The 44052-nt window shown below is 66.2% G+C and carries 44 protein-coding genes; 22 read left to right on the forward strand and 22 right to left on the reverse strand.

What is annotated here, in order from left to right:
* Positions 1-430 (forward strand): FGGY-family carbohydrate kinase (locus G3N99_RS05550; protein ID WP_241011489.1); only part of this gene is annotated, 430 nt, incomplete at its 5' end.
* 130 nt (positions 431-560) lie between these two features.
* On the forward strand, positions 561-1586 hold the full coding sequence (locus G3N99_RS05555; protein WP_206121864.1) for a MerR family transcriptional regulator: 1026 nt from the start codon (positions 561-563) through the stop codon (positions 1584-1586).
* Positions 1587-1869: 283 nt separating this feature from the next.
* Here the strand turns inward: G3N99_RS05555 and G3N99_RS05560 are convergent, their stop codons facing one another.
* A complete protein-coding gene (locus G3N99_RS05560) occupies positions 1870-2502 on the reverse strand; it encodes an NAD(P)H-dependent oxidoreductase (RefSeq protein WP_206121865.1) in 633 nt (210 codons plus the stop codon).
* A 171-nt stretch (positions 2503-2673) separates the two neighbouring features.
* Here G3N99_RS05560 and G3N99_RS05565 point away from each other — a divergent pair, with 171 nt between their 5' ends.
* Positions 2674-3681 (forward strand): LysR family transcriptional regulator, encoded by a 1008-nt coding sequence (locus tag G3N99_RS05565; protein ID WP_241011490.1) that lies wholly within the window; start codon positions 2674-2676, stop codon positions 3679-3681.
* Here the strand turns inward: G3N99_RS05565 and G3N99_RS05570 are convergent.
* Entirely contained in the window at positions 3611-5023 is a 1413-nt protein-coding gene (locus tag G3N99_RS05570) for a PLP-dependent aminotransferase family protein (RefSeq protein ID WP_206121866.1), read from the reverse strand. The genes G3N99_RS05565 and G3N99_RS05570 overlap by 71 nt on opposite strands.
* Before the next feature lie 84 nt (positions 5024-5107).
* On the opposite strand from G3N99_RS05570, the gene G3N99_RS05575 reads away from it, so the two are divergent.
* On the forward strand, positions 5108-5557 hold the full coding sequence (locus G3N99_RS05575) for a GNAT family N-acetyltransferase (protein WP_174939556.1): 450 nt from the start codon (positions 5108-5110) through the stop codon (positions 5555-5557).
* On the forward strand, positions 5557-6171 hold the full coding sequence (locus G3N99_RS05580; protein WP_174942740.1) for an NAD(P)H-dependent oxidoreductase: 615 nt from the start codon (positions 5557-5559) through the stop codon (positions 6169-6171). Before G3N99_RS05575 ends, G3N99_RS05580 begins: the two co-directional genes overlap by 1 nt.
* 87 nt (positions 6172-6258) lie before the next feature.
* Here the strand turns inward: G3N99_RS05580 and G3N99_RS05585 are convergent, their stop codons facing one another.
* On the reverse strand, positions 6259-7074 hold the full coding sequence (locus tag G3N99_RS05585; protein WP_011356666.1) for an alpha/beta fold hydrolase: 816 nt from the start codon (positions 7072-7074) through the stop codon (positions 6259-6261).
* A 13-nt stretch (positions 7075-7087) separates the two neighbouring features.
* Entirely contained in the window at positions 7088-8383 is a 1296-nt protein-coding gene (locus tag G3N99_RS05590; RefSeq protein ID WP_174942734.1) for an MASE1 domain-containing protein, read from the reverse strand.
* A gap of 309 nt (positions 8384-8692) precedes the next feature.
* On the opposite strand from G3N99_RS05590, the gene G3N99_RS05595 reads away from it, so the two are divergent.
* On the forward strand, positions 8693-9649 hold the full coding sequence (locus tag G3N99_RS05595) for a hypothetical protein (protein WP_206121867.1): 957 nt from the start codon (positions 8693-8695) through the stop codon (positions 9647-9649).
* A 12-nt stretch (positions 9650-9661) separates the two neighbouring features.
* On the opposite strand, the gene G3N99_RS05600 is transcribed toward G3N99_RS05595, so the two are convergent.
* On the reverse strand, positions 9662-10162 hold the full coding sequence (locus G3N99_RS05600) for a lipocalin-like domain-containing protein (protein ID WP_174942728.1): 501 nt from the start codon (positions 10160-10162) through the stop codon (positions 9662-9664).
* Positions 10163-10323: 161 nt separating this feature from the next.
* On the opposite strand from G3N99_RS05600, the gene G3N99_RS05605 reads away from it, so the two are divergent.
* Together G3N99_RS05605 and G3N99_RS05610 are read left to right on the forward strand one after the other, a co-directional pair.
* Complete coding sequence (locus G3N99_RS05605; RefSeq protein ID WP_206121868.1) at positions 10324-11229, forward strand: LysR substrate-binding domain-containing protein; 906 nt, start codon at positions 10324-10326, stop codon at positions 11227-11229.
* A 129-nt stretch (positions 11230-11358) separates the two neighbouring features.
* Positions 11359-11796 (forward strand): GNAT family N-acetyltransferase, encoded by a 438-nt coding sequence (locus G3N99_RS05610; RefSeq protein WP_206121869.1) that lies wholly within the window; start codon positions 11359-11361, stop codon positions 11794-11796.
* A 25-nt stretch (positions 11797-11821) separates the two neighbouring features.
* Here the strand turns inward: G3N99_RS05610 and G3N99_RS05615 are convergent, their stop codons facing one another.
* Positions 11822-12658 (reverse strand): peptidylprolyl isomerase, encoded by an 837-nt coding sequence (locus G3N99_RS05615; protein WP_174939543.1) that lies wholly within the window; start codon positions 12656-12658, stop codon positions 11822-11824.
* Between G3N99_RS05615 and G3N99_RS05620 the strand changes: the two genes are divergently transcribed.
* Positions 12642-12896 (forward strand): hypothetical protein, encoded by a 255-nt coding sequence (locus tag G3N99_RS05620; protein ID WP_174939541.1) that lies wholly within the window; start codon positions 12642-12644, stop codon positions 12894-12896. The two genes, G3N99_RS05615 and G3N99_RS05620, sit on opposite strands and share 17 nt — an antisense overlap.
* A gap of 117 nt (positions 12897-13013) precedes the next feature.
* Here the strand turns inward: G3N99_RS05620 and G3N99_RS05625 are convergent, their stop codons facing one another.
* Together G3N99_RS05625 and G3N99_RS05630 are read right to left on the reverse strand one after the other, a co-directional pair.
* The gene (locus tag G3N99_RS05625; RefSeq protein ID WP_206121870.1) at positions 13014-14948 is read right to left on the reverse strand and encodes an SMP-30/gluconolactonase/LRE family protein; all 1935 of its coding nucleotides are present in this window, start codon (positions 14946-14948) and stop codon (positions 13014-13016) included.
* A 556-nt stretch (positions 14949-15504) separates the two neighbouring features.
* Positions 15505-16809 (reverse strand): dicarboxylate/amino acid:cation symporter, encoded by a 1305-nt coding sequence (locus G3N99_RS05630; RefSeq protein ID WP_174939537.1) that lies wholly within the window; start codon positions 16807-16809, stop codon positions 15505-15507.
* A 609-nt stretch (positions 16810-17418) separates the two neighbouring features.
* Here G3N99_RS05630 and G3N99_RS05635 point away from each other — a divergent pair.
* From G3N99_RS05635 to G3N99_RS05645, 3 genes are read left to right on the forward strand one after another with little or no spacing between them, the layout of a single operon-like run.
* The gene (locus G3N99_RS05635; protein WP_174942702.1) at positions 17419-18564 is read left to right on the forward strand and encodes a glycosyltransferase; all 1146 of its coding nucleotides are present in this window, start codon (positions 17419-17421) and stop codon (positions 18562-18564) included.
* A complete protein-coding gene (locus G3N99_RS05640; protein WP_241011491.1) occupies positions 18564-19130 on the forward strand; it encodes a hypothetical protein in 567 nt (188 codons plus the stop codon). The genes G3N99_RS05635 and G3N99_RS05640 overlap by 1 nt, the downstream gene beginning before the upstream one ends.
* A gap of 23 nt (positions 19131-19153) precedes the next feature.
* On the forward strand, positions 19154-19888 hold the full coding sequence (locus tag G3N99_RS05645) for a polysaccharide deacetylase family protein (RefSeq protein ID WP_206121871.1): 735 nt from the start codon (positions 19154-19156) through the stop codon (positions 19886-19888).
* Between the two features lie 27 nt (positions 19889-19915).
* Here G3N99_RS05645 and G3N99_RS05650 read toward each other — a convergent pair whose 3' ends face one another.
* The gene (locus G3N99_RS05650) at positions 19916-21151 is read right to left on the reverse strand and encodes an MFS transporter (RefSeq protein ID WP_206121872.1); all 1236 of its coding nucleotides are present in this window, start codon (positions 21149-21151) and stop codon (positions 19916-19918) included.
* Positions 21152-21211: 60 nt separating this feature from the next.
* On the opposite strand from G3N99_RS05650, the gene G3N99_RS05655 reads away from it, so the two are divergent.
* Positions 21212-21460 carry a hypothetical protein gene (locus G3N99_RS05655; protein ID WP_206121873.1) on the forward strand — a complete coding sequence of 83 codons (249 nt, stop codon included), beginning with the start codon at positions 21212-21214 and terminating at the stop codon, positions 21458-21460.
* Between the two features lie 38 nt (positions 21461-21498).
* Here the strand turns inward: G3N99_RS05655 and G3N99_RS05660 are convergent, their stop codons facing one another.
* Genes G3N99_RS05660 through G3N99_RS05670 form a run of 3 tightly spaced genes read right to left on the reverse strand, consistent with a single transcriptional unit; the run spans position 21499 to position 24410 of the window.
* Complete coding sequence (locus G3N99_RS05660; RefSeq protein ID WP_206121874.1) at positions 21499-22437, reverse strand: alpha/beta hydrolase; 939 nt, start codon at positions 22435-22437, stop codon at positions 21499-21501.
* 2 nt (positions 22438-22439) lie between these two features.
* Complete coding sequence (locus tag G3N99_RS05665) at positions 22440-23324, reverse strand: alpha/beta hydrolase (protein WP_206121875.1); 885 nt, start codon at positions 23322-23324, stop codon at positions 22440-22442.
* Positions 23325-23354: 30 nt separating this feature from the next.
* Positions 23355-24410, reverse strand: coding sequence for a sugar phosphate isomerase/epimerase family protein (locus G3N99_RS05670; RefSeq protein ID WP_206121876.1), 1056 nt, complete (start codon positions 24408-24410; stop codon positions 23355-23357).
* Positions 24411-24520: 110 nt separating this feature from the next.
* Here G3N99_RS05670 and G3N99_RS05675 point away from each other — a divergent pair, with 110 nt between their 5' ends.
* The 3 genes from G3N99_RS05675 to G3N99_RS05685 all read left to right on the forward strand — a co-directional run bounded on the left by G3N99_RS05675 (position 24521) and on the right by G3N99_RS05685 (position 27102).
* Positions 24521-25126, forward strand: a complete 606-nt coding sequence (locus G3N99_RS05675; RefSeq protein WP_174939922.1) for a TetR/AcrR family transcriptional regulator — start codon at positions 24521-24523, stop codon at positions 25124-25126.
* A gap of 57 nt (positions 25127-25183) precedes the next feature.
* Positions 25184-25624 carry a hypothetical protein gene (locus tag G3N99_RS05680; RefSeq protein ID WP_206121877.1) on the forward strand — a complete coding sequence of 147 codons (441 nt, stop codon included), beginning with the start codon at positions 25184-25186 and terminating at the stop codon, positions 25622-25624.
* A 443-nt stretch (positions 25625-26067) separates the two neighbouring features.
* On the forward strand, positions 26068-27102 hold the full coding sequence (locus G3N99_RS05685; protein ID WP_206121878.1) for a helix-turn-helix domain-containing protein: 1035 nt from the start codon (positions 26068-26070) through the stop codon (positions 27100-27102).
* A gap of 72 nt (positions 27103-27174) precedes the next feature.
* Here the strand turns inward: G3N99_RS05685 and G3N99_RS05690 are convergent, their stop codons facing one another.
* The 7 genes from G3N99_RS05690 to G3N99_RS05720 all read right to left on the reverse strand — a co-directional run bounded on the left by G3N99_RS05690 (position 27175) and on the right by G3N99_RS05720 (position 33048).
* Entirely contained in the window at positions 27175-27561 is a 387-nt protein-coding gene (locus G3N99_RS05690) for a nuclear transport factor 2 family protein (protein ID WP_241011492.1), read from the reverse strand.
* An 85-nt stretch (positions 27562-27646) separates the two neighbouring features.
* Positions 27647-27970 carry a ferredoxin FdxA gene (fdxA, locus tag G3N99_RS05695; protein ID WP_174939520.1) on the reverse strand — a complete coding sequence of 108 codons (324 nt, stop codon included), beginning with the start codon at positions 27968-27970 and terminating at the stop codon, positions 27647-27649.
* A 28-nt stretch (positions 27971-27998) separates the two neighbouring features.
* The gene (locus tag G3N99_RS05700) at positions 27999-29243 is read right to left on the reverse strand and encodes an ATP-grasp domain-containing protein (protein WP_206121879.1); all 1245 of its coding nucleotides are present in this window, start codon (positions 29241-29243) and stop codon (positions 27999-28001) included.
* A gap of 33 nt (positions 29244-29276) precedes the next feature.
* A complete protein-coding gene (locus G3N99_RS05705) occupies positions 29277-30599 on the reverse strand; it encodes an ATP-grasp domain-containing protein (RefSeq protein WP_174939516.1) in 1323 nt (440 codons plus the stop codon).
* A gap of 2 nt (positions 30600-30601) precedes the next feature.
* Positions 30602-31927 carry an ATP-grasp domain-containing protein gene (locus G3N99_RS05710; RefSeq protein ID WP_174939514.1) on the reverse strand — a complete coding sequence of 442 codons (1326 nt, stop codon included), beginning with the start codon at positions 31925-31927 and terminating at the stop codon, positions 30602-30604.
* A gap of 13 nt (positions 31928-31940) precedes the next feature.
* A complete protein-coding gene (locus G3N99_RS05715) occupies positions 31941-32693 on the reverse strand; it encodes a hypothetical protein (protein WP_174939512.1) in 753 nt (250 codons plus the stop codon).
* A 55-nt stretch (positions 32694-32748) separates the two neighbouring features.
* Positions 32749-33048: a 2Fe-2S iron-sulfur cluster-binding protein gene (locus G3N99_RS05720; RefSeq protein ID WP_174939510.1), complete on the reverse strand. Its 300-nt coding sequence runs from the start codon at positions 33046-33048 to the stop codon at positions 32749-32751.
* A 331-nt stretch (positions 33049-33379) separates the two neighbouring features.
* Between G3N99_RS05720 and G3N99_RS05725 the strand changes: the two genes are divergently transcribed.
* The 6 genes from G3N99_RS05725 (at position 33380) to G3N99_RS05750 (ending at position 40237) form a co-directional block, all read left to right on the forward strand.
* Positions 33380-34333, forward strand: coding sequence for an iron-containing redox enzyme family protein (locus G3N99_RS05725; protein ID WP_174939508.1), 954 nt, complete (start codon positions 33380-33382; stop codon positions 34331-34333).
* 112 nt (positions 34334-34445) lie between these two features.
* Positions 34446-35672, forward strand: coding sequence for an MFS transporter (locus tag G3N99_RS05730; protein WP_174939506.1), 1227 nt, complete (start codon positions 34446-34448; stop codon positions 35670-35672).
* Between the two features lie 36 nt (positions 35673-35708).
* Positions 35709-37109, forward strand: coding sequence for a pyridoxal-dependent decarboxylase (locus G3N99_RS05735; RefSeq protein ID WP_174983939.1), 1401 nt, complete (start codon positions 35709-35711; stop codon positions 37107-37109).
* Complete coding sequence (locus G3N99_RS05740; protein ID WP_206121880.1) at positions 37106-37612, forward strand: disulfide bond formation protein B; 507 nt, start codon at positions 37106-37108, stop codon at positions 37610-37612. Before G3N99_RS05735 ends, G3N99_RS05740 begins: the two co-directional genes overlap by 4 nt.
* 74 nt (positions 37613-37686) lie before the next feature.
* Entirely contained in the window at positions 37687-38712 is a 1026-nt protein-coding gene (locus G3N99_RS05745; protein WP_206121881.1) for a CDP-6-deoxy-delta-3,4-glucoseen reductase, read from the forward strand.
* Between the two features lie 601 nt (positions 38713-39313).
* The gene (locus G3N99_RS05750) at positions 39314-40237 is read left to right on the forward strand and encodes a LysR family transcriptional regulator (RefSeq protein WP_174939498.1); all 924 of its coding nucleotides are present in this window, start codon (positions 39314-39316) and stop codon (positions 40235-40237) included.
* 163 nt (positions 40238-40400) lie between these two features.
* Here the strand turns inward: G3N99_RS05750 and G3N99_RS05755 are convergent, their stop codons facing one another.
* The 3 genes from G3N99_RS05755 to gshA form a co-directional block, all read right to left on the reverse strand.
* Complete coding sequence (locus tag G3N99_RS05755) at positions 40401-41561, reverse strand: mandelate racemase/muconate lactonizing enzyme family protein (protein WP_174939496.1); 1161 nt, start codon at positions 41559-41561, stop codon at positions 40401-40403.
* Positions 41562-41623: 62 nt separating this feature from the next.
* Complete coding sequence (locus tag G3N99_RS05760) at positions 41624-42814, reverse strand: benzoate/H(+) symporter BenE family transporter (RefSeq protein WP_174954553.1); 1191 nt, start codon at positions 42812-42814, stop codon at positions 41624-41626.
* A gap of 37 nt (positions 42815-42851) precedes the next feature.
* On the reverse strand, positions 42852-44052 hold a 1201-nt coding region (gene gshA, locus G3N99_RS05765), incomplete at its 5' end, for a glutamate--cysteine ligase (RefSeq protein WP_206121882.1).

A 44052-nucleotide genomic window follows, 5' to 3' on the forward strand; every position in this document is an offset into this window, starting at 1 on the left:
TGTCCGCGGCGTGTTCTTCGGGCTGTCCAACGAGCACGCCGCGGACGATCTCGCGTATGCGGTGATGGAAGGCGTCGCGTTCGCGATGGCCGACGGCTACGACGCGCTGCGTGCGGCCGGCACGACGCTCGACGCGGTGTCGTTCATCGGCGGCGGTTCCAGGAGTGCGTTCTGGGCGCGGCTGTGCGCGAATGCGACCGGGCTCGCGATGCGGCGTCATGCGGACGGTGCGGTTGGCGCGGCGCTGGGTGCCGCGCGGCTTGCACGCCTCGCCGCGACGGATGACACGCTTGAGGAAGTCTGCGTCGCACCGCCCGTCACGGAGACGATCGCGCCCGATGCCGCCATGGTCGCTCTGCTGGCGGGGCGGCTGGTGCGGTATCGGCGGCTGTATCGGGCGCTGCGGGAGGAGTTCAGGCTGGCCGACTGAGCGGTGGGACGTGGTTCGTCGCCATCGATCCCGCCTCGCACTCGATCAAAACCTGCAGAAGCCCGATTGACCCGGCCCCTGGGATCGCCTTTATGCTGGTCGCAACGAATCGACGACCTGAAGGTGCCCCATGAGCGATGTCACGCGCGGCCTGAGCGCGTCGGAAGCCGCCAAGCGGCTCGGCGTATCGGTAAAGGCGCTGCGGCTGTACGAGCGGCAGGGACTGGTCACGCCCGGGCGAACGCTGGCCGGATACCGGGCCTATGGCCCCGACGATCTGGCACGTGCAGCCGACATCGCAGCGCTTCGCGCGCTCGGCTTGAGCCTGACCCAGGTCGCGAGCGTACTGGAGGGTGATGCCCGCAGCCTGAGCGACGCATTGGCCACGCATGAAAACGCCCTCGAGCGCGGCATTCAGGATCTGGTCGGCAAGGTCGACAGGGTTCGTGCGATCCGCGCCGATCTCGCGCGCGGCCAACTGCCCGGCGATGGCGAATTGACGCGCCTGCTCGCTCCGGCCGCCGCGGGCGTGGCATTCAGCCTCCCCTGGCCGTGGGGCGGCGAATGGTTCGAATGTCGCGATATCCGTCCGCTGAACTACATCATCGGTTCGCTGGGCAGCGGCAAGACCCGTCTCGCGCATCGGCTCGCCGACGCATTGCCGGGCGCCGTGTTCATCGGGCTTGATCGGCTGGAGAACGACGGCGCAGCTGCCTTCGCCGCATTGCAGGCCGATCCGGCGCTGAAGGCGCGGGTCGAGCGTACGTCCGCATGGCTCGCGGGCGAAGGCGCCACGCCGTCTCCCGCGCTGACCGTGCTGCTTGCCGGCCTCGAGGCGGACGGCGTGGGTGCTTTGGTCGTGGACATGATCGAACAGGATCTCGACCAGCCGACGCAGGCGGCGCTGATCGCGTGCCTTCGCCGGCGCGCCAGGGAAGGCGGCATGCGGCCGCTGTTCATGCTGACCCGCTCGTCGGCGATGCTGGACCTGTCGGACGTCGGCCCCGACGAAGCGATCATTCTGTGTCCCGCCAACCATAGCCCGCCGGCCCGCGTCGCACCGTACCCCGGCGCACCCGGCTACGAAGCGGTAGCCACCTGTCTTGCGTCGCCCGCCACCCGCGCGCGGATCGCACGTCGGCCGGAGGTCGGGTAGCGGCATCGGCTCGGCATCACTGTCGACGATGACCGGCGGGTACGGCTCGGGCTACCGATGCCGTGGGGCGCCAGAGTATCGGCAACGATGTGCGCGGACAATCAGCGACTTGCGTCCAGTCGCGCCACCGGTGCCGGGGGGCGTCGGAGTTCGTGCGATTGGTCTACTGCGGCGCCAACGCAGGGGCATTTCGTTGCGCCCGATTGACTGCCGCCGACCCGAACCCGTCTGTCCACTGCAGCAAATCGAGTGGCCGGTTTGTGAGGATGCCGGCCGTCCGGATTTACACCTGCACGACGGATCTTGCCACTGCGTCAGCCATATCGGACGCGAACGCTTCCAGGAAGTCGCTACGCGATATTTCACCCATATCGACCGCCTTTGCGTTCCCCCCTGCGACGACCGTGACGTCTTCAATCCCGATCACCTTGAGGATCAGTCGCAAATAGCCGGTCGCGATATCGCGGTCCCGAATGGGCGAATCCGGCGTGTAAGCGCCACCGGACGCCATCACGATCGTGCATGCCTTGCCTTTAACCAGACCTTCGCCGGAGAAGCCCAGCGTTTTGCCCTTTCGCACGATGTGGTCGATATACGCCTTCAGCACGGCGGGGACGTTGTAGTTGTAAACCGGCGTGCCAATGACGATGTGGTCAGCGGACAGTATCTCCTCCACGAGTTCATCGGAAAGACGCAGAAGGTTTTTCATATCCTGCGTTTGATGTTCCGGGGGCGTGAAATAGGCGCCGAGCCACGGCATCGTCACAAACGGCAGGTCGGTCGCCATCAGGTCGCGCTGGATCACGCGGCCGTCGTGCTGTTCCCGCTTCCATTGATTGACGAACATTTTCGTGAGCCCGCGGGAGATGGACTGTTCGCCGCGCGGGCTGGCTTCGACTACGAGCAATGTAGGCATGAGAGGAATCTTTGACGTTGATGGATGGGAGAACCGTCTTGCCGGACGGCTTTTCTGCAAGACGCGCCTCATCGTGTGATGCGCAAGCCTGCGAAATATGCAACGCAATATAAGACGTGACACCTAACTCAGGAAGTGATTAAATTTCGATGGTTTCAATCACATTTTGAGATGGATTTGATTGGCAGTCTCACACTCGATCAGTTGCGTGTCCTCGTCACCATTAGCGATGTCGGCAGTTTCTCGGCCGCTGGCCGCGCACTCGGGCGCGTTCAGTCGGCCATCAGCCAGTCGGTCAGAACGCTCGAGGAAACACAGGGAATCGAGCTGTTCGACCGCACCCGCCAACGCCCCGTGCTGACACCGGTTGGCCGCGCGCTCGTTGAGCAGGCCCGCGCCGTCCTGGCGAGCGCAGACCGATTCGAGGCTATTGCGGCAGGTACGAAGACAGGGCTTGAACCGTCAATCACCGTGGCGATCGACCCGCTGGTCCCGACCGCGCCGCTCATAGCCAGTCTGCGTGCGTTGCACGAGGCTTTCCCGGACCTGCCGGTTTCGTTCTCCACCGAAGGGGTGGGCGGTGCCGAACAACGTCTGCGCGACAACGCAGCGTCGCTCGCACTGTGCCTGCTGTTGCCGTCCATCCCGGACGACCTGATCGCCTATCCGCTCATGGACCTGACGCTGGTGCCTGTCGCCGCTGCCGATCACCCGCTCGTTCGCCTTGGCCGGCCGCTCAACCGATACGATCTGGAGTCGCACGTGCAGCTCGTTTTGTCCGATGCGTATGGCGCGGAGGGCCCCAGGCACGGCGTCATTGGGCATCGCATCTGGCGCTTCGTCGATCTTGGCAGGCGACTCGATTTCCTTCGTGCTGGCTTTGGCTGGTGCAAGATGCCGCCGTATATCGTCGAGCCGTATCTGGCCGACGGTAGCCTCGTCGAGCTGAACACGGCCGATGAAGCGTTGTCGCCAACGGGATCGCTGCCTATCTACGCGGCACATGTTCGCGATCGACCTCTGGGTCGTGCGGGAGGCTGGCTGCTCGAAGATCTGCGGCATCGCTTGAAGCAGTCGTTCGACGGGTGCGCAATCCACCACACGCAGTTCACGCACGAACGAGCCGGTGCAGGCGTCGAACCAGCGTCAACGCCTGCTGCGCCGACGTCAGGTTCGTGAAGCCGAGCAGCATGCCGGGCGGCATCCGGCCGCCCGGGCTCCAGTCGTTCAGCGGCTGGATGGAAAAGCCCTGCGCATCGGCCAAGCGTGCGACGGCGCGATCGTCGACCGCCGTGCGCCAGTAGGCCACCACATGCAGGCCGCCCGCGCGGGGCGGAATGTGCAGCGCATCGCCGAAAACCTTGACCAGCGCATCGATCAGCCACGCGCGGCGGGTGGCGTAGAGCGCCCGCATTTTCTTCAGATGGCGCGCGAAATGCCCTTGTTCCATGAAGTCGGCGACGACGGATTGCATCAGCATCTGGCCGCTGCCGCCGAGCCAGCCGGCGGTGTCGCGAAAGGCTGCGACCTGCTCCTCGGGCACGACGAGATAGCCGAGCCGCAAGCCCGGATACAGCACCTTGCTGAACGATCCGGTGTAAAGCACGCGGTGGTGGCGATCCAGGCTCTTGAGCGCGGGCAACGGGCGGCCGTGGTAACGGAACTCGCTGTCGTAGTCGTCCTCGACGATCCACGCGTGCTGCTGGCGAGCCCAGTCGAGCAAGGCCAGGCGTCTCGGCAGCGACAGCGCGACACCGAGCGGGCTTTGATGGGTCGGCGTCACGACCGCAAAGCGCGCATCGGCCGCCCGGCGCAGCCCCGCTTCCACGCACAGGCCGTCGTCATCGACCGGCACGGACACGAGCCGCATGCCCGCGTGCTCGAGCACGCGGCGTGCGTGGATATAGCCGGGATCCTCGAACCAGCCGGTGTCGCCCGGACGCAGCAGCGTCCGGCAGATCAGATCCAGTGCCCCGCGATACCCGGCGGTGATGAAGATCTGCCCGGCCGAACAATCGATGCCGCGCGACACGCCGAGATAGGCGGACAGCGCGCGCCTCAGCGCATCGTGACCTTGCGGCGGCGCGTAGTCCAGCGACGGGGTCGCCATCGCCCGCACATGACGCCCGGTCAGCCGTATCCACGGCATGCGCGGAAACGCATCGAGCGCGGGAATGCCCATCTGGAACGGCTTCGGCCCGCGCGCCGCCGGATCGCCGCGCGGCGGTTCGTCCGGCCGGGGGGCGATGGTGCGCGGCTGCCGGCCACCCGGCAACTGGGGTGACACGACGGTACCGGCCGGCCCGCGTGCGACCAGGTACCCTTCGCCGATGAGAATCTGATAGGCCGCTTCGACGGTGCCCCGTGCCAGATTGAGTTCGCTGGCCAGGCTCCGTACCGACGGCACGCGTTTGCCCGGCGTCAGCTTGCCGGCCTCGATCGCATCGCGGAAGCGCCCGACCAGTTGCCGATAGACCGGCATGTCGAGATGACGGTCCGGCATCAGATCGTCGAATTTCATGTCCCAGTCAAATAGTCACTTTTTGGACCTTCAGGATACGCCATCCGATTTGTACAGTAGCGACATTACCGTGGAGCAATCGTGATGCCAGAGATCCATTTGAAACGCGCCGTGACGGACGAGGATTACCGGTCGGCGTTCGACGTGATGCGCGAACTGCGCCCGCACCTGACCGATGCCGATGCGTTCGTGCGGCAGATGCGCCGCCAGGCCGAACAGGGTTACGTGCTGCTGACCGCGCGGCACGGCAGCCCGGACGGTGCGGTCGTCGCGCTGGCGGGATACCGTCACCTTGAAAACACGGTGTACGGCCGCTTCGTCTATGTCGACGATCTGGTCGCGACCGAGCACGCACGTGGTCAACGGCTGGGCGAGCGGCTGCTCGATGCGGTGCGCGACGACGCGCGGCAACACGGCTGCGCGCAACTGGTACTCGATACCGGGCTGTCCAACGCGCTCGCGCAGCGCTTCTATTTCCGCCAGGGGCTGCTGTCCCGCGGCATGCATTTCACCCAGCCCCTGCAGGCGCCCTGATGAACAACCTTCTTTTCGTCGATGCCAGTCCGCATGGCAGTCGTTCGCTGGGCGCGCGCATCGCGCGCGAAGCCATCGCGCAGTGGCAGGCGGCCCACCCCCATGCACGGGTCGTGTCGCGCAGCCTCGGTCAACCCGGGTTGCCTTCGATATCGGCCGACTATGCACATGCGCTGGTCGCGAGGCAGCCGGATTCCGATCCCGCGCTGGCCTGCTCCGAACAACTGATCGCGGAAGTGGAGCACAGCGACGGCGTGTTGATCAGCACGCCGATGCACAATTTCACGGTCCCCGCCGCGCTGAAGTTGTGGATCGATTTCGTGCTGCGGATCGGCCGCACGTTCGCGGCCACACCGGAAGGCAAGGTCGGCCTGCTGGCCGATCGTCCCGTACTCGTGCTGGTGCGCTCCGGCGGCATCTGCACGGGCGCAGCGGCACGGCAGCCCGATTTCCTGACCCCGTACCTGAAGCAGGTGCTGGCCGTCATCGGCTTTTCGACGGTCGATTTCATCTACCTTGAAGGCGTTGCGCCGGACGACGCAGCCATCGATGCGGTGCGCGGCCAGTTGGCCGAGTCGGCCCTGCTGGCTCGACGCGCGACGGAAACGGCTTGAATCCGCCGCGCCCGGGCGCTCGCATGCGTGACCCGATGCGTACCGGGGGCGGCTGCTAGCGGACACCCCGCGCCGGGCGCGTCGCCGTCACGACTCCAGTCGCCCCATCCTGCGCGCCATCGCCGGGCTCACCGCATGCACCGGATCGAACCCGAAGAAGTCGAGCACGTGGCGCGCGACGTCGTCGCGATCGTTGTCCGCGCAGATCATGTGATAGCTGTTCTCCAGCACGATCCCGCGCGCGTCGGGCATCTTCTCGAGCAGGAAATCGGCCGAGCGCAGGCTCGTCAGTTCGTCCTCGCGCGCATGCAGCACGAGCGTCGGGCACGGCGTGCCGGCTGCGGCCTCGAGCGCCCAGTCGCGCATCCGGTCGACCTGCCGCACGCACGCGAGCGGCACCCACGCATAGTGGAAACTGTCCTCGCGCTCGAACTTCTTCTTCACGATCGCGCGGATCGTCGCGTTCTTGATGCCGAACGGATCGCCTTCCTCGACGCGCATTCGCTCGGCCACACCCGGCACGCGGTACAGCACATGCCGCAACGCGCGATACCACGGCGTCGACCACCCGTCGATGAACACCGGCGTGGCCAGCAGCGCGAGCCGGCCGCGCGCATGCTGCACGCGATGGCACAGCAGCAGAGCGACCAGCGCACCCATGCACATGCCCGCGACATGCAGCGTGTCGTACTCGTTTTCCAGCGCGCGATACTGCTCGGTCACCGCGTCGAGCCACGCCTCCGCGCGCACGCCGACCAGATCCTCGGGGCGCGTGCCGTGCCCCGGCAGCGTGATCATGTGCGTATCGGCGCCCGCACGCCGCATCGCCTTGTGCAGCGAACCGAGATCGTATTGCGTGCCGCCGAGCCCGTGGATCAGCAGGACGCCCGTGCGGCCTGTCATGACGCGCGTCCGCTCATTCGTCCGCCGCCGGCCACACGCGCTCGATCTGCCAGACGCCCGCCACCACCGTCACGTCGACATTCGAATCGAGCAGCGGCGCACCGTGATCGGTGATCGTCTGCGTGCCGCCGTCGCGCTGCACGATGCGCAGCGACAGCGACGCGCGATCCTCGCCCGCGATCTCCGCATCCCAGTAGTCGCGCAGCGCATCGCGGTCGCCGGGCTGCACGCGTTCGAGCACGAGCGGCACGCTCGCGATCTGCGACGCATCGACGCCCACGCCGAACACGCGCTCGACGTCGCCGCTCCAGTCGATCCGCCCCGATTCCGGATCGAGCACGTACGCGATCTGGCCGGCGCTCGCGAGCGCGAGCTCCATGTTGTTCTGCAGGACCGCCGCGTGTTCGTGCACGCGTTCGCGCGTCGTCTTCAGCGTGCTCACCGTCAGCACCAGCAGCGACGCGACCGCCAGATAAAGCTGCGCTTCGAGCAGCGCACTGCCGTAATGCTCGTGAAACGACGAGAACGGGCCGTCGCCCTGCGCGGTCTGCTCGATCACGATCAGCGCGAGCACCAGCACCGACGACGAGCCCGCGCGGCCGCCGAGCAGCAGCGTCACCGCGACGGTGAGGAACAACGGGATATACGTGAGCGCGAAGCCGGCGCCCGTGCCGAATCGCTGCGACGTGTCGCCGTCGAAGATCACGAGCGCGGCGCCCACGACCAGCACGAACGAGACCATCCCGAGCACCAGGTCGAAGCGCTCGTGGTCGCCCGAGCGGTGCGCGCGAAAGCGCGACCATGACGCGAGCACCGGCGTGACCAGCAGCACGCCGACGAAATCGGACGCGGCCCACACCGACCACACGTCGAAGAATGGCGCACCCTTGACCACCGTGTACCAGGCCGCGCCGCCGATCGCGCCGACCACGCCCGCGATCAGGCCGGCGAGGATCACCGAGCGCAGGAAATAGAGCCCTTCGAGCGAGAAGCGCACGCGCTGGACGAGCCACACCGCGAGCGCGGCCGCGCCGACCTCGTCGACCGTGAACAGCACCGCGTTGACCAGGTTGCCGTGTTCGATGCCGGTCAGCGCGAGTTGCCCGACCAGGAACGCGCCGGCCAGCGTCAGCCATTCGCGCGTCGGCCGCAGCATGAACGCGCCGACCGTCACGCCGGCCGGCAGCCAGATATAGCCCGTCAACCGGACGGGGCCGTTGAACTCGTGCGAGATGTAGCCGGTCGCGAGATACAGCGCCGCCCAGAGCAGCGCGGCGACGAGGCCCGGCCGCGATCGTTTGGTGTCCATCGAGAATCCCTGTGTGCTGCGCCTGCGGTCGGCAGGTGCGCGATGTGCGAATGATATGCGGACGGGGCAGGCCGGGGAATACCGGGGGCCGGAAGCGCGTGCGGGGCGCCGGCGCGCCCGCAAGCTGGCGGTTGTGACCGGGAAAATATCGGAAAAGTTCGGTGGGTGCCGGGTACGGCCGGGACGCGTCCGAACGTCGTCTTGGCCGGACGGCCAAAATCGTCCGCGGCCGGTGGATCTCATCCAGCATGAAAGACATCCGAAAGCATTTGCTTCCGGTATCGTCCACGTCATCCGCCCACTTTCCACATGACCCTACGCGATGAAAACCGTACCGGCCCGGCCGATCCCGGCCTCCTCTGCGCGATGAGCCGCTTTCGCGCCACATACGACGGGCCCGCGCTCGAATCGTCCGAGATGGACGTGCGCGAACTCGCGCCCGCGCTGCTCGCCATCGGGGATCTGCTCGACGCGTCGACCCGCGCGCTGTGCGGCAATCAGGTGCGGCCGCAAGTGAACGTGCGCGGCAGCTTCAAGACCGGCAGCTTCGGCATCGACTTCACGCTCGCAACCTCGCTGCTCGGCCGCATGCGCGACATGCTGAGCGGCAACGAAAGCACGGCGCTCGCCAATGCGGTCACGATCCTGACCGCGCTCGGCATCGCCGCGCCGAGGGCGGGAAAGGGGCTCTTCGCCGTCCTCAAATGGCTGCGCGGGCGCGAGATCCTGCAGGTGCAGATGCAGGACCACACCGCCATCCTGCACGTCGAAGGCGACACACTCGAAATCGACCTGCCCGTCCTCACGCTGATGCGCGACGTCGGCGTGCGCCACGCCACCGAGCACGTGCTGGCACCGCTCGCGCGCGAAGGCATCGTGGTGTTCGCGGTCGGCACCGATACGGAGATAGTCGAAACGGTCGACCGGAGCGAAATCGCGTGGTTTCACGCGCCCGAACCCGCCAACTCGCTGATCCTCGACGAGCATTGCAAGATGGCGTTCTCGATCGTGTCGCTCGCATTCAAGGACGACAACAAGTGGCGGCTGTACGACGGTACGTCGACCATTCACGCGGCGATCACGGATACCGGTTTCCTGTCGCGCGTGAACAACAGCCAGATCAGCTTCAGCAAGGGTGACGTGCTCGTGTGCAATGTCCGCATGCAGCAGTGGCAAACCTCGGACGGAGCAAAAACCGAATACGAAGTCACGGATGTCCTCGAACATCGCCCGGCCGCCCTGCAGATTCAGTTGCCGGGGCTTTGACACCCTTCCGCCTCAATCCACTCGCCGCCACACCGAGATCGGTATGTCGCCGTTCGCACGCGGCGGCACGCGGTAGCTCAGTTCGCCGTCCTTCAACTGATAGCGTCGCGTCTGCGTTTGTCCGACCCAGTTCGGGTACGACGCATTGCTGATGTGAAACGCGAGCTTGTGGTTCGCCGGATCGACGGTGAGCGTGCCGTAGTGGGTACTCGAGCCGAGCACGGCTTCCCGGAATTCGTCCGGCGTTCCGGTCGCCTTGTCGTTCGACGCGAAGCGCGGGCGTTCCGACCTGAAGATCTGCAGCGAATAGTTCCCGTGCACGTCGATCAGCAGCAGCCCCTTCGGATCGGCGCCAAAGTCGCGGCCGATCGTGCCGTCCGGATGCTGCACGTCGGCGGCGACCAGCGTCCATGTCCCCGCGAGCGACGGCGCGGCCGATGCGTCGCCGGGAATCATCGATGCGGCCAGCAGCATGCCGGGAAAGCCCTGGCGGAATATCGAGCGGATGTTCATTCACTGTCCTTGTGAGAAAGAAGGGAAGCCACGTCACGGGGTCCGCCGCCGCGTATCGCGCGCCTCCCCGTGAACCGGAACGACCGGTTCACTTGATGGTAGCGACGAGAATGTGCAATAAATACGATAATTCGAAATCGACTTATAAGAAAAACCGAATCATGACGCTTCCGAATCTCGACATGGATGCGCTGCGCACGCTGATCGCCGCGGATCGGCTCGGCAGCCTCAACCGCGCCGCCGACCGGATCGGCCGCTCGCAATCGGCGGTCAGCCAGCAGATGCGCAAGCTCGAAACGCAGATCGGCCAGCCGCTGTTTCGCCGCCAGGGGCGCGGCCTCGTGCCGACCGAGGCTGGCGAACTGATGCTGTCCTATGCGCGCCGCATTCTCGAACTGAACGACGAGGCAGTCGGCGCGATCCGCGGCGCGGCGATCGAGGGGGCCGTGCGCTTCGGGCTGCCCGGCGACTTCGCCGAATCGTGGCTGCCCGTCGCGCTCGGCCAGTTCAAGCGCACGCACCCGGGCGTGCGCGTCGACATCGTCGTCGACGGCAACGGTGCGCTGCTCGACCGGCTCGATGGTGGCGAACTCGACATCGTGCTCACGATGGGCCGCGGGCATCGTGCCGACGCCGAACATCTGGTCACGCTGCCGATGGCGTGGATCGGGCCGCAAGGCGCTGACATGCGTCCGCGCGCCGGCGTACCGCTGGATCTTGCGCTGTACAAGCCGCCGTGCCTGTTCCGCAAGGCCGGCACCGATGCGCTCGACAAGGCCGGCATCCCGTGGCGGCTCGCTTACACGACCGGCAGCCTGCAAAGCCTGTGGGCCGGCGTCGCGGGCGGACTGGGCGTGACGGCGAGAACGATGGTGGGGGTGCCGCCAGCACTGCGGCAGCTCGGCGAGCGCGACGGCCTGCCGCCGCTGCCGTCAGTCGATGTGTGCCTCCATGCGGGCGAAGGTGATGCAACTTCCGTACTCGTGAGCCTGAAACGCGTCGTGGTCGACACGCTGATCGCCAATCTCGCCGATGTGCAGCAGGCGTCGGGCCGGCACGCCGCATGATCGGCGGCGCCTGCGCGCCGGCTTCGGCGCTGCGCCCTTTGACCGGCTGCCCGCCATCGGGAATGATTTGCTGCGGGGGTCGCCCTTCCCGTCGACGATCCCGCCTTCCCGCACGAACGAGTCCGCACGATGACACACGCAATCCGCCTGCGCCCGGCGTCTGCCGCCGACCTGCCGTTCCTGTTGAACCTGCGTCGCCTCACGATGACCGAGCACCTGCAACGCGTTGGCGCGCCGACCGACGACGACGCGCACCACCAGCGCATTCGCGCGAATTTCGACGATGCGATGATCGTCTGCGAAGGCGATGACGCCATCGGCTTGCTGAAGGTGACACGCGCCACCGACGAGTGGCACGTGCACCAGATCCAGATCCTCCCCGCGCACCAGGGCCGGGGCATCGGCGAAGCCGTGCTGAACGCAATCCTGACCGACGCGGCACGCGCGCACGTGCCGGTGTCGCTCAGCGTGCTGCATGGCAACCCGGCGCGGCGGCTCTACGAGCGGCTCGGCTTCCGCAGCGAATCGGAAACCGAAACGAGCGCGAGCATGATCTGGCGCGCGTGACGTCCGGCGTTTCAACGCCGCCGCATTACTGCGTGATCTTCGCGTCCTTCAGCAAGTTGCCGATCATCTGCGCACTCGCCTTCTCCACGGCGGCCGCCTGCAACTGCTGCTGAAGCCCCGGCTTCGCGGTCGCGAAGCCCGGCACCTGCGTCGGCCGCTTCGCATCCAGCTTCACGATCGCCCGCACGCCATCGACCGGGATCGAATCGCTCGTCGCGGCGCCGACCTTCAGTTTCTCGAGCGCCTGCGCGACCGGCAGCGGCAAGCCGGACGTCTTGCCTTCCGTCGCCGGCGTATGGAAGCTCACCCACGGCAGCTCGCCGCCGGCATCGCGGCTCGGCGCCATGCTGTACTGACGCGCCAGCCCTTCGAACGACTTGCCCGCCTTCAACTCGCTCAGCACCGTCGCGGCCGTCACCGGATCCTGGACGATGATCAGGCGCGGCTTGTACTCGCTCTTGCCGAGCGTGGCCACGAGTTCGTCGTAGCGCGCCTTGACCTGTTCTTCGGTCACCGGCTCGGGCTTCACGTTGTCGCGCAGGTAAAGCTGCACTTCGGCATTCGTTTTCGCCTGCTGCACCGCCGCCTTGACCTCGGGCTTGTCGGCGTAGTTCGCCTTCTCGGCGGCCTGTTGAACCAGCACGCGCGTGATCAGCTGATTCTTGATCGCCTGGCGGATCTGCGGCGAGTCGGGTTGCCCGGACGCGCGCAGCAACGTATCGACGTCGGCCTGCATGATCGGCGTGCCGTTGACCGTCGCAACGGTCGCCGTGGTCGCCGTCTCCGCGTGGACAGTACCGCTCAGCGCGCCAGCCAGCGCAGCGATCAGCAACAGGCGGTTCGGTGTGGTTTTCGTCTTCATCTTTTCGTCACTTCGGCTCAAAAAACGCGGCATGGGGTTGCCGCGCAAATACCCCGGCGCTGCAATGCGCCGGCGCAACCAGTCAGTCGATTCGGTTCATCGTCATGGGCACGCGCAGTGCCTGCCGATGCCGCTGTCATTGTGCCCGGAAGCGATTTTCCGCGTCGTGTGGTTGGGGACAGCCGCCCGGCGGGCGGTGAGGCGCGCGTTGCGCACGCCGGCCATTACGAACGCGTGATGTGGAAATTCTGTGGAAGCGCGATGGAAATCCCGCGAAACCGCGATGAATCCCATCGCGGCTTCGCGCGCCCGGCCGCCGACCGTGGTCGAGGCGGCCGCGCGTGCCTCATCAACGTCAGGGCGTCCACCGGTACACGGTGATGCTGTTGCCCTTCACGTTGTTCTTCATCACCACGTACTCGCCATTCGTTCGGCGGTATGCACGAATGCTGTACATCGCATCGATCGCGCTGCTGGTATCCACGGTCGCGGGGCTCGTGTTGACCAGCGTGGTGTCGAGATTGCCGGTGGTGAGGTTGAACGCGTCGACGTTCGGCCACAGCGGCCCGCTGCTGCTGAACCAGTAGCCGACGAACAGATGGTTGCCCACCGCGTCGATCGATTTCGCGCCGCTGTGCGGCAGCGTGATCACCGGGTCGGGCTTCGTCGTGTTGCCCGCGCTCCAGCCGTGATACACCTCGATGCGCGTGCCGACCGACGTCCAGTCGTTGCTCCCGATGGCGCCTTGCGCGAGCACCATCGTGTCGCTGTCCGCGAGATAGACGATACGCGTGAGCGGCTGGATGCTGGCGGGCACCGGGGTCGCGACGCCCGGCCCCCACGACGGCTTGCCGCTCGCGTCGAAGCCGGTCAGCGGATAGTGGGTAATGGCGCCGGTCTTGTCGAGGCCGGCCCACACGCCGCCCTTGCTGTCGATGCTGAAGCCGCTCGTCACGCGCCGCGTCGTGTTGAACGCGGGGCCCGGGATCGAGCCGTCCGGAATCGCGATGTAGCCGTTCGCCGCGTTGAAGTGGAAGAAGTAGAAGACCGGCGGGTTCTGGCCAGCGGCGACGAGAATCCGGTTCGCGCCCACCGACGTGAGCAGCCCGAAATGCTCGTCGCGCTGCGTGTCGCTCATGTTGATGCGCGGATCGGCCGGATATGCGAACGGGTCGACCGTGTTCGCGATGAACTTGCCGCCCGCGCTGCCGCCGTACAGCTGCGTGCCGCCATAGAACAGTGCGCCGTCCGTGACCGGGTCCGGCGCGGCGATCCCTTCGAAGTTCAGCGACTGCAGCGTCCACCGCAGGCTGCCGGTGCTGCTGTACGCATGGATGTCGGTCGCGCCGTTGCGGCCGAGATCCCAGCTGCCGCCCCACGGATTGTTGAGCACATAGAGATTGCCGCCGGTGTCCTTGCCGAGCCCGACGACGCGCGTGAAGCGCTGCGCACCGACCTGCCCCTTGATACCCGTCGTCGTGTCGAGATAGCCGCCGCGCACACCGAACGTGCCGGCCAGCGCGGGCCGGCCCGCCACCGTATAGCGCTTGATGTTCTGGTCGGGGCCTTCGTCGCCCACCAGCAACTGCCCGGCCGCCGCATCGAAAGCCAGCGCCGACGGCTGCGACCCGGCCGGCATCCGGATCGTGTTCAGCAGTGCACCGGCCGGGCTGAAGCCGACGATCGAGCCCGCGCTCTTCTGCGCGACCCACACGTTGCCCGCGCCGTCCACCGCGAGCGCGCCCGGCGCCGCTACACTGAGGTCCCGCTGCCACACGCCGTCGGTGGTGAACACGCGCACGCGATTGCCGTAGAAGTCGCTCGCATAGAGCAGCGAGCCGGCCGTCGCGAGCCCGGTGACGACGTCGATGCGCGGCTGGTTGGTCGCCGCACTGACCTGGATGACCAGGTCGCGATACTTCGTTGCGCGGTTGTAGCGCCCCACCGCGCCGCTGCCGTACGTCTTGCCCGGCTGCAGCGCGACGAACAGCGACGTGGCGTTGCCCGTGATCGCGCTGCCCTGGAACTCCGAGTGCGTGCCGATCGAGCCGATGCTCTTGCCGTTCTGGTAGATCGCGACGCCGCCTTCATCCTCGTCCCACATCGACGCCGTATAGATCACGCCTTCGGGCGCGACCCACATCGCGCGCGCAACATTGCCGACGTGGGCCGCGAGCGTGCCGTACGTGTTCGCGATCCAGTCGGTGGTGTTGCTTGCGTGAACGGAGGGGGTAAGCGCGGCGATCGCTGCGGCGAGAAGCGCAGCCTGAAACCGTTGTCTGGCGACCATGACGGATGCTCTCCTGAATGGTGCGAACATTCACATGAAGGGCCGGCCGGATGGCTTGAAAACCGCAATGCGTAAATTCTTCCCCTGAATCATCCGGCGCAGTCGGTATTACGTGCAGCATGCGTTCGATAATGCGCAGCGCGAGAATAGCGTTATATAAATCGAAAAAAATTGCGAATCGCTCGCGGCGTTGCGCTTTTCACGGATTCGAATCCGACGGCCTTGCCCGTGGCGCCCGTGCGCGCCGACAGTGAGCGCGACTATGCGACTGCGCGACAGTGAATGGTCACTTACACGCCGAACCGGGGATCGAGGATCGGGAGAATCAGGCTTGCGCCTGTCTGCGGGAATATCGCCGTGTGTTCAACGACGATGGATTGAAACGGCGCGTGCCGGTATCAATCAGGGAATCAGGGAAAACCACCGCATTCAATACGGAATCACGGCCCCAAAACAAATCGCCGGCCTGAATCCGTATCGAATCCAGGCCGGCGATCATCGACTACCGGGGAGCAGGCAACACGCCGCTATCGCTGCGCTGCCGCACTGTCGTGCGTCATGCCGATGCCGAGGTCTCCGGCACCTTCACCTTCATCGCGCGTCCATTGTCCGGATCGTTGTCGTCGCGCGGATCGTCGAGCTGCCCTTCCCACTTCGCGACCACGGCCGCCGCAATCGAGTTGCCGACCGCGTTGGTGGCCGAGCGCCCCATGTCGAGGAACATGTCGACGCCCATGATCAGCAGCAACCCGGCTTCGGGCATGTTGAACTGGTTGAGCGTCGCCGCGATCACGACCAGCGACGCGCGCGGCACGCCCGCCATCCCCTTCGACGTGACCATCAGCATCAGCAGCATCGTGATCTGCGTGCCCAGCGGCAGATGGATGCCGTACACCTGCGCGATGAACAGCACCGCGAACGTGCAGTACATCATCGAGCCGTCGAGGTTGAACGAATAGCCGATCGGCAGCACGAAGCTCGAGATCTTGCGGTTCACGCCGAAACGGTCGAGCGCGTCCAGCAGCTTCGGATACGCGGCTTCGGAGCTCGCCGTCGCGAACGACAGCAGGAACGGCTCGCGGATCAGCCGGATCAGCGTGAACGCACGCTTGCCGAGGAACGTCACGCCGGCGAGCGTCAGCACGCCCCACAGCAGCGCCAGTGCCAGATAGAAGCTCGCCATGAACTTCGCGAACGTGAGCAGGATGCCGAGCCCCTGGGTGGTAATCGTCGACGCCAGCGCCGCGAACACCGCGACCGGCGCGAACCACATCACCGCGCCCGTCACCTTCAGCATCACCTGCGCGAGATCGTCGATCACACCCGTCAGGCGCTTGCCCGACTCGCCGAGCGCGGACAGCGCGGTACCGAAGAAGATCGAGAAAACGACGATCTGCAGGATTTCGTTGTTCGCCATCGCCTCCGCGATCGACTTCGGCACCAGGTGGACCACGAAGTCCTTCAGCGTGAAGGCGCCCGTCTTCAGGCCGAGGGCTGCATCGGACGCCGGCAGCGGCAGGCTCAGATGGCTGCCTGGTTGCAGGATTGTTGCGGTCAGCAGGCCGAGCAGCAACGACGTGAACGACGCGATGAAAAACCAGCCGAACGCCTTGACGCCGACGCGGCCCACGGCACTGCCGTCGCCCATCTGCGCAATGCCGACGGTCAGCGTCGCGAATACCAGCGGCGCGATGATCATCTTGATCAGGCGCAGGAATACGTCGGACAGCAACGACACGTAGCCGGCGACCTCCTTCGCCATGTTCGGGTCGGGAAACGCGCTATGACAGGCGTAACCCACTGCGATACCAAGAATCATCGCGACAACGATGTACTTGGTGATGTTGTGCTTCTTCTTCATTAGTAATCCAAATCACAAAGCGTATGTTGCTAACGGCTGGCACATCTTTCGCGCCCGGCTACGAATCGAAACCCACGTCTCTCTGGGTGCGACAAGTCCGCCTTTGGCGGTCGCCATGGCGGACAAGGGGGGGCATTCTAACGCAAATGGCCGCCCGGCTTTCAAATCTGAAAGTCTGTCTAGTTGATCTGCGTCCGGATGTCGTCTAAAAGGCGGGTTTTGTCGCGATCCAGCCCGCTTCCCGCGCGGTCGGCGAGGGGGTAGTCGGGCCACATCGCCGTTCGCACCGGGCTCGGCACGGCTCACGCACCGGCGACAGGACCCGCATCGTCGGGCTCCCCCTCTCCTCCCCAGCGGCGCCGCGCTGCGTGACAACACGGTGAACGATCGCGACACATTTCCACAAAGATGCGCAGACCTTGACACTACGGTGCGTAATGCGTCTGTAATATTTCGAAACGATTCGCGGTGACGCCCCGTCCGGGCGTCGATGCGCAATCACGCGTCGACCACGCGGAACCAGGTTCGAGTCATTGCTTTCACCAGGCGGACACGCTCATTTTTTCAGCAGTCCTTCCAAATGAATGATCGAGGAAAGGCGGCATCGTGATGAACATTCTGTATACCAACTTCCACGGCGACTACGGCGGCGGCCAGGACACCTACGTCCGCGATCTCGCCGCTGCGATGAGCCGGCGTCATCGTGTGACGGTCGCGTCGCCGGAAGGCAGCCGCCTGTCGCGATTGTTGAAGGACAGCCCCGACGTGGCCATCTTCGACATGGAATTCAAGCCGCGCTGGAACCGGCTGTACCAGGAGATCGTCCGGCTGCGCCAGCAGATCGCCGCCGAGCGCTACGACGTCATCCATGTCAACGGGTCCGCCGATCACCGGCAGGTGATGCTCGCACTGCTCGGCTGCCGGTATCGGCCCGCGGTCGTGCTCACCAAGCACAACACCTATCGCGCCGACAGCTTCGGCAACATGCTGCGCGCACGCCTCGCCACCGACCACACCATCGCGGTCAGCGACTACGTGGCGGGCATGCTCGCGCTGCGGTCGCCGTATGGCAACGTCACGGTCGTCAAGCACGGCGTACGCCGGCAGGCCGCGGAACGACTGGCCAGCGACGAAATCCGCCGCCGCAAGATCGCGCTGTTCGGGCCGTCCGGCGCGGACGCGATCGTGCTCGGCAGCAGCGCCGGCACCGCGCCGGAAAAAGGCTGGATGGACCTGATCGCGGCGCTGGGCCGCCTGCCCGAACACGAGCGCGAGCGGTTTCGCGTGCTGCTGGTCGGCGCGGAGCCGACCGCCGAGCAACGCGAGCAGATCGCGCTGCACCGCATGGCCGCGCGCACCGCGTTCACCGGCCGCCTCGACGACGTGCGGACACCGTTCTCGATCATCGACGTGTCGTTCGTGCTGTCGTATCACGAGAGCCTGTCGTATGCGTGCCGCGAAGCGATGTCGCTCGGCTGCCCCGCGATCGTCACGCGCGTGGGCGGGCTGCCCGAGAACGTCGAGCCGGGCGTGGACGGCTGGGTCGTCCCGCCGCGCGAACCCGAAGCGATCGAGGCCATCCTGCGCGCGATCATGCGCGAGCCCGGGTGCGTGCGCGCGATGGGGCGCAGCGCGCGGCTGAAGGGCAAGCGCGAATTCTCGTTCGAACGATTCATCGACGCGACGCTGTCCGTCTATCAGAAATCGATTCGCCACAACCCGTATCGTCGGGTGACATCCATGAGGTCCGTTTAATGGCAATGAATATCTGGAAGAAGTACTGGGACCTGCGCACGCAGGAGTGCCCGTGTGACGTGCACTTCGTCGAATGGCTGGAAACCGCGCGCCTCAACGGCATCCGCATCTATCACTTCGGCACCGGCGGCCACCACCATGTCGGCATGGAATGCGCGCGGCCGCATCTGAACAACACCGTCTTCGGCGTGACGGCGTCGCCGAAGGAATACAAGTCGTACGTCGATCTCGTCACGCGGCAGCCGGAAGTGAGCAAGACCTATCTGGCCTATTTCGGCGACATCTATACGAGCAATTCGGACCTGCTGCCGGCGTTCGACGTCGTCACGCTGTTCCATCTGTGCGAATTCCGCGACGAGACGAACAGCCGCTACGGCGCGAAGACCGACGCCGAAGTGCTCGACCTGTTCGCCCGCCATACCGCGCGCGACGGCCACCTGCTGTTCTACAAGGGCTCGTCGGCGTACCGGAAGGCCGAGCCGATCATCGAGCAATGGGCGGCGAATGCCGATTTCGTCGAAATCGGCGACTTCAAGACCCTGCGGATTTTCCGCAAGGCCGCGTAACTCCCCGCTCTCGCGACCCGCTCATGCTGCCGTCCGCCACGCGCTACCCGATCCTGATGTATCACCAGATCCGCACGCTGCCGCCGCCGACCGACCGGCTGCGCGGCCTGAGCGTCGCGCCCGATGCGTTCCGCCGCCAGATGATGCTGTTCAGGCGGCTCGGCTACCGCGGCCTGAGCGTGCGCGAACTGCAGCCGTACCTGCGCGGCGAGCGCAGCGGGAAGGTCTTCGGCATTACGTTCGACGACGGCTTTCTCAACGTGCTGACGCATGCGATGCCCGTGCTCGATGAGCTCGGCTTCACCGCGACCTGCTACTTCGTCGCTGGCCGGTTCGGCCGCGAGAACGACTGGGATGCGGGTGCCGATACCGCACGCTCGCCGCTGATGACGTGCGCGGACATGCTCGCCTGGCGCGATCACGGCCATGAAATCGGCTCGCATACGCTCGATCACGTCGCGCTGTCGCACGTGCCGGCACACGTGTCGGCGGTTCAGATCAACGAATCGAAGCAGCGGCTCGAAGCGTTCGGCGGCCAGCCCGTCGAATCGTTCTGCTACCCGTACGGCGACCTCGACCCGCGCGTGCGCGACCAGGTCGCTGCCGCGGGGTACCACAACGCGACGACGACCCGGCGCGGCTGCGCCGATGCGCACGACGACCGGTTCCTGTTGCCGCGGATTCCGGTCGCGGGCGGCGTCGGTGCGATGCGGCTCTGGTTCAAATGTGCAAAGGCGCGGGTTCAACGTCGCAAGTAGTTCACGCTGCCTCGGCCGTCACCCTGGCTAGTCCGGCCGCTGCCTGCCGAATGCGAGCAGACCAGTCAGCGCGATTCCCATAAACAGCATCCATCCCGGCGCGAGCGACGTCCAGCCTGCGGCGACGCTGCCGATGAAGTTGCCGAGCATCCCGCCGATCGCCCACGAAATCGCCGATGCGCCGAAATAGCTGCCGGCATTACCGTCCGTCGTCAGGTCGGCGAGCGCAATGTTCGACGCGGGAAGAATCAGGCTTTCGCCAAACGTGAAGACGATCGCGATCACGATCAGGATCACGAGCGACGCATCCGCGCCCCGATCGCGGGCGAACAGCAGTGCCGCAATCGCAAAGCAGCCGCACAACGCGACATGCCCGATCACCATCATCGATCGCCAGTTCGTACGCTGAAACCAGCCCATGCCGAGCCACGCCGTGGCGATTCCGATCAGCGCATTCGTGATGTAGAACGGTCGCACGCCGTTATAGCCGTGCGCACCATGCGAAAAGGTCAACGGGATGAATACGTAAATCTGCGTGTACACGGTCCAGAACGGGACAAGTGCCCAGCACAGCCGGCGAAACCGCCGGTCGCCAAACGCAACCAGCACGCCGCGCAGCGGGTGTGCGGCGACTGCGTTGTGCGTTCTTCGCCCCGCGATCCACGGCGCAATCAGCGCGAGCGCCGCGAACACCACGCCGCTCACCAGAAACGGCAGCGCCCCGTTCGTGTTCGGCACGACGATCAGCAGCGCCGGGCCGATCAACGCGCCGAGGTTGAGCGCCAGATTGTTCAGCGCGAACACCTTGGGACGCACGGCGCCGTCGAGCGAGCCGAAGATCGAATACGCGGTCGTTTCGTAAAGCGCGGCCCCGAGCCCGGACACGCACGCCCACGTCAACAGGCCCGGAAGCGACTGCGCAAACGCGAATCCGACGAACCCCGCCGCGCGGCAAAGCAGGCCGAGCGTGGTCAGTACGCGACTGCTGAAGCGATCCGTCGACGCCCCCAGCACCAGCGGCAGCAGCCGGCTCGCCAGCAGGTTCACCGTCAGCACGCTGGCAACGCTGCTCGCGTCCAGATGGCGCTCCATGTCGAGGAACGCGGCCAGCAGCGGCAGCGATCCGAACACCGACAGGTTCACCAGGAACTGGAAGATCAGCAGCATCCGCGTCGACGTCGGCACGCCTTGCGCGATTCCGGTGAGCCAGGCGGCCGGGTTGTCGGGCTTCTGGCGAAACGGGTCGACTCTGCCGCCGGACACTCGGCGATCGCAATCATCCATCATGTTCTCCGCTGACGTTCGATGCCGGCCAGACGGAGCATGAAAAAAGCCCCGTCCGTTTCCGGCGGGGCTTGGGGTGGGTTCGACACACTGACCTACGACGCGCGACCTCCTCCCGGCCCGCCATTGGCGGTCGTGGTGGTAGTCGTGGTCGTGACGAAAAGTGCGTTCATGACGAAGAATCTAGACAACCTGCTGTCGGCAGTCAATACGTCGACTGCGTGGCTGGTCAAGCAGGAAGTTCGTCGACGTCACGGAAAACGCGCCGGTCGGCCTGATATCGCATAGCCGCCTGACCGTGCAGCCATCTCTGCACGGCCATGCGCTCATCGCTGGAACGCCCGGCGCATCTGCGCGCCGGCCACGTCGAACACCTGGCGGGCGGCCGGCGTCACGCCGACCATATGGATGCACGCATGGATCATCCCCGGCAGCACGACGCAATCGACCGGCACACCGGCGTCCCGCAATCGCGCCGCATACACCTGCGCGTCGTCGCACACCGGATCGTACTCGCACGCCAGCAACGTGGCCGGCGGCAACCCCTCCAGCGAAGCCGCCCGCAGCGGCGACACGCTGGGTGAGCTGCCATCCGCCGGATCGGCCAGGTACAGGTCGAAGCAGTACTGCATGATCTCGGACGTCAGGTAGTAGCCTTGCCCGTACGTCCGATAGGACGTCGTGCTCATCGACGCATCCAGCGGCGGGTACAGCAACAGCTGATGCGCGATCGACGGGCCAGCGCGCTCCCGTGCGACCAGGCAGGCAGCCGCAGCCAGGTTGCCTCCGGCACTGTCGCCGCCGACGGCGATGCGCGCCGGGTCCAGCCCCAGGCCGGCCGCCTCGCCGAACACCCAGTCCAGCGCATCGCAGAAATCCTCCAGCGGCACCGGAAACTTGTGCTCGGGCGCAAGCCGGTAATCGACCGACAGCACGACGCATTGCGCCGCGTTGGCCAGCGCGCGGCAAGGATTGTCGTAAAGCTCGAGCGTGCCGAGGCACCACCCGCCGCCGTGGGCATAGACGATCGCCGGCTGCCGTGCCGCGCGCGCCGACGTGAGCGCCGGCCAATAGGCCCGCACGCGAATCTGGCGCCCGTCGCGCGTGGGCACCGCGAAGGTTTCCGTCCGGTCGATTGCTTCCAGCGGTCCATGCCAGCCCCGCAGTGTCGTCTCGGTCGCCTGCCGCAACGCGTCCAGCGACGCAGGCGGTTCGCCTCCGGCCAATCGCTCCAGCAGCGTGGCGATGTTCGCGTCGATCGGCATGATCAGCGGCTCCGTTCCAGGAACGGCAGCAGATGGCCGATGAACGCGTCGGGCGCCTCTTCCATGATGAAGTGGCCGCAATCGGGCACGACCGCGCCCTGCAGATCCGTTGCGTTATCGCGCATCGTGACCAGCGGTGCATCGCCGGTCGCATGTTCGGCACCGATCGCGAGCACGGGCATCGTCAGCTTGTGTTGCGCCCGCGCCTGGTTCTGCCGGATCGTCTCCGGAATCGCGCGGTAATAGGAGAAGCCGCCGCGCAGGCCGCCTGGTGCCGAATAGGCGTCGATATACACATCGACGGCCACGCAATCGCGCCGGAACGACCACCGGTTGAACATGAACTCCAGATAGGCCCGTTCACGTCCGGCAATCAGCGTCTCGGGCAGATCGGCCAGCTGGTTGAACATGAAATGCCACAGGAAGATGTTCTCTTCCGGCGGCGCGAAGATCGACGGCGCGGGCGCCAGCCCGGGGATCACCGCCTCCGTGAGCGCCAGTGACTTCACCGCCTCGGGCCGATCGCTCGCGAGCGCATAGGCGACCCACATGCCGACGTCGTGGCCGGCCACCTGGTACACATCGAAGCCAAGTTGCACCATCACGTGATGCAGCGTGGCCGCCGTGTGGCCCGTGTCGTAACCCGCCTGCGGCCGGTCGGAATAGCCGGTGCCGGGCGGATCGACCGCGACGGCCATGAAACCGCGCGCGGCGAGCGCCTGCATCACATGACGCCAGGCGTACCAGGTTTGCGGCCAACCCGGAATCAGCAGGACCGGCGTGCCTGCGCCGGCCGTGACGCAATGAATGCGCTGGCCGTCGACGCGGACGTATTGATGCGAAAAGCCTTGAGCGTCGGCTTGCGACGACTGAAGTTGAGCGGACATATCGAGTGTTCCTGGCAATGAGGGGCCGGCTCAGGCGATGCCGAGCATGTCGTGGATCTGCCGTTGATCGACCGCGGCACCGGCGAAGTCGTCGAAGATGCGCTCCGTCACCCGGATGATGTGGTCGTTGATGAACGCGACACCTTCGCGCGCGCCGTCCTCCTGATCCTTGAGGCAGCATTCCCACTCGAGGGTGGCCCAGCCTGCATAGTCGTACTGAGCAAATTTCGAAAAAATCGCCTTGAAGTCGACCTGACCGTCGCCGAGCGAGCGGAAACGGCCCGCACGCTCGAGCCATGAGCTATAGCCGCCGTAAATGCCCTGTCGGCCCGAAGGCAGGAACTCGGCATCCTTCACATGGAACATGCGGATGTGGTCGCGGTAGATATCGATGTACGCGAGATAGTCCAGCTGCTGCAGCACGAAATGGCTCGGATCGAACAGCATCTTGCAGCGCGCGTGCTGGCCGACCAGCGCATGGAAGCGCTCGAAACTGACGCCATCGTGCAGGTCTTCGCTGGGATGGATCTCGTAGCAAAGATTGACGCCGTTTTCATCGCAGACGTCGAGAATCGGCCGCCAGCGGCGCGCGAGTTCGTCGAAGGCCGTCTCGATGAGGCCGGCGGGCCGTTGCGGGAATGGAAACAGGTAGGGCCACGCGAACGAGCCCGAAAACGTGCCCATGTCGGTCAGCCCCAGGCGGCGGGACGCCCGCGCCGCCAGCGTGAGCCGGTCCAGCGCCCACGCGGTGCGCGCGGCCGGGTTGCCGCGCACGGCCTCGGGCGCGAAGTTGTCGCACATGGCGTCGTACGCCGGATGCACGGCGACCAGTTGCCCGAAGATATGCGTGGTCAGTTCGCTGATCTCCAGCCCGTTTTCCGCCAGCATGCCCTTCACGTCATCGCAATAGGCCTGGCTTTCCGCGGCCGTCTCCACGTCGAACAGACGGCCGTCCCACGCGGGAATCTGCAACGCCTTGAAGCCGACGCCGGCCGCCCATTGCGCGATGTTCGGCAAGCTGTCGAACGGCGCCGCATCGTCGGCGAACTGCGCGAGATGGAGACTGGGGCCCTTGAGGGTACGCATGATCAACTCCTATTATTTGTTGATCGACAAAGAATAGAATAGCGGAACGGCGCGTGTCAACACGGCGCGCGATAAAATCGGCGCACGATGTGACGACGGACGAAAGGGATATGGCGGGACGACCGAGAGAATTTGATCGCGACATGGCGCTGAAACGCGCGATGCTGGCGTTCTGGCGACACGGCTACGAAGGCACGTCGATGTCCGACCTGGTCGAAGCGATGGGCATCGCGTCAGCGCGCATCTATGCCGCCTTCGGCAGCAAGGAAGCGCTGTTCCAGGAGGCCGTGGCGCTCTACGAGCAAGGCGAGGGCGGCTTCGCCGATCGCGCGTTCGCCGAGGAAACCGATGTCCGCGCGGCCGTCGAACGGATGTTGCGCGACGCGGTCGCCGCCTATACCCGACGCGGCCAGCCGCACGGCTGCATGGTGGTGTCCGCCGCCACCAACTACTCGGCCGAAAACGAAGGGGTGATGGAATGGCTGGCCGCCCATCGGCGCGCACGCACGCAGTCGATCGTCGAACGCCTGCAACTCGCAGCCGAACAGGGCCAGCTCGCGCGGGGCGCCGACATCAAGGCGCTGGCCGATTTCTATGCGACGCAGCTGCACGGTATCTCCGTTCAATCCCGTGACGGGGTGTCGAAGGAGCGGCTCCTCGCTTCGATCGGGCCGGCGATGATGCCGCTTGCGATGGCTTTGCGGGATGGGGAGTGACGCGGCACGACTGACGGGATACGGGTTCCGAGATCGAAAATCAGGTACACGACCGCCATGGACCAGGATATCCGGAACATGCTCCGCCGCTATCGCGAACGGGAGATCGACCTGCATCAGTTACGCGCGTGGCTTGAGGGCGAAAAAACGCTCGTGGAAGCACAAGTCCCGCGCGGTGAATGGCTGAAACTCATGCGAGGGAGTGAAGCGCAGAGCAACGGTGCGATCGCGCGTCTGCTTCCAGCCTGCATGCACTGTCTCGGAGTCGGCGAGCCCAAAGCGTTCGTATCGCGTCAGGAGTATCAGCAATACGCCCATCGTCGTGACGCGGCCGTCGCAAGCGGCTTCCTCTCCGACATTCCCCAGCCTCATTTTTCTTCCGAAGGCCCCGATTCGGCGGGTTCGGTCATGTACTGTCGCTGCACCCGCTGCCGCGCGATCTGGGCATTCGTCGAGCCGGAGAAAGCGGAAAGCGGTTCATGGAATCGAATCATCTAGGTTGGGGTCCGTAATCCGGTATCGCCATCCGGGCGCCGTCGCGACGTGTGTGTGCAGATCGCCTTTGGCCTCCCGCTCGCGCTGGCATTCGGAGACCCAAGAGCCAGTTCACTGAGTCAGCTCTTCAAATTGCATGACACACCACACCGAAAGGCAATCGCAAGAAAGCCAGCCCCGCAATATTCGACGGAATTTCATGGAATCGAAATCATTATTTCAACATCAGACGCTTTCGATAAAAAGGTTACTCCGCAAGCCCCCAACGTGACTGATTCCCAACAAAAATAACAGGAACACCCTCAATCAAGACAGAATAAAGTATTCAACCGACTTATATAGATAGAAGAAAATCTATATAGCGACCCACCCCTGCACCCATCCCATTCCTTTAAGAAACCCCTCTATAATTTAGCAAACCAAAATGCGATATTGAGGGCCACAAGATGAGCAGCTCGACCAATCCGCCTTTCCGTTTCTCCCTACAGGATTATTTACCTGCCGAACGTCTCGAGGCGTGGCAGACCCAGTATTCGATTGCGGAGTTTTCTTTAACCACGCCGATTGATCCGATAATCGACTACCAGTTCATCGGCTACACGCTCGGCAACATCTCGGTCGGCAAATGGACCTACCATCATCCGGGGAGCGCGGCCGTGCCGCTGTCGTACGCGCTCAACCGTTCGGCGGCGTTCATTCGGCGAGACGGGATGGACAACTATTCGTTCAACCTGCGGGACGCAGGAAGCGTGCGCGGGGAGATCGACGGCCGGCCGGTGTTCGTCCAGCCCGGGGATATCCTCGTCGTCGACCAGGCTCGTCCTTATCACCGTGAAATCCAGGCAGGCGACGCAGTCACGCTGCTGGTCGCGCGCGACATGCTGCCGAGCCTGCCGTCGAGCGTCCACGGCACCATCTTCAGCGGCGGAATCAGCCAGCTCCTCGACAGCTATCTGCGAAGCCTGCTCGACAAGATCGGCACGCTGTCGCAGTCGGAAGCGCTGCATGCGGAGCAGGCGACGCTGAGCCTGGTGAAGGCGATGCTCAGCCCGACCGCTCAGGAGATCTCGAATGCACGCAACGAGTTGCTGTCGACCCTGTACGTGAAGATCAAGGAATACATCCGGCAGAACCTCGAATCACCGGACCTGTCGCCGGATCGAATCTGCAAGGAAATCGGCATCTCGCGCTCGAGTCTGTACCGGTTGTTCGAGCAGGACGGCGGGGTCGCGAATTACATCCGCAAGCGCCGCCTGCTCGCGATTCACCGCGCGCTGATGTCGCCCGAGAGCCCTCGCCACCGGATCGGCGATCTCGCATACCGGTACGGCTTCAACAGCAACACGCAGCTCAGCCGCGCGTTCAAGCTGGAGTTCGGTCACGCACCGAGCGAGACGCGCGTCGTCGCCGGGAACCCGCAGCATCGCCTGCAACGACACACGGATACCGACTACAGCGGCTGGCTCGCGCAGATTCGCTGAACCGCGCGGCAAACACAGCGCACGACGGCCCGGCGTGCGATGCACCGGGCCGTCGCGCCTCCTGCCGGGCGATCAGGCGAACGCTTCCACGGCCGCAGCCGTGTCCTCGAAGATCCGATAGTGGCGGATCACGTTGCCCTCGATGCGTGCAACGACGGCGAATTCGCTCTTGAAGGTCCGGCCCGTCTTGCGCACGCGATGCTGCATGTAGCCGTACGCGAACACATGGTCGTCAGCTTCCGCCCATTTGCGGATCTCGAACTGCTCGGTCTCGAACTGCTCGACCAGCGTGCCGAGCAGGCGTTCGACACCGGCCTTGCCGACGAAGCGCCCGTAGATCGGCAGGCTTTCGGGGCCCTGCGGCTCGAACACCGTCGCGTCGTCGATGACCTCGAGCGCGCCCGGTACGTCACCGGCGCCGACCTTCGAGAAGAACTGTTGCAGCGGATTGAGTGCCATACAAACCTCCATGAATGGTGAATGGCAAAGCGGGATTGTCGAGACCGGCTCCCGCCGCGATGCCGGTATATCGTCGTGTCGCCGGCTAGGCTTCGAGCAGCGCGAGCTTGCCGTCGACGTTCGCCCAGCGGGCCGCGTCGACCGGCGGCTGCTGGCTGCGCGTGATGCTCGGCCACGTCTTCGACAGCGTCGTATTCAATGCGACGAACGCGTATTGCGCCGCCGGCACTTCGTCGGCGGGAAAGATCGCGCCGACCGGGCATTCGGCACGGCACACGCCGCAGTCGATGCACTCGTCCGGGTCGATGACCAGGAAATTCGCGCCTTCGTGAAAGCAATCGACCGGACACACCTCGACGCAATCGGTGTAGCGGCATTTGATGCAGTTTTCCGTGATCACGTGTGCCATGTTCGGCTCCTGTCGAAAAGCCCGTGCGTCAGGAAGACGCCGGCACGGAGAGGCACAGCGATGCGGAGGCGAACAGCCGCTCGATCCACTCGCGCGTCTCGTCCGGGCTCGGCGTGCCGATGATCCCCGCGAGCGGGGTTTCGCGCGCCGAGTACGTGACATTCGATGCGAACGCGCGGCCCGTCTCGAGTTCGGCCCACGCGAGTACCGCCGGGCTCGTGCGGAATGGCTCGATGCCGGAGAACCCGTGGAATCGGCCGCCCTGCACGTGATGGCCCGGAAACACGAACCAGCCATGCCACAGCTGCTGCGCGAACGCGGTGCGTACCGGCAGGCTGGCCGGCTCGCCGATCAGCAATCGCAGTTCGACCGACGGCAGGTGGATGCCGGTGGCGAGCTCGAACGTCGCGACCACGTCCGCACCGCCGACCCGGTTGCCGACTTCGAGGAACACCAGCTCGCCGTCCTGTTCGATCGCCTCCAGGTGGAAGCTGCCCGTGTCGATGCGCACCGCGGCCAGCACGCGCTCGACCCAGCGCCGGGCCGTGTCGCTCAGCGCGAAATGGAACGAACCGAGCGGCTGGCCCGCCGCGTAGCCGAGACAGGTGCCCACATAGCGGCTCGCGGTGATCGCGCGTGGCGTGCCGTCCGCGACGATGCCGTCGAAATGCAGAATCGGGCCGTCGACGAATTCCTCCAGCTGAAAATCCTGGATTCTCGGCGCGTCCGAATCGAGCGCGGCGACGCCCGTGCGCCCCGCCGCCAACGCATCGACCAATGCGGCGGGCGTGTCGAACACGACGACGTCGGCACTCGACGCGCCGCTGTGCGGCTTCAGCACCGTCTTGCCGTGCCACGGCGTGTGCCCCTGCGCGTCGATCCACGTGCGCAACGGCAGGAAGCGCGGCACGCGCACACCGGCGTCGCGCACCGCCGCCTTCATTTTCACCTTGTCGCGCACCAGCATCACTTCATCGACCGATTTGCCGGCGATGCCGAATCGCGCCCGCAGCTTCGCCGCGTCGATCAATTCGTATTCCGACAAAGAAATCACGACGTCGAATCGTTGCGGACGGGCTTCGAGCCAGGCACTCGCCTCGTCGAACGCGGACGCGTCGCCGGCCCGCTCGACACGCGAGCAGCGCAGCTCCGCCGGAATCGTGTCGAGAATGTCGGGCTTGCCGAAATACGTGACGTCATGCCGATCGTGATCGATGCCGCGCGCATAGTCGATGCGCGGATAGGGCACGCGGTGCAATACGAGAATGTTCATCGCGGTCTCCGGACCAATGGATTGACGGTGGCGTCACGCCGCCGCGCGCACTTCACAGGCCGCATCGAGCGCAACCGGCCAGCTCGCGCGCAGCGTCGCGACGACGTCGCGAATATCAACGTCGCCCGGTTCGAGCGTGATGCAGGCGAGCGCGACGAAATCGGCGTTGTCGCGTGCGATCGCGTGAACGAAGCGCCGCTCCGCATGCAGCCATTCGAAGCCCTGCGATTGCAGCGCGCCGTCGCGCAAGCCGAGCGTGCGCACGGTGTCGGCGATCGCGTCACCGAGCGGGTCCGCGCCGGCACGCACGTCCTGCGGTGAAAACTGCCGGTCGTATGCGACCCCCAGCATCACCGCCGCGGCGAAGCGTGCAGGCGCCGGCAGCGTCACGGGCGGCGCGACGCCCCAGACCGTGTCGATCCACGCGTGGAACAGATCGACGCCGTAGGCCCAGCGCGCAAGCCACCAGATCTTCATGCCCGCCGGACGCCGGTTCGGTTCGACGACCGCGGCCTGCAACCCGTCGTCGCTGAGCTTGATCTCGTTGTGAAACGGGCCGTCGCGTTGTCCGACCAGCAGATTGGCGAGGCGACCGGCGCGCGTGAGCGTGTCCGCTTCGTGATCGGCGAGCCGCGACGGCAGGATCTGCGCAACCTCGACCGGATAGCGGCCGGTCGCGCTGACCTTCTCGGTCGTAAACGCCAGCGCCCCCAGGCCGTCGAACGAGAATTCGCGCGCGAACGGAATGAACGCTTCGCAGATCACGCCGCCCGCCAAATACGGCGCGACCTCGCCGAACGCGGCTTCCAGGCTGTCACCGTTGCGCACGACCACCACCCCGCGGTTGTTGCCCTCGCACGACGGCTTGACGACGAAGCCGCCCGGATGCGCGGCGGCGAAGCGCCGCAGATCGTCGACCGACGCCACCTCCGCATAGTCCGGCACCATCACGCGCTGCGCTTCGAGCAGCGCACGCACGCGGTGCTCCGCGACCCGATACGCGTGCTTGCTGAACGCACCGGCCGCGAGCGACGCGGAATCGACCGCCAGGCCGAGCCGCTCCAGCAGCGCGGCGCCCTGCTGGACAGCGTTGTCCGAGAACACGATACCGGCCCGCAGGTCGCCCGCGATGCCCGCGAGTTGCGCAACGGCGGCATCGACGAAGCCGTCCGCGAGCGGGTCGAGATCGATCACGTCGTCGCAGATCCGCCGGTCACGTTCGCTCGGGCCCGAACGGATCAGCACCGTCCGGGCGCCGTAGCGCTCGCGCGCGTGGCGTGCCAGGTGCGCGACGTCTTCCACCCGGCTCAGGTTGTAGTCGACGATCAACAGCGTCGATGCGGAACGAGCAGTCATGATCAGGCTCCCAGCGCGGGTTCGGCGACCCGGTAGTGCACAGTGATGGCATCCGCGGAAGCCGCGAGCAGCGCGTCGAGTTCGGCGTCGCGTTCCGCGCGGCTCATCGACCACAGCAACTGACCGAGAAATACTTCGCGCGATGCCGGGTCGACTTCGTCACCCGACTTCAGCAACACCTGCGTCACCACGGGCGCGCGCGGCAGCGGATTGAGCACGATCGACTCGATCCGCCCCGGCGACGCGAAGTAGACGCGGAAGACCGTCGCGTTCGGCCCCGATGCGCGGCCGTCGGCGCCATAGGCGAGGTGCGCGAGCGACGCACGCGCGGCATCGGCATCCAGCAGGAGCACCGCAAGCCACATGTCGAGCAGGCTCGCCGCGCCATTGAGCGCCTTCACGCTCGGCGAAATCAGGCTGCCGCCCACGCGCGGATTGATCTCGATCAGATCCCATCGTGCGCCGTCGAAACGGGCCTCGACATGGAAGCAGCCCCAGTCGAGCGCCAGGTGCGTGAACACCTTGCCAAGCCACGCGATGCCGGCCGCGCATTCATGCGCGGCGATCGATACCGGCGGGCTGGTGCAGCTGTCTTCCAGCACGGTGCCGTTCGCTTCGGTCAGCTCGCATTTCTCGTGAATCGCGACCACATGCAGACGCCCGTCGACCACCAGCACCTCGAAGCTGCACTCGGTTCCGCTCACGTACTCTTCCGCGATGAACCGGACGCCGTCGCCGAGCACCGACGCATAGACCGTGTCCGCCCGCGCTTCGGCCGCGATCGCCTCGAGCGTCGCCCAGGTCGTGTCGTGCGTGAGCCGGAAGGCGCCGTACGACGCGATCCCCTGCACCGGCTTCACGAAATAGTCGCCGCCCGTCGCCTGCAGCGCGCGCAGCACGTCCGGCGTGAGCGTGCGCGCGGTTCGGCTGGAGAGGCCCACCGCATGCAGCGCGTTGCGGACATGGAGCTTGTCGCGCAGCGATTCGACTTGTGCTGGGGCAAGATCCGCGACCCCCAGGCGCGCATTCGCATGGGCCATCAGCCCACGGTAGCCTTCCCATACCGAAATGCAGGCCCGCACCCGCACGCCGCGCGCCTGCAACGCGTCGAGCGTGCGGTCGACCTCCTCCTCCGACAGCTCGTGCGCGTCGCCCGCATGGACGCCGGCCGCCAGCGCGCGGAGCGCGTCGAGGCGCCCCGCGTGCTCCGGCAGCGGCCGGGAAGTCAGGACGTACGCGTGCAATTGCCGCTGGCCGATCGCCGCGACCAGATCCTCGACGAACGAATAACCGCAGTGACTCAGAATCAGAACGCCATCAGCCAGCATGTCGGCTCTCCCGTCAGGCTGCCGCCTTCAGCGTCGACGCAATCTTGTCGTCGTACAGTTCCTTGAAGTACAGCGCGAGAACCGTCTGGTGTTCGCCCAGATAGCGCTTCAGCGCCGCGATGTCATCGTCGTCGCGCAGCAGGTAGCGGATCGCCGCCCACACTTCGCCCGGATGGTCGTCGTTGATGTCGGTGTGCGAATGCGCGATCTGCCCGCCGATGTTCTGCTCGCCGACCGAATCCTTCAGCGCCTCGATCTTGCGCGGCTCGAGTTTCACGTTCACGTACTCGACCAGATACGAGTACGCCACGACACCGAGCGGGCCCTCGTGATCGAGCAGATACGAGAAGTAGCCGGTCAGCAGCTTCGTCGACAGGTACGGCTCCGTCGCGAGAAACGCGTCGCGCGTGACGCCGGCGCGCTCGAGATCCTGGATGAACAGGTCGTCGTGCAGCATTTCCTCGCGCTCGTAGTTCGCCCAGATCTGCGCCGCTTCCGGGCTGCGCTTCGCGATCTCGGCGAGCGCCTTCGATTCGGACACGCGCAGCAGCCGGATGCGCCACGCCGTTTCGATCAGGTGACGACGGTAGTACTCGCTGTCGACGGTCTTGCCTTCGAGGTGCGCGGCGTACGGCACGGTGTCGTACCACGTGTCGATCTGACGATCGATCAGCGCATCGATCTCGCCGCGCAACTGCGCGCCTGCGGCTGCATTCAGGAACGGCGTACGGTGCTCGAGACCGGCGTTTTTCACACGATTACTCATAAGAAATCCTATATAAATGACGTGGAGACAGGCATGGAACGCAACGTTGATGGATTCAGCCGTCGGACGTGGCGACCTGCACGGTCGCCGCGCCGGTCAGCCGGCATTGACACGCGAGCCTGAAGCGCTCGTCCGGATATCCGAGCGTGTGGAGAAAGGCCGTTTCTTCCACTTGCCGGCTGCCGAGATTGGGCAGGCCGTCCAGGACTTCGATGACACAGGCGCCGCACGCACCCGCCCGGCAGCCGAACGGAATCGATTCCTGTCCGTGCAGCTCGAAGTCGAGCTCCGTCAGCGCGGCGCGATCCGGAAGCCATACTTCGATACCCTGCGGCAGCAACGTCAGTCTGTGCATCGCTTCATCCTCCGTGTCCGTCCGGGCCGCCGTCACCTGCGAACGCAGCAGCGAGCCCGGTGCACGTAATGTATGAAAAGCGCGGCCGTCACCGTTAGCGTTTTTGTCCCAACAAACCGACGATTCGTTTCTGTGCAACCGCCCGCGCCGAATGCCGCGTGGATGGGACGCACTGTCAATCCATTGAGACGCGCCGGCTAACCGTCGTGCATCGCGTTCAGTACATTTCCCTTCATCGTCGGCTTCGCCGCGCGGCCTTGGCGCCGGTGTCCGCCATCAGCGGAGTCGTATGGTCCGCAATCCCTCCCATCCCGAGACTGGAGCGACAAGCATGTCTACGCAAGCGATTCAAGCAGCAGCGCAGCACCTGATCCACGCGGCACACGGCCCCGAAACGGCCGACGTTCCGCGCTGCAATACGCTCGACGCACAGAAGCGCCTGAACGCGTTCTACCTGCGCGAACTCGCGCCGCCGAGCGCATACGACACGATTCCGCAACCGTCGGAATACGACGAGATCGTGGCGCTGGAAAGCGAGTGGAATCTTCACGAGGAATCGCGTCTCGACCTGTCCGGGCTGCCCGAGAACGCCGAACAACTCGAAGAGTGGTACTACACGCTGCGTCGCACGAATCGCGAAGCCGTCGCGCCGTTCTTCCGCTTTCTCGCAGAGGAAGCGTCGCTCGAACAGCTCGCGTTCTACGTCTGCCTCGAAGCGCAGGTCGACGGACGCTTCGACGACACGATCGCGCTGTCGCAGATCGGCATGCTGGGCGACATGAAGCTCGCGGTCGCGGAGAACTTCTGGGACGAAATGGGGCTCGGCGAGCTGGAAGGCATGCACACGCTGCTGTTCGGCAAGGCCGAGCCGCATTTCCGGCAGTACCTGCAGCGCTTCGATCCGTCGATCCTGTCGTCGGCGCTCGCGCTGAAGAACGGCAACCTGCTGTCGATGTACGCGCTGCGTCGCTGGTACGTGGTCCGTCTGCTCGGCACGCTGACGCTGCTCGAGGACACGGTGCCGTACCGCTTCTCGAAGATGGTGAAGGGCATGCGCCGCCACCAGGTGCCCGAGGAAGTCATCGCCTACCACGTGCTGCACACGAAGATCGACGTGGTGCACGGCAACAGCCTGGTGAAGCGCGTGCTGCTGCCGCTCGCGACGCAGAACCCGGCCGCGATCCGGGACATCTGCATCGGCTGCCTGATCCGCTTCAACGTCGAGAAGGACTACTACGAAGGCGCCGGCCAGGTGATGGAGAACATGCGCCAGTCGCTGCAGTAACGCGGCCGCGCGGGCTACCCCACGCGCCTGGCCGTTTCCCGGGGCGGTCCGCGCGACCCGCGTGCGCCGCCCCGCCTGCTTTCTTCATGCCGGTTCGCCACCCGTCACCATCATGAGCCTCGAACAACTGTCTCCGCTCCAGCGCGCCCCGCAGACCCACGCGGCGCCCGCCCACGCCACGCTGACGCGCCCCGTCACGCTGCTGTTCGCGACGACGGCGGGATTCGCCGTCGCCAACGTCTACTACGCGCAGCCGTTGCTCGACACGCTCGCGCACCAGTTCGACATCTCGCGCGCCGCCATCGGCGGCGTCATGACGATCACGAGCATCTGCTACGGGCTCGGCCTCCTCCTCCTCGTTCCGCTCGGCGATCTGTGGGATCGGCGCCGGATGATCCTGATCCAGTCGGTCGTCTGCGCGCTCGCGCTGCTGTCGATCGCCACCGCCACGCGCGCATCCGTGCTGTTCGCCGGCATGGCGCTGATCGGCTTTCTGAGCGTCGTCACCCAGGTGCTAGTTTCGTTCGCGGCCGGGCTCGCCGAACCGGCGGAACGCGGGCAGGTCGTCGGCACCGTGACGAGCGGCATCGTGCTCGGCATCCTGCTCGCGCGCACGTTCTCGGGCGCGATCGCCGACCTCGCGGGATGGCGCGCGGTGTATTTCACGTCGGCCAGCGTCATGCTGCTGCTCGCCGTCGTCCTGTCGCGCGTCCTCCCGCACCATCGCCTTCCGGGTGTCGCCGAGCCGTACCCGCGCCTGATCGCGTCGGTATTCGCCCTCTTCGCGCAGGAGCGCGTGCTGCGTGTGCGCGCCTTCATCGCTTTCCTGCATTTCGCGGCCGCCATGACGCTGTGGACGCCGATGGTGCTGCCGCTCAGCGCACCGCCGCTGTCGCTGTCGCACACGGAGATCGGGCTGTTCGGGCTCGCGGGCGCGGCCGGCGCGCTCGGCGCCTCGCGCGCCGGCCGTCTCGCCGATCGCGGCCTCGCGCAATGGACGTCCGGCATCGGGCTCGCGCTGATGCTCGTGTCATGGCTGCCCACCGCGCTCATGATGCATTCGCTCGCGGCGCTCGTCGTGGGCGTCGTCGCGTTCGACCTCGGCCTGCAAGCGGTGCACGTGACCAACCAGAGCCTGATCTACGGCGTGCGCCCCGACGCACGCAGCCGCCTGACGGCCGGCTACATGCTGCTCTACGCCGCCGGCTGCGCGTCCGGCTCGATCGCGTCGACCTACGTGTATGCGCGCTTCGGCTGGGCCGGCGTCTGTACGCTCGGCGCCGCGTTCAGCGCGACCGCGCTGCTGTTCTGGTATGCGACGTTGCGCCCGCGCGCGTGATGTCCGTTTCTTTCCTCCACCCACCCCACTGACAGCATGGACGCCAAACTCTCACACGACCTCGTCGGCATCGAAGCGGTTCTGCAGCGTACCCTCGATCACGCGCTCGACGTGCTGGACCGCATCGACGAGCGCCCGGCCGCGCTCGCGCCACCCGCTGCCGTGCCGCAACCGCTGCCGGCCCGAGGCCCCGGCTTCGACGCGGCGCTCGACGATTTCCTGGCGCGCTGGGCGCCCGGATTCTCCGGAAGCGCCGGCGCGCGCTACCTCGGCTTCGTGACAGGCGGCGCAACGCCCGCCGCGCTCGCCGGCGACTGGCTGACGAGCGTGTATGACCAGAACCCGACGGCCGGCATCGACAGCTCGGCCCCCGATCTCGAGCGCGAAACCGTCGCACGGCTGCGCGAGTTGTTCGGATTGTCGGATGCGCAGCAGGGCGTGCTCGTCAGCGGCGCGACGATGTCGAACCTGGTCGGGCTCGCCATCGGCCGCGAATGGCTGGGCGAACGCTGCCCTGAGCATGTCGACATCGCGGAGGATGGCGTGGGCATGCTGCCGCCGATCCGCGTGCTGTCCGGCACCCCGCACTCGAGCATCTACAAGGCGCTGTCCGTGCTCGGCATCGGGCGTCGCGCGGTACAGAAGATCCCGACGCTGAAGGACCGCGAGGCGATCGACGTCGACGCGCTCGAGGCTGCGCTGCAGCGCTTCGAGGGCGAGCCGGTGATCGTCGTCGCGAACGCCGGCACCGTCAATACCGTCGACTACGACGCGCTGCAGGCGATCGCCGCGCTCCGTTCGCGCTATCCGTTCTGGCTGCACGTCGATGCGGCGTTCGGCGCGTTCGCCGCGCTGTCGCCCGATCACGCCGCGCTCGTGCGCGGCCTCGACGACGCCGATTCGATCTGCATCGACCTGCACAAGTGGCTGAACGTGCCGTACGACGCCGCGGTGCAGTTCAGCCGCCGGCGCGACCTGCAGGTGCGGGTCTTCCAGAACAGCTCCGCCTACCTGGGCGTGCCAACCGACAATCCGGACTTCGTCCACCTGACGCCGGAGAATTCGCGCCGGCTGCGCGCGCTGTCCACCTGGTTCGCGCTTGCCGCGTACGGCCGCGACGGCCATGCGGAAATCGTCCGGCGCAACATTGCGCTCGCGCACCGGCTCGGCAGGCAGATCGCCGAGCAGCCGGGCCTTGCGTTGCTGGCGCCGACCCGCGTCAACGTCGTCTGCTTCACGCTTGCCGAGCAGCCCGACGAGGCACGCGTCAACGCGTACATGCGCGCGGTGCGCGATCTCGGCGACGTCTTCATCACGACGACGGTGCATGCGGGCACCTGGGGCCTGCGCGCCGCGTTCTGCAACTGGCGTACCGACGAGCGCGATGTCGACCGCGTGTTCGAGTCGCTGGTCAGCGCACTCGGAGCCGTGCGATGAGCGCCCCGATCGACGCCACGCGCGCGGAACGGTGGACGCTGCTGGCGATCGGCGTGGCCAGCCTCGCGCTCGTCGGCGGCGCACTGTGGATCCAGCTGGCGTGGCAGGAGGAACCGTGCCCGCTGTGCATCATCCAGCGCTACCTGTTCCTGCTGATCGCCCTGTGCGCGTTCGTGGCCGCAGCAGGCGGGCGCCGCGTCGCGTTGCTGCGCGCACTCTCGCTGGCGGCTGCGCTGGCCGGTGCGGCGGTCGCGATACGGCACATCTACGTGCAGGCTCACCCGGGGTTCAGTTGCGGCTTTGATGCGTTGCAGCCGGTGGTCGACAGCCTGCCTCCGGCGCACTGGCTGCCGCTGGTCTTCAAGGTCGGCGGGTTGTGCGAAACGCTGTATCCGCCGATTCTCGGGCTGTCATTGCCGATGTGGGCGCTGGTGGGGTTCGCCGCGATTGCGGCAGCGCTCGGCTGGCGGATACGTGCGCAAGCGGTCATCCGAACCGCCTGATTCCTCCCTCTGACGTGCGGACGCGCGGTGTGATCGAGCGACACCCGTGTCCGCACACCGCCGTCGAACACACCATGACATTCAAAGTCGCACTGACGCAAAGCGGCCGGCAATTCCAGGTCGAATCGGACGAAACCGTGCTGGCGGCCGCGCTGCGCCAGAACGTCCCTCTGCCGTACGGCTGCAAGAACGGCGCGTGCGGCACCTGCAAAGGCCGGATCGTGTCGGGCCAGATCGAACAGGGCCCGCACGCCGCGTCGGCACTGTCCAACGACGAACGCACGCGCGGCCTCGCGCTGCTGTGCTGCTCGAAGGCGCAGTGCGATCTCGAAATCGACGTGCGTGAAATCGCCGGCGTCGACGGCGTGCAGGTCAAGAAGCTGCCGTGCCGGATCGCCGCACTCGAGCGCAAGGCCGACGACGTGATGGTCGTGAAGCTCCAGCTGCCCGCCAACGAACGCCTGCAGTATCTCGCGGGCCAGTACGTCGAGTTCATCCTGAAGGACGGCTCGCGCCGCAGCTACTCGATGGCGAACGCACCGCACGAGGAAGGCCCGATCGAGCTGCACATCCGCCATATGCCGGGCGGCAAGTTCACCGACCATGTGTTCGGCGCAATGAAGGAGCGCGACATCCTGCGCTTCGAAGGCCCGCTCGGCACCTTCTTCCTGCGTGAAGACTCCGACAAGCCGATCGTGCTGCTGGCATCGGGCACCGGCTTCGCGCCGATCAAGGCGATCGTCGAGCATGTGAAGCACTCGGGCATCACGCGCCCGATGACGCTCTACTGGGGCGCACGCCGCAAGAAGGACATCTATCTCGACGAGCTCGCCGAGCAGTGGGCGCGCGAGATCCCGAACTTCAAGTACGTGCCGGTGCTCTCCGAGCCTGACGCCGGCGACCAGTGGACGGGTCGCACCGGCTTCGTCCATCGCGCGGTGATCGAGGACCTGCCCGATCTGTCGGGCCACCAGGTGTATGCATGCGGCGCGCCGGTGATGATCGAATCCGCGCAGCGCGACTTCATTCAACACCATCGGTTGGCGGACGGCGAGTTTCTGGCGGATGCGTTCACGACATCGATGCCGATGGTCGTGTAACCGGATCGAGGCGCCGGTCAGCCCGCCACTCGAATCAATAAGAAGGTGGGCTGCCAAGCGCCTGAAGTGAAGTGGCGTTCGAATCCCCTCAATGCGACTACAACGACATCGGGATGTCGATCGAACACTGTGTCAATTGCCTCCACGTTCCCGCATCGATCCCTCCTTTCCATCAAGACGACCCAAATTTCGTCATTGATTCGCGGAATCCCGTCGTTAAATCAAAAACGACCAATCGGATAACCGATAACATCCTGTTGCCGATCAATAGCGCTCGCGAACACTGCAATCCGCGCTTCCCGGAAATAGATAAAATCCGCTTGCCGAGGTAGGTAAAATCCCACTTGTGTCTGCTCACTCGTCACATCAAGGTGACGAAAAAATATTCGAACAGACCGACGTGTGTTCCGTCCGGATGACACAGCGATACACGGCTGCTACGCGGCCACCGTTCGCGAGAATGACAGAATGAAGGAGACACCGGCAGCCCTCAACGGGCGGCCCGCCCCATCTTCAGCACGCAGACCGGCAAGCCCATGCGCTACATACCGCTTGTCCAATATATTGTTCATCGCTATTGGTCGCATTTCAAATAAAGAGAATGTCCAATTCCCCACCCGATCTACGCCAGTGGTACTACTTCGTGGCCGTTGCCGAGGAGCGGCACTTCGGCCGGGCTGCCGTGCGCCTTTCAATTACCCAACCCCCGCTCTCGCAGGCTATCCGTTCGCTGGAGCGGGAGCTCGGCGTAGTCTTGTTCGCGCGTACGAACCGGACGGTTGCGCTCACCCCGGTCGGCGAGGCATTGCTCCCCGAAGTGCGCAAACTGCTCGCCGAGGCCGAGGCGCTTCCCCGGCTCGCGCAGAGTCTCGCGCGCGGTGAAACCGGGAAACTGTCATTCGCTTTCGTGTCGATTGCCGACTACGGGCTCCTGCCGTCGCTGCTGCGCGAATTCGGTGCCCGCTATCCGCTGGTGCGGCTGCAACTCACCGAAGCGACGAGCGACGTGCAGATCGATGCGCTGGCCGCAGGCCACATCGACGCGGGCCTGATCGTCCCGCCCGTACCGCCACGCTATGCGGCCGAACTATCGTATCTGCCGGTCGTGAGCGAGCCGCTCGTGCTCGCGATTCCGGCTGCCGCGTCGAACGCGCCCGAGGATGTCCCCATTCATCTGCCGGACGTCGCGGCGCTTCCGCTCGTGATTTTCCCGCGGCATCTCGCGCCGGCTTTCTACGACACCATTATGGAGTGCTACAGTTCCGTCGGCATTGTCCCGCGCATTGGCCAGGAAGCGATCCAGATGCAGACGATCGTCAGCCTCGTTTCCGCCGGCATGGGGGTCGCCGTGGTTCCGCAATCGCTGCGCAACCTGCGACGGACGGGCGTCGTCTATCGTCCGCTGGCACACGGGCCATCGACCGTTGAAACGGGCCTCGTGTGGCGGAAAGACGATATCGGGCCCGTCCTCGCCAGCTTCATCAACATCGTGCGGACACTCGCGCCTCACACGACGCACATCTGAGCGCGTCGAGCGTCAACGCGCGAGCCTGATTCGCCGGCCGCTTGCGGTTCGGGCAACGGGTGCGCGTCGATCATGCAGCCGCGCGCCCCCGTCTCCAGCAACTGCGAGGACGCCGTCGCCTGCCCGCGCGCGTCGGCGGACAGGCCATGACGCCGACGGCCGGTCAGGCCTTGCCGTGCCCCTGCGATCCCGGGCCCGACGAGAACTCGCGCACGCCGTCGCGATTGATGCCGAAGCCGAGGCCCGGCGCATCGGGCAGCGCCAGCGTCCCGTTCTGCTCGGCCGGCAGGCCGGTAAACAGGTTCCGGCAGATCTCGACCGCGACGACGTGCCACTCGACCGAGCCGCCATTCGCGAGCCCGCCGTGCAGGTGCATGTTGTGGAACGGGAACGTACCGCCGTTGTCGATGGGCACGCCGAACGCCTGCGCGAGCGCGGCCGCGCGCGTCGCCACCGAGAAGCCGCCGCACACGCACACGTTCGGCTGCAGGATGTCGACGGACTCGTTGACGAGGAAATCCCGGAACCGGAACAATTGCCCCTCGCTCTGCCCGGTCGCGACCGGAATGCCGCCGCGCTTTCTCAGGTCGGCGAGCTTGGCGGGGTCGTTGTCCGCGATCGGCTCCTCGAAGAAGCCGATGTCGCAATCGGCCACGCGCTCGGCGAGCCGCAGCGCGTGGTAGTGATCGAGCCCGCAATTCGCGTCGATGTAGATCTCGGCGGCGTCGCCCACCGCGTCGCGCACGGCGCGCACGCGCGCCACGTCGTCCGCGACGACCTGCTCGAGCGGCCGTCCTTCGTTGCGGCGCGCGAGCGCGTGATAGCCGACGATCATCTTGATGCGGCGATGCCCGGCGGCGACGAGTGCGCGCGCGGCATGCACGAGTTCCGCGCGCTCGACCGACGCGAACCCGAACGTCGTGTAGAGCGGCACCACCGGGCGCGCGCCGCCGAGCATCTTCCATACCGGCATGCCGGCGATCTTGCCGATCGCGTCCCAGACCGCGATGTCTATCGCGGAAATCACGTGCCCCGCGTAGCCGGTCTGCCCGCGCGGGCACAGCAGCCAGACCAGCTTGTCGAGAATGCGCTCGCGCTCGACGATGTTCATCCCGACCAGGTTCGGCGCGGCGACGTGGTCGATCGCCGCGGCCACGACGGCCTCGTCGGTAATCGCCGTGAAGCCGTGGCCGACCACGCCCTGCGACGTCTCGATCTCGACGATCACGCCCGACAGTCTGCCGGACAGCCGGACGCCGGCAATCTCCGCGTCGCCGCGCGCGAACACCGGTGTCGCGGTGATTTTCTCGATGGTGTGCTGCATGTCTTCTCCGTTTTTTTCGATGGTGACTACAGGACTGCGTCGGGCCGCGTCGTCGCGCGGCATCACCGGCCCTCCGCGCGACGCAGCACGAACGTGAGCCCGATGCCGGTCAGCAGCCCCCAGAACGCGCCGCCGATGCCGAGGAACGCATGGCCGGCCATCGTCACGAGGAAGGTCAGGATCGCCGCTTCGCGCGCGTCCTTGTCGGTGAATGCGTTGAGCAGCGCACCGCCGAGCGCGTTCATCAGCGCGAGGCCGGCGACGGCCTCGATGATGATCGGCGGCGCGACCGCGATGAACAGCGTCGCGGCGCTCGCCGCGAGCCCGTACACGATGTATGCGGCGCCGCAGACGATGCCGGCCCAGTAGCGCCGCGATTCGTCGGGGCCGGCCTCCTCGCCCGCGCACAATGCGGCGGTAATCGCGGCCAGCCCGATCGGCGGCCCGCCGAACGGCGCGGCGACCAGGCTGCACAGCCCCGTGGCGGTAAACAGCCTCGACGCTTCGGGCCGGTAGCCGTTGACGTTGAGCACCGCGACGCCCGGGATGTTCTGCGACGCCATCGTCACGATGAACAGCGGCACCGCGACGCTCACCATCGTCGACGCCGAGAACACCGGCCCGACGAGCGCGAGATGCGGCAGCATGCCGGCCGCGCCCACGCCGCCCGTGCGCGCGATGAACGCGATCACGACCAGCGTCGCGACTGCCGCGCACGGCACCGCGAGGATCTTGCGGACCCGCATCATCACGACCCAGACGAGCAGGATCGGCGCGACGTACAGCGGATACTGCGCGATCGCATGCACCGGCGCGACGCAGAGGTTCAGGATGATCCCCGCGAGCATCGCGTTGGCGATCGGCAGCGGAATCTTCGAGATCGCGCGGCCGAGCGGTCGCCACAGCCCGGCCAGCGTCAGCAGCACGCCGGTCAGCACGAGCGCGCCGACCGCGGCCGGATAGCCGCCCTTCACCGCGCCCAGGCCGAGCAGCAGCGCCGCGCCGGGCGTCGACCAAGCGACGCTGACGGGCATCCGGGTCCGGTAGCTGAGCACGATGCCGGCCAGCCCCATCACGATCGAGACGGCCATCAGGCCCGACGCGGCCTGCGCGCGCGTCGCGCCAACGTTCGTCAGCGCATTCACGATCAGCGTGAACGTCGACGCGAAGCCGACGAACGACGCCAGCGCGCCCGCACCGGCTGCGCGCGCCGAGAAGCCGCGTTCGGTTTTCATTTCCGCGATACTGCTCATCTGTCCTCCGGGGAATGGATTCGATGCGGTGGCCCCGTCAGCGCGCGTCGCGCGTCGGCTCGCCGCATTCCTGGTTCAGCGTTCCCGCGTGATACGCGGCGAGGAACGCGTCGAAGTTGCCGATCTGCGTGCGCTCCAGGTCGGCCTGCCGACCCAGCGACTCGGCCGCCGTTGCGTCGAAGCGCACCTGCACGTCGGGCGGCAGCGGCCGTGCGCGAAACGCTTCGGTATGCGCGAGCGACTGCCGCATCCCGAATGCGAAGCACGCGCCGCGCGGATCGCCACGCAGCGCGCACAGCGCATCGAGCACGTGCGCCGACGGCGTCGCCCGCGGATCGTCGAGCTTCGCGTATTGCGCGTCGAGCGCGGCGGTCGTGCGGGTGTCGCCGCGTTGCAGGTCCAGCACGCCGGCTGCCTCGTTGATGCGCGCAAGCAGTTCGTGCGCCCAGGTACGCAGTGCCACGCGTTCGTCGCCGCGCTGCAGCTCGAGCCCCGGACGCCGCCCTTCCCGCGCGACCGTCGCGAAGTTGCGCCGGCACGTGTCCCGCTCGGCGCCCGCGAAGCACGGGCTGTCGTCGAGCGCGCAGAACAGCAGGAATGCGTCGACGAAGCGCAGCGTCGTCTCGGCGACGCCGTGCGGCGCGAACGGGTCGATGTCGAGGCAACGCACCTCGACGTATTCGACGCCGCGGCTGCGCAGCGCATCGAGCGGCCGCTCGCCGCTGCGCACCGTGCGCTTGGGGCGAATCGACGAATAGAACTCGTTCTCCATCTGCAGCAGGTGCGTGCTGAGCTGCAGCCACTCGCCGTCGCGCTTCGCGCCGATCGCCTGGTACTCGGGGCACGGCTGCGCGACCGCGCGCGCGAGCCCTTCCAGGTAGGCCGGCAGGTTGTCGAGGCACGGCGCGAAAGCACCCTGCACGCGGTTCTGGTAGCCGAGGTCGCTCATGCGCAGGCTGGTCGCGTACGGCAGGTACAGCGTCTGCGCATCGAACGCGTCGAGCCCGTGCCGGTCGCCCGCGACGAAGCCCGCGCACAGCGCCGGCGATGCGCCGAACAGGTACAGCAGCAGCCAGCCATAGCGATGGAAATTGCGGATCAGCGCGAGATAGCCCGCCGAGCGGGCGTCGCGCGCGTCGCGGCCGGCCTGCCCGCACCCGTCGCGCACCTCGCGCAGCAGCGGCCACACGGCATCGGCGAGCGAATAGTTGTAGTGAATCCCGGCGATGCACTGCATC

The sequence above is a fragment of the Burkholderia sp. Ac-20392 genome (genome assembly GCF_017104585.1).
GTDB lineage: Bacteria > Pseudomonadota > Gammaproteobacteria > Burkholderiales > Burkholderiaceae > Burkholderia > Burkholderia lata.

What these genes read in the sequence shown, in the direction of transcription:
- G3N99_RS05745 (WP_206121881.1), top strand. Translation starts at nt 37,687, where the DNA reads ATGACATTCAAAGTCGCACTGACGCAAAGCGGCCGGCAATTCCAGGTC.
- G3N99_RS05655 (WP_206121873.1), top strand. Translation starts at nt 21,212, where the DNA reads ATGAAAAAAGCCCCGTCCGTTTCCGGCGGGGCTTGGGGTGGGTTCGAC.
- G3N99_RS05730 (WP_174939506.1), top strand. Translation starts at nt 34,446, where the DNA reads ATGAGCCTCGAACAACTGTCTCCGCTCCAGCGCGCCCCGCAGACCCAC.
- G3N99_RS05710 (WP_174939514.1), bottom strand. Translation starts at nt 31,927, where the DNA reads ATGCTGGCTGATGGCGTTCTGATTCTGAGTCACTGCGGTTATTCGTTC.
- G3N99_RS05705 (WP_174939516.1), bottom strand. Translation starts at nt 30,599, where the DNA reads ATGACTGCTCGTTCCGCATCGACGCTGTTGATCGTCGACTACAACCTG.
- G3N99_RS05715 (WP_174939512.1), bottom strand. Translation starts at nt 32,693, where the DNA reads ATGAGTAATCGTGTGAAAAACGCCGGTCTCGAGCACCGTACGCCGTTC.
- G3N99_RS05570 (WP_206121866.1), bottom strand. Translation starts at nt 5,023, where the DNA reads ATGAAATTCGACGATCTGATGCCGGACCGTCATCTCGACATGCCGGTC.
- G3N99_RS05580 (WP_174942740.1), top strand. Translation starts at nt 5,557, where the DNA reads ATGAACAACCTTCTTTTCGTCGATGCCAGTCCGCATGGCAGTCGTTCG.
- G3N99_RS05555 (WP_206121864.1), top strand. Translation starts at nt 561, where the DNA reads ATGAGCGATGTCACGCGCGGCCTGAGCGCGTCGGAAGCCGCCAAGCGG.
- G3N99_RS05680 (WP_206121877.1), top strand. Translation starts at nt 25,184, where the DNA reads ATGGACCAGGATATCCGGAACATGCTCCGCCGCTATCGCGAACGGGAG.
- G3N99_RS05675 (WP_174939922.1), top strand. Translation starts at nt 24,521, where the DNA reads ATGGCGGGACGACCGAGAGAATTTGATCGCGACATGGCGCTGAAACGC.
- G3N99_RS05630 (WP_174939537.1), bottom strand. Translation starts at nt 16,809, where the DNA reads ATGAAGAAGAAGCACAACATCACCAAGTACATCGTTGTCGCGATGATT.
- fdxA (WP_174939520.1), bottom strand. Translation starts at nt 27,970, where the DNA reads ATGGCACACGTGATCACGGAAAACTGCATCAAATGCCGCTACACCGAT.
- G3N99_RS05610 (WP_206121869.1), top strand. Translation starts at nt 11,359, where the DNA reads ATGACACACGCAATCCGCCTGCGCCCGGCGTCTGCCGCCGACCTGCCG.
- G3N99_RS05560 (WP_206121865.1), bottom strand. Translation starts at nt 2,502, where the DNA reads ATGCCTACATTGCTCGTAGTCGAAGCCAGCCCGCGCGGCGAACAGTCC.
- G3N99_RS05600 (WP_174942728.1), bottom strand. Translation starts at nt 10,162, where the DNA reads ATGAACATCCGCTCGATATTCCGCCAGGGCTTTCCCGGCATGCTGCTG.
- G3N99_RS05750 (WP_174939498.1), top strand. Translation starts at nt 39,314, where the DNA reads ATGTCCAATTCCCCACCCGATCTACGCCAGTGGTACTACTTCGTGGCC.
- G3N99_RS05670 (WP_206121876.1), bottom strand. Translation starts at nt 24,410, where the DNA reads ATGCGTACCCTCAAGGGCCCCAGTCTCCATCTCGCGCAGTTCGCCGAC.
- G3N99_RS05720 (WP_174939510.1), bottom strand. Translation starts at nt 33,048, where the DNA reads ATGCACAGACTGACGTTGCTGCCGCAGGGTATCGAAGTATGGCTTCCG.
- G3N99_RS05735 (WP_174983939.1), top strand. Translation starts at nt 35,709, where the DNA reads ATGGACGCCAAACTCTCACACGACCTCGTCGGCATCGAAGCGGTTCTG.
- G3N99_RS05585 (WP_011356666.1), bottom strand. Translation starts at nt 7,074, where the DNA reads ATGACAGGCCGCACGGGCGTCCTGCTGATCCACGGGCTCGGCGGCACG.
- G3N99_RS05590 (WP_174942734.1), bottom strand. Translation starts at nt 8,383, where the DNA reads ATGGACACCAAACGATCGCGGCCGGGCCTCGTCGCCGCGCTGCTCTGG.
- G3N99_RS05685 (WP_206121878.1), top strand. Translation starts at nt 26,068, where the DNA reads ATGAGCAGCTCGACCAATCCGCCTTTCCGTTTCTCCCTACAGGATTAT.
- G3N99_RS05700 (WP_206121879.1), bottom strand. Translation starts at nt 29,243, where the DNA reads ATGAACATTCTCGTATTGCACCGCGTGCCCTATCCGCGCATCGACTAT.
- G3N99_RS05615 (WP_174939543.1), bottom strand. Translation starts at nt 12,658, where the DNA reads ATGAAGACGAAAACCACACCGAACCGCCTGTTGCTGATCGCTGCGCTG.
- G3N99_RS05760 (WP_174954553.1), bottom strand. Translation starts at nt 42,814, where the DNA reads ATGAGCAGTATCGCGGAAATGAAAACCGAACGCGGCTTCTCGGCGCGC.
- G3N99_RS05595 (WP_206121867.1), top strand. Translation starts at nt 8,693, where the DNA reads ATGACCCTACGCGATGAAAACCGTACCGGCCCGGCCGATCCCGGCCTC.
- G3N99_RS05645 (WP_206121871.1), top strand. Translation starts at nt 19,154, where the DNA reads ATGCTGCCGTCCGCCACGCGCTACCCGATCCTGATGTATCACCAGATC.
- G3N99_RS05605 (WP_206121868.1), top strand. Translation starts at nt 10,324, where the DNA reads ATGACGCTTCCGAATCTCGACATGGATGCGCTGCGCACGCTGATCGCC.
- G3N99_RS05640 (WP_241011491.1), top strand. Translation starts at nt 18,564, where the DNA reads ATGGCAATGAATATCTGGAAGAAGTACTGGGACCTGCGCACGCAGGAG.
- G3N99_RS05740 (WP_206121880.1), top strand. Translation starts at nt 37,106, where the DNA reads ATGAGCGCCCCGATCGACGCCACGCGCGCGGAACGGTGGACGCTGCTG.
- G3N99_RS05725 (WP_174939508.1), top strand. Translation starts at nt 33,380, where the DNA reads ATGTCTACGCAAGCGATTCAAGCAGCAGCGCAGCACCTGATCCACGCG.
- G3N99_RS05625 (WP_206121870.1), bottom strand. Translation starts at nt 14,948, where the DNA reads ATGGTCGCCAGACAACGGTTTCAGGCTGCGCTTCTCGCCGCAGCGATC.
- G3N99_RS05635 (WP_174942702.1), top strand. Translation starts at nt 17,419, where the DNA reads ATGAACATTCTGTATACCAACTTCCACGGCGACTACGGCGGCGGCCAG.
- G3N99_RS05575 (WP_174939556.1), top strand. Translation starts at nt 5,108, where the DNA reads ATGCCAGAGATCCATTTGAAACGCGCCGTGACGGACGAGGATTACCGG.
- G3N99_RS05665 (WP_206121875.1), bottom strand. Translation starts at nt 23,324, where the DNA reads ATGTCCGCTCAACTTCAGTCGTCGCAAGCCGACGCTCAAGGCTTTTCG.
- G3N99_RS05690 (WP_241011492.1), bottom strand. Translation starts at nt 27,561, where the DNA reads ATGGCACTCAATCCGCTGCAACAGTTCTTCTCGAAGGTCGGCGCCGGT.
- G3N99_RS05755 (WP_174939496.1), bottom strand. Translation starts at nt 41,561, where the DNA reads ATGCAGCACACCATCGAGAAAATCACCGCGACACCGGTGTTCGCGCGC.
- G3N99_RS05660 (WP_206121874.1), bottom strand. Translation starts at nt 22,437, where the DNA reads ATGCCGATCGACGCGAACATCGCCACGCTGCTGGAGCGATTGGCCGGA.
- G3N99_RS05565 (WP_241011490.1), top strand. Translation starts at nt 2,674, where the DNA reads ATGGATTTGATTGGCAGTCTCACACTCGATCAGTTGCGTGTCCTCGTC.